Origin of the sequence: Saccharopolyspora hordei (assembly GCF_013410345.1) — a bacterium.
In the GTDB taxonomy this organism is placed as follows: Bacteria; Actinomycetota; Actinomycetes; order Mycobacteriales; family Pseudonocardiaceae; genus Saccharopolyspora; species Saccharopolyspora hordei.
Genome location: NZ_JACCFJ010000001.1, coordinates 2666138 through 2723808 on the forward strand (window position 1 = coordinate 2666138; position 57671 = coordinate 2723808).

The following is a 57671-nucleotide window of genomic DNA, read 5'->3' on the forward strand; positions in this document are numbered from 1 at the left end:
GCACCCACCACCCCTGGACCTGTGCCGCCGCGCCCGTCCACGACCCCCGCGACGGCCGGCTGCTCGGCGTGGTCGACGTCAGCGGCCCGCGCGAGACCGTGCACCCGAGCATGCTCGCGCTGGTCAGCGCCGTGGCGGCGATGGCGGAGGCGCGGTTGCGCGAGGCCCACCGCGACCAGCTGGACCGGCTGCGGGCCATCGCCGCTCCGCTGCTGGCGCGCATCCCCGGGCAGGCGCTCGTCGTGGACCGCAACGGCTGGGTCGCCGCGTCGACCGGTCTGCCGCCCATCGACCGGGTCGCGCTGCCCGCGCAGCTGGACGCGCAGCGGGTGTGGGTGCCGGCGTTCGGCGACTGCGTGCTGGAGCCCCTGCCGGAAGGGGTGCTGCTGCGCCCGGGCGGGCTGCAGCGCGCCGCGTCCGCGCGGGTGGTGCTCGACCTGCGGGGACCGCGGCCGCAGCTGACCGTCCACCGCGACTCGGGCAGCTGGTCCTACCGGCTCAGCGCGCGGCACGCCGACGTGCTCGCCCACCTCGCCGACCACCCCGAGGGGTGCAGCGCCGCGGACCTCGCCGGGCACCTGTTCGCCGACCCGGCGCGCACCGTCACGGTCCGGGCCGAGATGTCCCGGCTGCGCAAGCGCTTCGGCGACCTGCTCGACCGCCGCCCGTACCGGTTCCGCCCCGAGCTCGACGTCGCGGTGCTGCGCTGACTGCTCCGTTGGTCAGGGACCGGACTCCTGGCGTCTGGTCCCCACTGGAGGTGGACGTCCGATCCCCGTGGGAATCGCGGCAAGGGGCCGGACCCGTCACCGGGTGGGGCCGAACCAGCGGGTCAGGGCCTCGGTGAGGGAGGCGGGGTCCGGGGCGGGGGAGTCGGAGGCCCAGGCGACGTAGCCGTCCGGGCGCAGCAGCATCGCGGGCGCGTCGGTCTTCGCCGTGACGACGTCGACGCGGTCCGCCCAGCCGCGGGCCGCGTCGGCCAGCGGGTCCGGCGCGCCCAGCAGCAGCGGGCGGCCGGTCGCGGTCAGCTCGGCGAGGCGGACCGGGCCGGTCGGTGCGTCCAGCAGCAGGTCCGGTGCCCAGCGACCCACGAGCGGGTGGCCGTCGCCCAGGTCGTAGCGGACGTCCGCGCCGGACATGGTGTTCGCCAGGTGCTGGACGGTGCCGGGATCGCGCAGCAGCTCGGCGAACAGTTCGCGCAGCGCGGTGATCTCCGGCCCGGGGGACAGCAGCGCGGACTGGGCCTGGGTGTGCATCGCCACCCGCTCCGCGAGCGGCCGGCGCTCCGGCTCGTAGGTGTCCAGCAGGCCGGGCGGGGCCCAGCCGCGCAGTTCCGCGGCGAGCTTCCAGCCCAGGTTCACCGCGTCCTGCAGCCCGAGGTTCAGCCCCGGGCCGCCGAGCGCGGAGTGGACGTGCGCGGAGTCGCCGACCAGCAGCACCCGGCGGTCGCGGTAGCGCTCGGCCACCCGGGTGTTGCCGCCGACCACGCGGCGCAGGTGCCCGTCGGGCAGTGCCTGGAACGGGACGTCGACCCCGAGCACCCGGCGCACGCTCGCGCGGAGTTCCTCCAGCGTCATCGGTGCCTGGTCGTCGGCGTCCGGGTCCCACTCCATCGTGGACACCATCCACGGCCGGTCGGGCCACGGGGCGAAGGTGACCACCCCGCGCTCGGTGCGGTGGTGGAGGAACGGCGGCACGACGCCGTAGCCGGGCAGGTCGAGCCCTCCGCTCCGCTCGTCGAGCAGCTCCTGCGGCACGGTCACGTGCGCCACCCGGGAGACCACGTTCTCCCGCGTCACACCGGGGAACCCGATGCTGAGCAGCTTGCGCGTGGTGCTCCGCCCGCCGTCCGCACCGACCAGGAACCGGGTGGTCAGCCGGTACTCGCCGTCGGGACCGGCGACCTCGGCGGTGACGGAGTCGTCGTCCTGCGACAGCCCGGTGAGTTCGTGGCCGCGGCGGACCTCGGCGCCCAGTTCGACCGCGCGCTCCTCGAGCACCTGCTCGACGCGGTGCTGCGGCACCCCCAACGCGTAGAGCGGGTTGTCGTCGAGCTCGGCGAGGGGCAGCGGGAAACCGCCGAACACGAAGGCTGGCACGGGTTCCGGCGGACCGGGGGACCCGCTGAGTCGCTGGTACAGGCCGCGGCGGTCGAGCAGCCGCACCACCTGACCGATCAGGCCGTTGGCGCGGTGGCGGGGCACGAGCTCGGGCTCCCGCTCGAGCACCAGCGCGCGGATCCCGGCCAGTCCGAGTTCGGCGGCGAGCATCAGCCCGTTGGGGCCACCGCCCGCGATGACGACGTCGACCGGCATGGAGTTCCTCCTCGGGAGTTCGGCTCAGGGCACGGGCAGTCCGGCGCTGAGCTGGCGCAGGGCGTCGCGCAGCAGCGGAGCCATCGCGGTGGGTTCGGGGCCGTGCAACCAGTGCCCGATGGCAGCGGTCATCGCGGCACCGACCGCGGCGGAGACCAGCCGTGGGTACAGGTCGCGGTCGACGTCGGTGCCGGTGCGCTCGGCGACGGCCGCAGCCAGCTCGGCGTCGGCCATCGCGTTGACCCGGGCCATCTCGCCCTGCAGCGCGGGTTCCGAGACCATCAGCCGGACACCGTCGAGCCACTGCTGCTCGGGTTCGCGCTCACCGCGGCCCTCGGACAGCGCGAAGCGGGCCAGCACGGCGTTGGTGATGGCCTCCCACAGCGGCTCGTCCTCCGGTCGCGCGCGCAGCTCGACCGCGATCTGCCGGGCCCGTTCGAGGTGGCGCGCGGCGATCGCCTCGCCCTTGCTGGCGAAGTAGTTGTTGAAGGTGCGTGGTGACACGCCGACCTCGGCGGCGATGTCCTCCACCCGCACCGCGTCGAAACCCCGCTCGACCGCCAGGCGGACGGCCGCCCAGCTCAGCGCGTCGCGGGTCGCCTGCTTCTTGCGCTCGCGCAGGCCCATCGGCTCGGTGCTCATGGCGATCACCGTAGCTGAAACTTGCGTGCCACGCAAAATTTCTCAGTCAGAAAGTTCGGTCGCGCCAGGTGGTGAGGTGGGCGTGGATGCCGCGGAGGGCGTCGTGGGACTCGCGGTAGGCCGCGAACAGCGGCTCCAGGCGGTCGGCGTCGGCGGCGGGGGTGAACACCCGGTCCACGCCGACCGCTGCTGCCGCCGCGGTCGCGATGTCCGGGTAGGCGCCGACGCCCACCGCCCCCAGCAGGGCCGCGCCGAGCACCGCGCTGTCGGCCACCCGCAGCCGTTCCACCGGGCGCCGCAGCACGTCGGCGTGGACCTGCGTCCACAGGTCGCTGCGCGACCCGCCGCCGGAGAAGGCCAGGGACGGCAACGAGAACCCGCACGCGCGCTCCACCGGTCCCAGCACGTGCCGCGCGGACATCGCCACGCCCACCAGGACCGCGCGGCACAGGTCCGCCTGCGTCGTCGCCGAGCTGAGCCCGAAGAAGCTCCCGCGCACCTCGGAGTCCCACAGCGGCGCCCGCTCGCCCATGAGGTGCGGGGTGAAGACCACGCCCGGCTCACCCGCTCCCGCCGCGGCCAGCACCTCCTCGACGCTGAGCCCGGAGACCCGGCACCACCAGCGCAGGGCGTCCCCCGCGGCCTGGGTCGGCCCGGCGTGCACGTGGAGCCCGTCCTTCGGCGGGAAGGACACGACCTCCGGTGTCGGCACCGACTCGGCGGAGGCGCCCGCGACGACCAGCGAGGTCCCGCACGACACCATGCCGCGCCCCGGCTCGGTGGTGCGGGTGCCGAACACCGCGCCGTAGGCGTCCATCGTGCCCACCACGACCTCGGCGCCGGCGAGCGCGGGCTCGGTCGCCGGCCCCAGCACGGCCTCGGGAGCGGCGATCTCCGGCAGCCTCCCGGCGAGGCCGTCGACCAGCTCGACCGCCTCGTGCAGGTAGCCGTCCGGGCCGGCCACCCGGACCGCGGACAGCGGGTCGGTGGCGATCCGCCCGGTGAGCCGGGCGAGCACGAAGTCCTTGGGGCTGAGCACCCACCGGGTCCGCGCCCACAGCTCGGGTTCGGTGCGGGCGAACCACTCCGCGCGGGAGCCGACGAAGGAGGCGTCGAGCACGACCGGCCCGCCCCAGATGCGCTCCTGGTCGGCCGCGGTCAGCCGGGCGTCGAGCTCCCGCGCGACCTCGGCGCAGCGCTGGTCCTGCCAGATGATCGCCGGGGCCAGCGGGCGCAGCCGGTCGTCGACGAACACGTGGGTGTTGACCTGGCTGACCACGCCGACGGACCGCACCGCGCGCGCGTCCCGTCCGGCGAGCACGGCCCCGATGCCCTCGGTGCAGCCGCGCCACCAGTCCGCCGGGTCCTGCTCGGCCCAGCCCGGTCGTGGGCGGTGGATCGGGTACGGCGTGGTGTGCGCCGCGACGGGGTTGCCGTCCAGGTCGAAGGCGGCCACCTTCACGGCGGTGGTGCCCACGTCGATGCCCAGCATCAGGTCCGCTGCCATGCGGACAACAGTGACACGACCGCGTCGGCGGCCCGCGCGCGGTCAGACGCGTCCGGCGAGGTGCTCGGAGACCTCGTGCGTGGCGGCCTTGGTCGCCTCGGCGATCTCGGTGATCTTGTCGGCCAGCCGGTTGCTCGGGCCGGCCACCGCGATCGCCGCGACCACCTTGCCCTTGTCGAAGATCGGCGCACCCACGCCGCTGCGGTCGGGGAGGGTCTCCCCGCGGTTGATCGCCACGCCCGCCTCGGCGACCTCCGCGAGCTGGCGGCGGATCTTCTCGCGCTGCCCGGGATCGCTCAGGTGGGTGGCCAGGTAGCCCTCGCGGAACCGCTCGGAGCCGAAGGCCAGCACGCACTTGCCCGAACTGGTCGGGTGCAGCGGGCGGCGGGTGCGCAGCGGGGCGATGTAGCGGATCGGGTCGGTGGACTCGATGGTGTCCGTGTAGACCACCGAGTCCCCGACCGGGGTGGCCAGCATGACCGTCTCGTTGAACTGGCGGTGCAGCCGCTCCATCGCCGGGCGGGCGGCTTCGGCGACGGTGGGGGGAGCGGCGGCCAGCAGCGAGTTGATCGCCGGGCCGATCCGGTAGGTCCCGCCCTCCTCGCGCAGGTAGCCGGTGGCGACGAGCCCCTTGACCAGGCCGTGCACCGAGGAGCGCGGCGCGTCCAGCGCGGTGGCGAGCTCGGTCAGGCGCACGCCGGACCGGTTCGCCGCCGCCAGTTCGAGGATCGTGGTGACCCGCGACACCGTGCGGTGCGCTTTGGCTGCTCCAGCTCCAGCAGGTGGCACTGCGATCCCCATGTCGTCGACGACCACGCTCTCCTCGAGGAGGAACCTACCGCCGCCGTGGTGCGGGAACCCGATCAGGTCCGCTCGGCGACCGGCTCCGCGGCGCGCGTCCCGAGCCGCTTGGTCTGGTCGAACAGCGCACCCACGCCGATGAAGGCGGCACCCGCGACGAACATCAGCGACACCAGCCAGGTCCCGTGCCCGGGGGTGGCGGAGACCAGGGCGAGCGCGGCCAGCGGCGCCAGCCCGCCGGAGAAGGCGCCACCGACCTCGCGGCCGGTGCCCAGCCCGGAGGCGCGGGTGCGGGTCGGGAACTGCTGGGAGAGGAACGCGCCCTGGGCGCTGAGCATGGCGGGCACCACGACGCCGGTGGCCAGCACCAGCGCGGTCCAGATCAGCACGCTCTGCCCGGAGTCGAGCAGCCAGAAGAACGGGAAGGCCAGCGCGGCGGTGCCCACCGCGCCCGCCAACACCACGGTCTTCGCGCCGACGCGGTCGCAGAGCCGGCCCACGACCGGCACCGTGACGATGGCGCAGGCGCTGGCCAGCGTCATGCCGAACGAACCGACGTGGGCCGGCACGCCGCGGAACTCGGTGAGGTAGGACAGCGAGAACGTCTTGAACACGTAGCTGACGCCGTTGTAGCCGACGGTGATCGCCAGCACCACGGCCAGGCCGCGCCAGTCCGAGCGGAGCAGGGCGCGCAGCGGCTGGTGCCCGGTGCGGGCGCCGCGCGCCTCGCGCTCGAACTCCGGGGTCTCCGGCATCTGCCTGCGGACCCAGAAACCCAGGGCCACCAAGGCGAAGCTCGCGAGGAACGGGACGCGCCAGCCCCAGCTGTGCAGGAACTGCTCGTCGAAGCTGGTGAGCACGGTGACCGTCAGCGAGGAGGTGAACAGTCCGATGTTGACGCCCAGCGCGGGCAGCGAGCCGAGGCGTCCGCGCCTCCGCGGGTCGGCGTGCTCGTAGGCGACCGCGATCGCGCTGCCCAGTTCGGCCCCGGCGCCCAGCCCTTGGGACAGGCGCAGGACCACCAGCAGCACCGGTGCGAGCAGGCCCACCGACCCGTAGGTGGGCAGCAGTCCGATCGCGCCGGAGGACAGGCCCATCACCAGGAACGTCACCGACAGCACGACCTTGCGGCCGAACTTGTCGCCGAGCACCCCGAAGAGGATGCCGCCGAAGGGGCGGGCGAGGAAGCCGACGGCGAAGGTCGCCATCGACGCCAGGGTGGCGAGGACCGGGTCGCCGCCGGGGAAGAACAGGTCGCCGAAGACCAGCGCGGCCATCGACGCGTAGAGGTAGAAGTCGAACCACTCCAGGGCCGAGCCGATCACCACCGCGGGACCGACGGCCTTGCGGGGAGCTGGACCTCGGGGTGCCGGGGCAGCACTGTCAAGCGTCATCGCTGGCGTCCTCTTCGCTGGTGATCGTCGCGCGACTGCGCGGGAACCCGCTCGGCAGCGGGGAGAAGTGTTCGTATATACGAACTCGCTGTCGTCAGTGCGAATCTAGGAAGTGAACGGCGTCACTGTCAAGGCGTTGACAACGCGGTCGCGCCGGATCAGGGTGTTCCCATATCCGATCGAAGAGTTCGTATATGTGAACACGCCGGGCGGGAGGCCACGCGATGCACTTCGAGCTGACCGAGGACCAGGCGGACCTGCGGGCGGGCGCGCAGGAACTGGCCCGCAGCTTCACCGACGAGTACTGGGCCGAGTGCGACGCGGAGCACCGCTTCCCGTGGGAGTTCTACAACGCCTTCGCCGAGGGCGGCTGGCTCGGCATCGCCATCCCCGAGCAGTACGGCGGCGGTGGGCTCGGGATCCTGGAAGCGGCGCTGCTGCTGGAAGAGGTCGCGGCCTCCGGTGCCGGGATGAACGGCTGCAGCACCATGCACCTGACCATCTTCGGCCTGAACACCATCGTCAAGCACGGCAGCGAACAGCTGCGCCAGGAGGTCCTGCCCGCCGCGGCGGACGGCTCGCTGCACGTGTGCTTCGGCGTCACCGAACCCGACGCGGGCACCGACACCACGCGGATCTCCACCTTCGCCGAGCGGGTCGACGGCGGGTACCGCATCAACGGCCGGAAGGTGTGGATCACCAAGGCCGGAGACTCGCAGAAGATGGTGCTCATCGCGCGCACCACCCGGCGCGAGGAGGTCGACCGGCCCACCGACGGGATGTCGCTGTTCCTCATCGACATCGACCGCGAGCACGTGCACCTCAGCCCGATCCCCAAGCTGGGCCGCAACGCGGTCCCCTCGTACGAGGTGGTCATCGACGACCTGTTCGTGCCGGACAGCGCCCGGGTCGGCGAGGAGGGGAAGGGTTTCCGGTACCTGCTCGACGGGCTCAACCCGGAGCGGATCCTGCTGGCCCACGAGGCGCTCGGCATCGGCCGCGCCGCGCTGGACCGCGCGGTGCGCTACGCCCGGGAACGCGTCGTCTTCGACCGGCCGATCGGGCAGAACCAGGGCATCGCCTTCCCGCTGGCCGAGGCGGTGACGCGGCTGGACGCCGCGGAGCTGATGGCCCGCAACGCGGCCTGGCGCTACGACCAGGGCCTGCCGTGCGGGCGGGAGGCGAACATGGCCAAGTGGTTGTGCGCGGACGCCGGTTTCGCCGCGGCCGACCAGGCGATCCAGACGCACGGCGGGATGGGCTACGCCCGCGAGTACCACGTGGAGCGCTACTTCCGCGAGTCCCGCATCCTCCGCCTGGCCCCGGTCAGCCAGGAGATGGTGCTGAACTACGTGGCCACCCACGTCCTCGGCCTCCCCAAGTCGTACTGACCCGTCCACTGCGTCCCGACGCCCCGCACGTCCCGACGCGAACGTCGGTGGAGGTCGGGGACGTGGTTCCCCCTGGAACCGCGAGACACCGTGGTGCGGGGCTCGGAACGGCGCGGGTCGCGGTAGATCCATCGAGTGAACAGGACGGTCCATGAACGCACCTGAACCCACCGGCAGCCTGCGGGGAATCCGGGTCCTCGACCTGTCCCGGATCCTGGCCGGTCCGCTGTGCTCGCAGATGCTCGCCGACCACGGCGCCGAGGTCATCAAGGTGGAACCGCCCGCGGGCGACGACACCCGCAGCTGGGGACCGCCGTTCGTCACCGGCACCATGAGCGCCTACCACGCCGGGATCAACCGCAACAAGGCGAACACCTGCCTCGACCTGTCCACACCGGACGGACAGCGCGTGCTCGGCGACCTGCTGTCCGGGGCGGACGTCGTGGTGGAGAACTTCAAGGCGGGCACGCTGGCCGGGTGGGGCTTCTCCGACGAGGACATCGCGGAGCGCTACCCGCGGCTGGTGCACTGCCGCATCACCGGTTTCGGCACCGACGGGCCGATGGGCTCCACGCCGGGCTACGACGCGATCCTGCAGGCCTACGGCGGGCTGATGAGCGTCAACGGCGAGAACGACGGGCCCCCGCTGCGCGTCGGGGTGCCGATCGTGGACGTGGTGACCGGCATCTACGCCTTCTCCGGCATCCTGCTGGCCCTGCACGAACGGCACGCCACCGGCCGCGGCCAGCTCGTCGACTGCACGCTGCTGGACACCGCGGTGTCGCTGCTGCACCCGCACTCGGCCACCTGGCTGGCGTCCGGCCGCGTCCCGCAGCGCACCGGGTCGGCGCACCCGTCCATCGCCCCCTACGACACCTTCGAGGCCGCCGACGGGCTGGTCTTCATCAGCGGCGGCAACGACCGCCAGTTCCGCGACCTGGCCGACGTCCTCGGCCTCCCCGAGATCGCCGAGGACCCCCGGTTCGCCACCAACGCCGACCGGGTGCACCACGTCGACGCGCTGCGCGAGCTCCTCGCCGCCCCGATCCGCACCCGGACCCGCCAGGACCTCGCCCAGGCGCTGCTGGCGCGCGGCGTGCCCGCGACCCCGGTGCACGACGTGGGCGAGGCGCTCACCGACCCGCAGGTGCGGCACCGGCAGATGGTGGTGGAGCAGGACGGCTACCGGGGCACCGGCATCCCGATCAAGCTCAGCCGGACCCCCGGCACCGTCCGCACCGCCCCGCGGGAGAAGGGCGCCGACACCCGCCGCGTCCTCGCGTCCCTCGGCTACACCGACGAGCAGATCACCGCGCTCCTCGACGCCCGCGTCGCCACCTGACCCGCTGTGACACCGCCCGCTTTACCTCGCCGCAAACGAGGTTCGAGCGGTTGCAACACGGGCTCGCGAGCATGGCGGCATGACTCCCGCACCGCACCGCCACCCGCACTGGACCCGTGCGCTCGTCGAGCTGGCCGCCCTGTTCCTGGCGGCGGGCGCGGTGGAGCTCGCCGTGACCGGCGCGCACGCCCTCACCGCCGCGCCGGCCGTGCTGCTGTCGATCGGCGCCGTCCTGCTGGGCGCCGCGGCGGTCTGCTGGTCCACCCGGCGCCCGCCCCGCGCCGCAGCGCCCGTGGTGGACCCGCTGCCGGAGGAACCCGTGCGGCGCCAGGTCCTCTGGCGGCTGCGCGCCTCGATCTCCGACACCCCGGGCCGCCTGGCCCGGCTGGCCGGTGCCCTGGCCGCGCTGGGCGCGGACATCCGCACCATGCAAGTGCACCCGGTCGAGGGCGGCGCGGTGGACGACGTGCTGCTGCACGCGCCCGACCGGGTCAGCCGCTGGGAGCTGATCGAGGCGGTCGAAGCCGCCGGGGGCCGGGACGTCGTGGTGGCGCGAGCGGACGTCCGCGAGCTGGAGGACGTGCCGACCCGCACCGCGAACCTGGCCGCCGACCTGGTCAGCGGACGCACCGACGTGGTCCGTGCGCTGCGCGCGCTGCTGGGCCGGGTGGAGGTGCACTGGCAGGAGTCGTCGCAGGTCGGGACCTTCACCGGGGCGTCGGTGCACCTGGCCGCGCCGGGCGGTGGCGCGCTGGTGCTGGACCGGCCGGACGGGGCGTTCACCCCCGCCGAGTTCGCGCGCGCCAGCGCGCTGGTCGAGCTGGCCGAGGCCTGCCGGACGCGTCTGCGACCGGACTGGCGCACCGCGCGCACCGCGCACGGGGTGGAGCTGACCATCCGGCCGGCGGACCGGTCGGACGTCGAGCTGGTGGCCGAGTTCCACGAGCGCTGCTCCAGCGCCGCCCGCTACCGGCGCTACTTCAGCCCGGGGTCGGCGCCGGGGGAGCGCGGCCTGCAGCGGCTGCTCACGCCCGCGTTGGGGCACTCGCTGCTCGCGGTGTCCCCGGACGGCGACGTGGTCGGCATGGGGAACCTGATGTACGACGGCGACGAGGGGGAGCTCGCCCTGCTGGTCCGCGACGACTGGCAGCGGTGCGGGGTGGGCACGGCGCTGCTGGGCGAGCTCGTCGCGCAGGCCCGTCAGCTGGGTCTGCGCACGATCACCGCGCACACCCACGTGGACAACACGGCGATCGCGCGGACGCTGCGCGGCGCGGGGCTGAAGCTGGTCGGCGCCCCGGAGCCGGGCGAGTGGCGCTGGACCCGCCAGTTGCAGCCCTCCTGACACCCGACCTCCCGGCTGATCGCCCTTGACGCACGGCGCGCGGTCGCGGAGACTGCCCGACCAAATCGATTTGCCACAGCAGGAGAACGTGATCCATGGGCGCAGCCGCTCGCACGACCGGACGGACGAAGCGGGTCCTGTCCTCGTTGTTCGTCCAGGTGCTCGTCGCGGCGGCCCTCGGCATCGCCGTCGGCCACGTCTGGCCGGACGTCGGTGCCGCGCTGAAACCGATCGGCGACGGGTTCATCCGCCTGATCAAGATGGCGATCGCACCGCTCGTGTTCTGCGTGGTCGTGGTCGGCATCTGCAAGGCCGGGGACATGCGCTCGGTGGGCCGCATCGGGCTCAAGGCGCTGGTCTACTTCGAAGTCGTCACCACGGCCGCGCTCGTGCTCGGGCTCGTCGCGGGCAACCTGCTGCAGCCCGGCGCGGGGCTGGACGTCGACCCGGCGACGCTCGACACCACCGGGGTCGAGGAGAAGACCCACGGCGAGCAGGTGCCCGGTCCGGCCGAGTTCGTGCTGCACATGATCCCGGAGAGCGCGGTGGCTGCGTTCGCCGAGAACGAGCTGCTGCAGGTGCTGCTGTTCGCCGTGCTCTTCGCCGCCGGCCTGCTGCACGTCGGCACCACCCGCGCGCCGCAGGTCTTCGCGTTCGTCGAGCAGACCGGCGAGGTCATCTTCACGGTCGTCGGCTACGTCATGCGCCTCGCCCCGCTCGCGGTGTTCGGCTCCATGGCGTACCTCATCGGCGAGTACGGGCTGGCCTCGCTGGCCACCTACGCCAAGCTCATCGCCGCCTGCTACGGCGCCGCGCTGCTGTTCTGCGTGCTGCTCGGCGTCCTGCTCCGCGCGTTCACAGGGCTCAGCCTGCTGCGCTTCCTGCGCTACACCCGCGCGGAGTTCGCGCTGGCGGTGGGCACGGCCTCCAGCGAAGCGGTGATGCCGCGGATGATGGAGAAGCTGGAACGCGCCGGGTGCCGCAAGGAGGCGGTCGGGCTGGTCGTGCCGACCGGGTACTCGTTCAACCTCGACGGCGCCTCCCTCTACCTGTCGCTGGCCACGCTGTTCATGGCCCAGGCCGTGGGTGTGGAGCTGGACCTCGGCCAGCAGGTCACGGTGGTCCTCGTGCTGGTGCTCACCTCGAAGGGCATGGCCGGGGTGCCGGGGTCGGCGTTCATCGCGCTGTCCGCCACCGCGTCCGCGGTCGGCGTCATCCCGGTGGCCGCAGTGGCCTTGATGCTCGGCGCGGACCGGTTCATGGACACGATGCGGGTGGTCACCAACCTGCTGGGCAACTGCGTGGCGACCTTCGTGGTGTCGAAGTGGGACGGCGCCCTCGACCAGGACCGGGCCCGCGCGGTGCTGGCCGCGCCGGAGGAGGACGTGCCCGCCTCCGAGGCGGCCCCGCGCTGACGCCTCACCGGTCGGCGAGCTTCTCGGCCAGCAGCGGCACGAGCGTGTCCAGCGAGTACGGGATGCTCAGCACGGTGCCGTGCGCCAGCGCGAGCCCGGCGTCCCGCAGCGGCAGCACGACCACGTCGCCGCGCCGGGCCACCCGCAGCCGCTGGAACAGCGGGTCCTCGGCCAGCCGCCGGGAATCCCCGCCCTGGTCGATGACCACCAGCACGTCGGACTCCAGCACCGAGGTCTTCTCCGGGCTGAGGTCCAGGTAGAAGCTGCGGCCGTCGTCGAGCGCCTGCGCGGCGGGCGGCAACTGGATGCCCAGCTCGGCCAGGAACCGGCCGCGGGCGTCGTCGCGGGTGTAGGGCCAGTACCCGCCCTGCGGGTTGAGGAGCACCACGGCACCGGTGGCGCCGGCGAACTCCGGGTGCTGGGCGGCGGCCTGGTCGATGCGGGCCTGGGTGTCGGCGATGAGCTGCTCGGCCCGCTGCGGCTCACCGACCGCCTTCCCGATCATCCGGGTGGTCTCCTGCCACGGCGTGCCGAAGTCGGGGTAGCCGTGGGGACGCACGAGGGTCGGCGCCACCGCGGACAGCCGCTCGTACAGCGCGTCGTCCACCGCGGCGTTCACCGCCACGATGAGGTCCGGCTCCAGCGCGGCGACCTCCTCCACGTCGATGTCGCCCTGGGTGGGGAACAGGTGGGGCTTCGCCCCGCGCAACCGGTCCTGGGCCCACGGGCCGGGGCCCGGCATGTCGCTCCACGGCCTTATCGCCACCGGCACCACGTCGAGCGCGAGCAGCGGGTCCACGTCGGTGTAGCCGAGCGCGACGACCCGCTGCGGGCGCTCGGGGATGACGGTGGTGCCGTGGGAGTGCTCGATCGTCACCGGGAAGGCGCCGTCGCCGGGCTGCTGCTGCGGCTGGTCGGTGCTGCCGCTGCCGCAGGAGGCGACCAGCAGCAGCGACACGAGCGCGCAGAGCAGCGCGGCGGCGCGGCGCGGTGAGTGCGCGGAGTGGGGCATGGGGGCCTCGCAATCTCGGTCAGGTTAGCCAAGCCTAACCTGACCGAGATGGCTGCGAGGACCCGGACTCAGGCCACCTGGGCGGCGGGAGGCAGGTCGGCCGGGGCGCCGCCGCGCCACCGGGTCGGGTCCGGCCCCAGCTCGACCAGCTGGCGGACCTGCAGCTCGCACCACGGCGACACCTCGACCCGCCCGGACAGCACACCGGTGCTGAACTCGGCCCAGTCCACCCAGCGGGTCTCGGCGACCTCGTCGGGGTTGGGTCGCGGGGTGTCCTCGGTGAAGGCGAAGAACACCGGGCACATCTCGTTCTCGACGACCCCGTTGGGCATCACGGCGCGGTAGCGGAAGCCGGGCAGCGCCAGCTCCAGGTCGTGCACGGTCAGCCCCAGCTCCTCGCCGAGCCGCCGGACGATCGCCGCACCCATGTCCTCCTCCGGCGCCGGGTGCCCGCAGCAGGTGTTGGTCCACACGCTCGGGAAGGTGGGCTTGTGGTGGGCCCGCTGGGTCAGCAGGAACTCACCCCGGTCGTTGAAGACGTAGCACGAGAACGCCAGGTGCAGCGGGGTTTGCCGGTGGTGCACGGTCGTCTTGTCCTCGATCCCGATCGCCTGACCGGTCTCGTCGAGCAGTACCACCTTTTCCACTGGAGCGACCTCCTGGTTCCTCGTGCTCATCGCCTGCGGCCCCGGACGGGGCGCCGGTCTGTGCCCTGGCGGCAGCAGACCCGCTGTGCCGCAGTCCTCCTGATTCTCCAGCCGAGCGTGCCCGGCGGCAGCGTCGGCGAGCGGTCGTGCGCTCCCGCCCGCCGGCGCCGACCGCGCTGGTGCCCGGGCGCGCCTCACGCCCGCACCCCGCTCGGGGTCCGCTCGACGGTCTCCGCGCAGGCCAGGACGTCGTCCTGGAAGGCGAGGTAGAGGTTCGCCACCACCTGCGCGGACGAGATCCGCCCGCCGATGAGCCGTTCGACGTTGCGCAGCCGGTACCGGACCGTGTTGGGGTGGATGAACAGCAGCTCGGCGGTCCGCTTCACGTCCTGGTCGCAGGCGAGGTAGTGCACCACGGTCTCCACCAGCTCCGGCGAGGTGGTCAGCGCGCCGAAGTGCCGTTCGAAGCGGTCGGCGACCTGCGAGTCGTCGCGCCGCGTCAGCAGCCAGGTGGCGAAGTCGACCTCGTCGAGCCGCACCAGGGTCCGGCCGCTGCCCCGGCCGTGGCGGCGGCCGGCCAGGTGCCAGGCGGTGGTGGCCTCCTGGACGTAGCGGGCCGCCACCGTGAGGTCGCTGAAGGGGCCGCTGACCCCGACCAGGTGGGTGCGGGCGAGGTCGTCCAGCCAGGGGCCGGCGGCCTCGCCGTCGGCGAGCACCGCGGTCAGCTCGCCGGACTCGTGGTCCGGCTCCCGCTCCGCGGCCAGCACCAGCGGCAGGTCGGCGAGCTCGGCCTGCTCCAGCACCACCTCGGCGGTGTCCCGCACCCCGGGCTCGCCGCGCAGCGCGCTCGCCACCACCACGCGGAGGTCGTCACCGACGCGGAACCCGAACGGGCGCAACCGGTCCCACGTCTGGCGGACCTGCGAGGCGGTGACCCCGGTGCGGAGCGCCGACACCAGCCGCGCCGCCTCCGCGCGCTCCTGGCTGATCACCAGCGACCGCGAGGCGTTGGCGGCGGCCAGCACCCGCTCGGCGGTCTCCAGCAGGTCGGGGCTGAGGTCGTCCAGCAGCGCGCCGTTGCGCGAGGCCACCGCCAGCTGGAACCGCGTGCCGCGCAGCAGGAAGGGCCGGGTGGCGACCGTCCACTGCCCGACGGTGAACCGCTGCGCCCCGTGCGGGCGGGCGCTGATCTCCTCCCAGACCAGGCGGAGCGGACCGTGACCGGTGGAGGCCACGACGCGCCCCTCGCCCTCGTAGAGCACGGCCGCCCCCTTGCACAGCGCGCCCAGCCGGACCACCAGCGCGCTCACCGGGTCCGAGGCCGACAGCGCGTGCAGCAGGTCGTTCTGCAACCACACCGTGCGCTTGAGCAGGTAGGTCTCCATCGACAGCGCGCCGCTGGTGATGTGGTCGGCGATCGCGGTGAACGGGGTCTCCGCCGCGTGCACGGCCAGCACCGGCAGGCTCCGCTCGCGCGCGGCCGCGCGCAGGGGGTCCGGGACCCGCTCGAAGTGCACCCCGGTGCCGAACAGCAGGGCGGCGGCGCCCGCGGCGACGAGGTCGGTGACCAGCCGCTCCTGCGGCCCCGGGTCCTCCGGCGCGGCCGCGAACGGGGTGCCGGTGGTGAGCGCGACCGCCCCGGGGCGCAGCTGGGCGGCGGCCTCGGCGACCTCGACCGGGTGCGCCGAGCGGACCACCCGCGACAGGTCGCCGGACTCCACCACGGTGAGCTGCAGGCTCGGCTCGTCGACCAGGTGGCGCAGGGTCAACTGCGGCCACCCGCCGCGGCTGTCCAGCTCCACCGGCCCTCCCGCCCCTGTCCGATGTGACAAGACGACGGCACGTCGTCTGTGCTCTTCACAGTGACAGCACGTACAGCGTGTAGCAACCTCCTCACTGAACCGCAGCCGGCGGCGGCCCTGTCCCACCCGCACCACTCGAGGAGGCACCCGCATGGCACAGCAGCGCGTGGCCGTCGACGTCGGAGGCACGTTCACCGACGTGTGCGTGTTCGACGAGGACACCAAGAGCATCCGGGTCACCAAGGTCCCGTCGACCCCGGACGACCCGATGCGCGCGGTGCTCGACGGCATCGAGCGCGGCGGCGTCGACCTCAGCGAGGTGTCGCTGTTCTCGCACGGCACGACCGTGGCCACCAACGCCCTGATCACGAGGGACTTCCAACCGGCCGCGATGGTCACCACCACCGGGTTCCGCGACGTCATCGAGATCCGCGACGGCACCAAGGACGACCTCTGGGACGCCTACCACGACGTGGCGCGGCCCTACCTGCGCCGCCGGGACCGCTTCGAGGTCACCGAGCGCGTCGACCACGACGGCAACGTGGTGACCCCGCTGGACGAGGCGGAGGCCCGGCGCGTCGCGGCGCTGCTGCGCAGGCGCGGGGTGCGCACCGTGGCGGTCTGCTTCGTCAACTCCTACGCCAACCCGGCCCACGAGATCCGGATGCGCGAGATCCTCGAGGAGGAGCTGCCCGGGGTGACCGTCTGCGCCAGCGCGGAGATCCTCCCGGAGATCTTCGAGCACGACCGGTTCACCACCACCGTCGCCAACGCCGTGCTCGCCCCGCTGGTCAGCGGCTACGTCAACCGGCTCGCCGAGGAGCTGGCGGCCGGCGGCTACCGCGGCGACCTCCTGTTGCTGCACTCCGGCGGCGGCTCGATGACCCCGCGCACCGTGGAGCGCTACCCGGTCCGCCTGGCCGCCTCCGGCATCGCCGCGGGAGCCATCGCCGCCCGGCACGTGGCCACCCAGTGCGGCTACGCCAACGCCATCAGCCTGGACATGGGCGGCACCAGCACCGACATCGCCATGGTGCACGGCGGTGAGCTCCGGGTGACCAAGGAGTGGTCGGTCGAGTACGGCTACCCGATCATCTTCCCGTCGATCGAGGTGCTCACCATCGGCGCCGGTGGCGGGTCCGTCGCGCACATCGACGAGGCCGGGTCGCTGCGCAACGGCCCGCAGTCGGCCGGAGCGGTGCCCGGACCGGCGTGCTACGGCGCGGGCGGCACCGCCCCCACCAACTCGGACGCCAACCTGGTGCTCAACCGGCTGGGCACCAGCTTGGCCGGCGGGGCCAAGACGCTCGCGCCGGAGCTGGCCGAGGCCGCGCTGCTCGACCACGTCGCCCGGCCGCTCGGGCTCTCGCTCGAGGAGGCCGCCAGCGCGGTCCTGCAGGTCGCCAACGCCAACATGGCCGACGCGGTCCGGCTGATCTCGATCCGCCGCGGCTACGACCCGCGCGACTTCGCGCTCATCGCCTTCGGTGGCGCCGGCGCGCTGCACGGCGCGGAGGTGGCCCGCGAGCTGGGCATCCCGACCGTCGTGGTGCCGCCGAACCCCGGTGTGACCTCCGCGCTCGGGTGCCTGCTGGTGGACATCCGCCACGACCTGTCCGCGATGTTCCACGCCGTCGGGGAGGAGGCCGACGTCGAGGAGTTCGAGAACACCTTCGCGGGCCTGGAGGCCGAGGCCTCCGCCCGGCTGCGCCACGAGGGCGTCCGCGCCGAGGACGCGGTCCTGCAGCGCACCGTCTCCATGCGCTACCTCGGGCAGTGGCGGTCGCTGACCGTGAAGTGCGGCAGCGGTCCGGACGCCCTGCGCGAGGCGATCGAGCTGTTCCACGAGCAGCACGAGCGGGAGCACTCGTTCCGCCGGGACGACACCCCGGTGCAGATCTACCAGCTGGGCCTGACCGCGGTCGGCGTCACGCCCAAACCCGTCATCGCCCCGCACGAGGTGGTTCCCGGCGAGGCGCCCGCGGCGCGGCAGACCCGCAAGGTCCACTTCGACGGGCCGGGATGGGTCGACACCCCGGTGCACGACCGGTCCGACCTGCCCGCCGGAACCCGGCTGCGCGGCCCGGCCGTGATCGAGCAGCTGGACGCCACCACCGTCGTGCCCCCGGGCGCGCGGGCCGAGATCGACGAGTGGCTGAACATCCGCATCCACCTCACGGAGGCCTGAACCATGACGATCGAGCGCGACGCGGGCCCGGTGACCCCGGCGGGACTGGACCCGGTGACCTTCGAGGTGCTCAAGAACGCCTTCGCCACCGCCGTGGACCTGATGAGCGAGCAGATCATGCGCACCTGCTACTCGTTCGTCATCTACGCGCGGGACTTCTCCTCGGCGCTGTGCGACGCCTCGGGCGGCACCGTGATGCAGGGCAGCGCCGACATCGCCGTGCACGTCGGCACGCTGCACTTCCAGTGCCGGGCGGTGCTGGAGGAGTTCGGCGACGACATCGGCCCCGGTGACGTCTTCGCGGTCAACGACCCCTACCGCGGGGGCACGCACTTCAACGACGTCAGCTTCATCCGGCCCATCTTCGCCGGCTCCGAGCTCATCGGGTTCGCGCAGAACAAGGGGCACTGGGCCGACATCGGCGGCAACGTGCCCGGCTCCTTCGACGTCAACGCCAAGGAGCACTTCAGCGAGGGGCTGCGCATCACCCCGGTGCGGGTGTGGCACCGCGGCAAGCAGCTGCACGACGTGGCGCGGCTGCTGGTGTCCAACACGCGCTCGCCCTACAGCTGCATGGGCGACCTCAACGCGCAGGCCGAGGCCACCGCGGTGTGCGAGCGCGAGGTCCTGCGGCTGGTCGACCGCTACGGCAAGGACACCGTCGTGGCCGCCATGGCGGGCGTGCAGGACTACGTGGAGCGCATCGTCCGCCGCAAGCTCGCCGAGCTCCCGCACGGCGAGTGGCACGCGGTCGACCACCTCGACGCCGACCCCGGCTCGCCGGAGGGACTGGTGCCGGTCTCGGTGCGGATGCGGATCGACGACGAGGGGATCCACTACGACCTGACCGGCAGCGCCCCGGCGGTGTCGACGTTCCTCAACTCCGGCTACGGCACCACCCACTCGGCGCTGTACGCGGGGACGAAGACGTTCTTCCCGGACGTGCCGCTGAACTCGGGGCTGTACCGGGTGGTGCACGCCGACCTCGGCCCGGAGGGCACGGTGGTCAACGCCGCGTGGCCCACCGCGGTCACCGGCTTCTGCTCCGGCCCCTACGAGAAGCTGATGAACGCGCTGTTCGAGATCTGGTCGCAGGTGGTGCCCGAGCGCGCCATGGCGTGCGCGTTCAACCTGGAGTACCTGCTGGTCGGCGGCAGGGACGGTCGGACTGAGGAACGCCCCTACTTCATGTGGTACGACTGGATGGCCGGTGGCTGGGGCGGCCGGAACGGCAAGGACGGCTCCGGTGCGACCGCGCCGGTCTTCGGCCCGGGCCTGGCGGTGCAGCCGGTCGAGGGGCAGGAGCGGCTCTCCCCGGTGCTGACCAGCCGGCACAGCATCGTCACCGACTCCGGTGGCCCAGGGCGGTACCGCGGCGGGTGCGGCCTGGAGAAGGGCGGCGTGCTCACCGACTGCGAGAGCACCGTGATGTCGTACTGCTGTGACCGCGCCCGGTCGATCACCTGGGGCATCGCCGGCGGCCTGCCCTCGGTGCCGCACGGCGTGTGGCTGAACAAGGGCACCGACGAGGAGCGGTTCCTGGGAGCGACGTTCTCGAACGTCCCGATCGAGCCCGGTGACTCCTTCACCCGGCCGTCGGCGGGCGGCGGCGGGTACGGCGACCCGCTCACCCGGGACCCGGAGCTGGTCGTCGAGGACGTCATCGACGGCTACGTCTCGGTGGAGCGCGCGGCCAAGGACTACGGGGTCGTCATCCGCCCGATCGACCCGGAGCTCGACCAGTACGAAGTGGACACCGCGGCCACGGAGGAGCTGCGGGCCTCCATCGCCGCGCAGCGGCGGGACTGGTTGGCCGAGGACCCGCACGCGGTGGCCCGCCGCTACCGCGCGGGCGAGCTGGACATGCTCGACGTGATCCGCCGGTACGGGGTGGTCCTGGACTGGGGCACCGGCGAGCTGCACGAGAACACCACGCGCCAGTACCGGGAACTGCTGCAGAAGCGCTCCGCGGCGCACTGGGCGTGACGTCGCGGGTGCGCGGCGGCGTGCGGTCGCCGCGCACCCGCGCGGGCGTCAGGCCACCAGCACGCCCGCGATGGTGGCGCTGAGCAGGTTGGCCAGGGTGCCGGCGATGATCGCGCGGACCCCGTCGCGGGCGATCCAGCTCCGCTTGGACGGCACCATGCCGCCCAGCCCGCCGAGCAGGACGCCCAGCGAGCCGAGGTTGGCGAACCCGGTGAGCGCGAAGGTGATGATGGTGGCGCTCTTCTCGCTGAACTGGCCGATCTGCGGGCCGAAGTCGGCGAACGCGACGAACTCGTTGAGCACGACCTTCTCACCGACGAAGCCGCCCGCGGCCACCGCCTCGTGCCACGGCACGCCGATCACCCACATCAGCGGGGAGAACACGTAGCCCAGGACCTGCTGCAGGGACAGGTCGGGCAGCCCGAACAGCCCGCCGACGCCGCCGATGACCAGGTTGACCAGCGCGATGAGCGAGACGAACGCGAACAGCATCCCGCCGACGTTCAGGGCCAGCCGCACGCCGTCGGAGGCGCCGGAGGCCGCGGCGTCGATGACGTTGCGGGGCTTGTTGTCGGCCTCGTCGGCCTCGGGGGCCTTGGCCGCACCCGGCGCGTCCTTGGCGGTCTCCTCAGCGGCGTCCTCGGTGCTGTCCTCCTCGGTGCCCTTCTCCCCGGTCTCCGGGACGATGATCTTGGCCATGAGCAGGCCGGCCGGTGCCGCCATGAAGCTGGCCGCGATCAGGTGGTCCAGGCTGGCGCCCAGCATCGCGTAGCCGACCATCACGGTGCCCGCCACGGTGGCCAGGCCGCCGGTCATCACCGCGAAGAACTCCGAGCGGGTCATCCTCGGCAGGTACGGGCGGACCGTCAGCGGCGCCTCGGTCATGCCGAGGAAGATGTTCGCGGTGGCGTTGAGCGACTCCGGCCTGGTGGTGCCCAGCACCTTCTGCAGGCCACCACCGAGGATGCGGACCACCCACTGCAGGACGCCCCAGTGGTACAGCACCGCGGTCAGCGACGCGATGAACACGATGATCGGCAGCACCTGGAAGGCCACCACGGTGCCCTCACCGGGCAGGATCGGGCCGACCATGAACTCGATGCCCTCCTTGGAGGAATCGAGCACCTTCTGCACCGCACCGCTCACCGCGGACAGCGCCTGCTTGCCCACGTCCCAGCGCAGCACGATGACCGCGAACAGGATCTGGATCGCCAGCGCCCCGAGCACGGTCCGCGGATTGATCGCGCGCCGGTTGGTGGACATCGCGAACGCCAGCAGCAGCACCACCAGCATGCCGCCGAGACCCCACAGAACCTGCACCTGAACCTTCCTCCCGGTGAACACCGCGCGACGGCGGCGTGACGTGGAACTCGGGCGATGCTCGCACGCAGGTCAGGGGGTGTGCACGGTTACCTCCCACTTGTGATGGGGGTCTCTCCGGAGCGTCCGGCGTGCTTGGTGCGGGCAGTGACCGGCTGGTCACCGAACGCGCGCGGTGGGGCTGCCGTGCCGCCTGGTCTCGCGTTCCCGCATGCCGGAGGTGGTGCAGGCCTGCTGGTGTCCGAGCTGCGCACCCGTCATCCACAGTGGACGACGGGTGCGGTGGCGCCCTCGTCCTGCGGATCCTGTTCGGTGAGAACGGGAAAACGTGCTCCGCGGCGAATTCTCGTCAAACTCCCCGAAGGCCGCGATCCGGTCGATACGTTCCGGCTGACACGGGCCTGCCCGGGGAGAAGGGAAGTGGCATGCCGAAACGACCCGTACTGGCGACCGCTACCGCGCTGGCCGCGGTGTCGGCCCTGGCGCTCCCGGCGACCGCGGCGAGCGCACCGGCCGCGCCGCTGACCGGGGTCGCGGCGGTGCAGGAGCACCTGCAGGAGTTGCAGTCGATCGCGGAGGCCAACGGCGGCAACCGAGCCGCGGGGCAACCCGGCTACAAGGCGTCGCTGGACTACGTCAAGGCGCAGCTCGACGAGGCCGGGTACGTCACCACGGTGCAGGAGTTCAGCACCCTGGGCGGCACCACCTACAACCTGCTGGCCGAGACCCCCGGGGGCGACGCCGGCAACGTGATCATGTTCGGCGCCCACCTGGACAGCGTCAGCCGCGGGCCGGGGATCAACGACAACGGCACCGGCTCGGCGGCGATCCTGCAGGCCGCGCTGGACTACGCCGCCAGCGGCGCGACCCCCACGAACAAGCTGCGCTTCGCGTTCTGGGGCGCCGAGGAGCAGGGTCTGGTCGGCTCCACGTACTACGTCGACTCGCTGTCGGAGGAGGAGCGGGGGCAGATCGCCGCCTACTTGAACTTCGACATGGTCGGCTCGCCGAACGCCGGCTACTTCACCTACGACGGTGACGACTCCGACGGCGAGGGTGAAGGGCCGGGTCCGGAGGGGTCGGCGCAGATCGAGCAGCTGCTCAACGACGCGCTGGCCCAGGCCGGGGTGGAGACCGAGGGCACCGACTTCGACGGCCGTTCCGACTACGGCCCGTTCATCGAGGTCGGCATCCCGGCAGGCGGCACCTTCACCGGTGCCGAGGGGACCAAGACCGAGGAGCAGGCGCAGAAGTGGGGCGGCCAGGCGGGCGAGGCGTTCGACCCGTGCTACCACCAGTCCTGCGACACGGTCGACAACGTCGACACCCAGGCCCTGGACCGCAACCTCCAGGCCATCAGCACCGCGGTCACCACGTACGCGGAACAGTTCCCCCAGCCGTAACGCGCAACGGCTGGTGCAGCGGGAGCAGGCGATCCCCCAGGACCGCCTGCTCCCGTTCTCGTGCGCGGAGGGCGACAGTTTTGCCTAGAACTGGCGGCCGCGTGCCCGGTTGGTGGGCGGTCAGTTTTGCCTAAAACTGGCAGTTCGCCCAGGTCGGTGGTGGTCTCTGGGCGTCGGGGCGCTCTGCGCGGGTGGGGAGCGGGAAAACCGTTGGCCGTCGTTGTCGCAGGCGCGGTAGCTTCCGCGGCGTGAGCTCGTCGGCTGTTGGTTCGGCCGCGCTGTCGGCGCGGGACGTCGAGCTGGAGGGGTGCGGCTCACCGCGCTGGTCCTGACCTGACGACTGGGGGGGCGAGTGCCATGGGGCACGTCGAACTGCAGAAGGTGCACTACGTCCTGCCCGACGGGCGGGTCTTGCTCGACGACGTCTCGTTCCGCGTCGGCGACGGCGTGAAAGCCGCGCTGGTCGGGCCGAACGGCGCGGGCAAGACGACGCTGCTGCGCCTGGTCTCCGGTGACCTCACGCCGACCGAGGGCAACATCGTGCGCTCCGGCGGACTCGGGGTGATGCGCCAGTTCATCGGCCACGCCCGCGACGACTCGACGGTGCGGGACCTGCTGGTCTCGCTGTCCGCGCCCAGGCTCCGCGCCGCCGCGGAGCGGCTGGAGCAGACCGAGGACGCGCTCATCGAGCGGGACGACGACGCCGCCCAGCTCGCCTACGCCGAGGCGATCGCGGAGTACACCGACGCCGGCGGGTACGACGCGGAGGTGCTCTGGGACGTCTGCTGCACGGAGGCGCTCGGGCTGCCCTACGACCGGGCCCGCTTCCGCGAACTGCGGAAGCTCTCCGGCGGTCAGCAGAAGCGGCTCGCGCTGGAAGCGCTGCTGCGCGGCCCCGAGCAGGTGCTGCTGCTCGACGAGCCGGACAACTACCTCGACGTGCCGGGCAAGCAGTGGCTGGAGCAGCAGATCCGGGAGACCCCGAAGAGCGTGCTGTTCGTGACCCACGACCGGGAACTGCTGCACCGCACCGCGAACCGCATCGTCACGGTGGAACTGGGCGCCACGGGCAACCGGACCTGGGTGCACGGCGGTGGTTTCGCCACCTACGACCAGGCCCGCGCGGACCGGGTGGCCCGGTTGGACGAGCTGCGGCGCCGCTGGGACGAGGACCGCGCGAAGCTGGTCCGCCTGGTCCAGGAGCTCAAGCAGAAGGCCGCGCACAACGACTCCATGGCCGCCCGCTACCAGGCGGCGCAGACCCGGCTGCGCAAGTTCGAGGAAGCGGGCCCACCGGAGGCGGTGCCACGCGAGCAGCGCGTGCGGGTGAGGCTGGCGGGCGGCCGCACCGGCAAGCGCGCGGTGGTCTGCGAGGACCTGGCGCTGGACGGGTTGACGAAGCCGTTCAGCACCGAGTTCCGCTACGGCGAGCGGATCGCGGTGCTGGGCGCGAACGGCACCGGCAAGTCACACTTCCTGCGGCTGCTGGCTCGCGGCGGGAGCGAGGACATCCCGGTGCCGGACCGGGGAGCGCTGACCCCGGTGCCGCACACCGGCCTCGCGCGCCTGGGCGCGCGGGTGGTGCCGGGCATGTTCGCGCAGACGCACGAGCACCCGGAGTTCACCGGCCGCACGCTGCTGGACCTGCTGATGGGCGGGGGAGAGCGGCGCCCGGGCACGACCCGCGAGGAGGCGAGCCGCCTGCTCGCCCGCTACGAGATCGTGCAGGCGGCCCAGCGGCCGTTCGACACGCTCTCCGGGGGCCAGCAGGCCCGGTTCCAGATCCTCCTGCTGGAGCTGGAGGGCGCGAACCTCCTGCTGCTGGACGAGCCCACGGACAACCTCGACCTGGTGTCGGCGGACGCCCTGCAGGCAGGGCTGGAGGAGTTCGAGGGAACGGTCGTCGCGGTGACCCACGACCGCTGGTTCGCCCGTTCCTTCGACCGCTACCTGGTGTTCCACGCCGACGGCCGGGTCCGCGAGTCCCCGGAACCGGTCTGGCAGGAGGAGTCCCGGTAGCCGGGCCGGGTCGGGGGCAGAGCCCGGCTACCGGGAGGACCGGCGCGGTGTCGGGGAGGGGGCGACGCGCCGATCCGGCCAGAGGGCCTACGGGTGTTCAATCTGCGGAGGAGTGCAGTGTCCGGAGTGGACCGTCACCGGCGGGTCCGCCCGGTGCACTTCTGGTTGCGCAGGGACCCGGGTCCGCGCCAGGTGCTGCGGGACGGCCGGGGTGCCGTCGTCCGCGTGCCGACGATCCGCTCGCACACCCAGCACCGCGGCCGCGTGGTGGTCGGGTGCCCGACGGTGGCCCACATGACCACGGCCCCGCACGCCCCGGTCCCCCCGGGCCGCGCGACGTAGTGCGTCTCCCGCGACCGCAGCCCTGGCGACGGCAACCACCGCGGCCACACCTCAGCACCGGACATGCACACCTCCTGTGGAATCGAATGTCAGCACTGGTTGCGTAGACACCATGTTGGTTGGTTGCCAGGGTGCACCACTAGTGATTCAATTGGGTGATCTGTTTGCGCAGGTCAACCGATAGGATGTGGTGCATGCCCGCAACCGCAGGTACGCCGCGTGCCAGAGCGTTGTCGGCGGCTCTCCGCGAGGCTCGTCTAGCGAGCGGCATGGGCTCACGTGAACTGGCGAGACATCTGGAGCTGTCGCACACACAGATCTCGCACTGGGAGAACGGCCACCGCGTACCCAACGTCGAAACGGTCGCGATGATCCTCACCGCCCTCCGAGTTTCGCCGCGCGAGCGCGAAAGGATCCTTGATCTCGCGCGAAACGTGGCTGAGCCGAACTGGCTGACAGTCGGGATGAACGGCATTCCGCAACAGTTGGCGGGCGTGGTCGAGTGCGAGCGAGCAGCATCCTCGATCGTCGAGTGGTCGCCGATGGTGATCCCTGGCCTGCTCCAGACGTCGGACTACACCAGAGCGATCAAGGTGGCCGCGCGGTTGTCACAGACTGATGTCGAGCTGCGCGTCATGCTCAACGTGAGCCGCCGCGAGGTACTCACTCGAAAAGATCCGGTGAACTTCCATGCACTGATCGGCGAAGCAGGTCTCTACGAGCCGATCGGCGAGGACGGTGTTGTTCTCGACCAGCTTCGCCACCTGGCTGAGATGGCAGCTCGACCGAACGTGGTAGTGCAGCTGATGCCTCAGCGCATCGGTTGGCACCCAGGATGGGCAGGGCCGTTCGTCCTCTACGAGTTCCCGGACGCCTCTCCAGTGGTGCACTTCGAACACCACAGTTCAGGTGCGTTCATCCCGACCGAGCATGATGTCGCCGAGTACAAGAAGGCTGTTGCCTGGTTGCGGGACATCGCGATGGACGAAGAGGACTCGTTGGCACAGATCGAAAAGGCCATCTCGCATTGGGAGGAGAAGTGAACGGGCACACCTGGCAGAAGTCCAGTTACTCCAACGCGAACGGCAACTGCGTGGAGCTGTCCAGCCCGCTCGGCCTGATCCGGGACTCGAAGGACCCCGACGGGCCGGTGCTGGACGTCGACGTCGCCGCCTTCTTGCGCGCGATCAAGGACGGTCGCTTCGACCACTGACCTCGACACGCGAAGGGCGCCTTCCCGGCGAGCCGCCGGGAAGGCGCCCTTCACGTCGTGCGGACCGGCCTCAGCCCTCCTTGGGGCCGTTGAGGTAGGTCTCCAAGGAGTCGTCCATGGCCTCCCACCACGGCGTGTGGTGCACCGGTGCCTCGGTGCCCGTGCACGGCGAGCGGAAACCGCGGTCGCGGTAGCCGATGATGCTCTCCTGCTTGTCGTGCTCCCAGTCGCGGAACAGCTTGCGGGTGAGGTCGAGGTCGAACTTCGGGTAGTCGACGTCCGCCAGCAGTTCGGCGACGTGGTCGGCCTGGAAGTCGATCATCTCGGCGTCGGCGCTGAGCGTCGACTCGCGCTGCACCCACTTGTCGATGTCGGCGGCCATCTCCTGGCGGGACGGCAGCGACACGCGGCCGAGCACGTAGTCGCGGGCGTACCAGGCCTCGGCGTCGAACAGGGTCATCGTGTAGAACTGGTCCTGCATCCCGAGGTACATCAACTTCGGGTTGTCCAGCCAGAACACGCCCTTGTACAGGTTCGCCGGGTAGAGCACGTTCTTGGTCCGCAGCCGGAGCTCGTCGGCCAGGAACGGGAAGTGGTGCTTGTACCCGGTGCACAGCACGATCGCGTCGACCCGTCGGCTGGTGCCGTCCTTGAAGTGGGCGACCTCGCCGTCGAGCTTCACCAGCTGCGGCACCTCGTCGATGCCCTCCGGCCACGTGAAGCCCATCGGCGCCGTGCGGTAGGTGATCGTGACCGACTTGGCGCCGTACTTCTTGCTCTGCAGCGCCAGGTCCTCGGCCGAGTAGCTGCTGCCCATCACCAGCACGTCCTGGCCGGCGAACTCGCGGGCGTCACGGAAGTCGTGCGAGTGCAGGACCCGGCCGGGGAAGGTCTCGAAACCCTCGTAGTGCGGCACGTTCGGCACCGAGAAGTGGCCGGTGGCGACGATGACGTAGTCGAACACCTCGCGCCGGGTCTCACCGGCGGCCAGGTCCTCGACGGTCACCGTGAACTTCTCGGTGGACTCGTCGTAGCTCACCCAGCGCACCGCGGTGGCGAACTGGATGAACCGCCGGACGTCGTTCTTCTTCGCCCGGCCGAGGATGTAGTCGGCGAGGACCTCGCGGGGCGGGAAGGACGGGATCGGCTTGCCGAAGTGCTCCTCGAAGGTGTAGTCGGCGAACTCCAGGCACTCCTTCGGCCCGTTCGACCACAGGAAGCGGTACATGCTGCCGTGCGCGGGCTCGCCGAACTCGTCGAGCCCGGTGCGCCAGGAGTAGTTCCACAGGCCGCCCCAGTCGCTCTGCTTCTCGAAGCAGACGACCTCGGGCACCTCAGCGCCCTTCTTGCGCGCTTCCTCGAACGCGTGGAGCTGGGCCAAGCCGCTGGGGCCGGCACCGATCACGGCTACGCGGGAACCCATCGTTGAAGTCTCCAATGCGAGTTGCTGGTCGGGGGACTGGTCGCTCAGACGACCGACTTGTTGTTCTTCTTGGCGTCGCGGTGGTCCTTGAACACGGCCGCGCACAACACGATCAGCACGATCGCGGTCATCGCCGGCCACATCAGGATGTAGGCGGTCAGGATCAGGTTTTCCACGCCAGGTGCTCCGTTCTTCCTCGCGTCAGCGGTCGGCGGCGACCGTCGCCGGCTCGGGCTGCTGGTCCCTCATCTGGAACTCGGTGACGCGCTCGTTGATGACCGAGAAGTCGAAGCGGTCCTTGTTGGTCATGCTGATCGCGACGCACACGACGGCGCTGACGCCGTAGGACACCAGCGAGCCGAGCAGCGTCGGGTAGTCCCGCAGGAAGCCCAGGACCAGCGGGAACAGCACCACGCCCGCGATGACGCCGACCGTGAGGCCGACCTTCTTGCCGAACAGGCCGAACGCCATGAAGCCGAACACCACGGCTCCGCCGATCACCGCGGCGACCTCCATCACGACGGCGACGACGCCGGTGAGCGGCAGGAGCTCGAAGCGCGCCACCAGGAAGAACGCCAGCGCGACGACCACGGAGACGGTGAACGCGGTGTTGGTGATCCGGTCCCAGTAGAAGCTGGCGATCACCGGGAACACCAGCGCGCCCCACAGCGCACCGACGAACACGAGCAGGTCGAGGATGTTGAAGTTCGACACCGCGAACATCACGCCGAGCGCGGTGGCCGCGATCATGGTGATGCGTCCGATGTAGAGCATCGTCCGCGGGTTCACCCTGCCGCGCGCGATGTTCTTGCCGTAGATGTCGGTCATCACCAGCGAGGACAGCGCCGCGAGGTCGGAGTCCGCAGTGGACGACAGCGAGCCGATCACCATGATGAACAGCAGACCGACCATCACCGGCGACAGGTACTCGGACGCCATCTGCGGGATGATGTTGTTCATGTCGCCGTTGAGCGGCTGCAGGCCGACCATCACCGCGAGCAGCCCCAGCATGCCCAGGCCGATCACCGTGCCGGCGTAGCCGAGCGTCGCGGTGATGAACGTGCTCTTGATCCGGTCCTGCCGCACCGCGAACAGGCGCTGCGCGATGGTCTGGTTGCCGATGGCGTAGGCCAGCACCGCGGCCAGGTACGGACCGCCCTGCTCCAGGAAGGCCTCACCGGAGAAGAAGTTCGCCTGCTCGTCGGTCAGCCGGGCCATGCCCGCGTCGAGCCCGTCGGTGCCGCCGGTCGCGAAGAAGACCATCGGCACGATCAGCGCGGCGGCCAGCATCATGGCGACGAGCTGCGCGAAGTCGGTCATCACGGAGGCCCGGAACCCGGACCACAGGGTGTAGGCGAGCACGCCGATGGCGGCGATGAGCACACCGTGCAGGAAGCTGAACGGCGTCAGGATCTCCATGAGCGCCCCGGCGGCGGTGAAGTTCGCCGTGAGGCTGATGACGCTGCCGACGATGTTGGACACCGCCAGGATCAGCTGGCTCGAACGGCCGTGCCGTGCGTGCATCACCTCGGCCAGGGTGTGGGCCTTCGGGGCCACCTTGCGGAAGTGCCGGCCGAACGGGTAGATGCACAGGATCATCAGTGCACCCCAGAGCCCGTAGTGGATCGGCCCGGAGACGCCGTAGGTGTAGCCCGAGCTGGCCGCCGCGTAGAGCGAGGCAGCCCACACCCAGGTCGCGGTCATGCTCGCGGCGGAGATGCCGAAGCCCACCGCACCGTTGGAGACCATGAACCCGTCCACGTTCTCCTTCTTCTCCCGGATCGAGAGAGTCATGAGGAACGTGAGGCCGTAGAATGCGATCAATAACAGAGCGGTGGTCACCGCACTGAGCTGGAACACTACTCCTCCGAACTCGTCGTGCATTCGCGCGCGCGAAATTCGGCGCCCGAACAATTGCTGGCCGCAGTTCGAAAACGGCACTCGGGCGCCCCGCAGAATTGCGCGACTCGCCCACAGTGCCTATACGACTCGTCCGGTGGTTTGAACCCGAAAGTAACTTTTGCCACACCCGTGCGCTCCGCCTTTCCGCATCGTGAAACTTCCTGTAACGTTTGAACAGCGAATCCGTCACGTGACTGGACATCCGTGTGACCCAGCGGAACTGATTCGTCCACCCTGGGTGACGGGAATTGTGGTCACGACGGCACGCGCATTCACCGCCCGTCCACGCGCGCTGCTCGCACGACGCAATTCGCGGACGTGATCCACGTCGGGTCCTCCGGCACGACGCTGCCAGGTGGTCGTGAGTGCGCAGACCGGCTGGAGCCGGTTCCAGCACTCACGACCCGGCTGCGCGCACGGCCGGCGGTGTCGCGGTCGAGAAGACGCTGTCCTCGATCGATCCCGCGTCGGGGTCGGTGCGAGCGCGCCACAGCGCGTGCGTCATGGTCGATCGTCAGAGACGGTCCGCGTGTCCGAGGTGAACCCGCGCGGGTCGTGCGTGCGTGGACCGGTCGAGCGGTCGACGCGCTCGGCCCGCTGAGGTGGTCGTCGGCGGTGTGGGGGCACCCGGGTCCGGACCGATCCCGCTGAACCTCCCGGGAATTCCGGGAAGAACGGCACCCGGTCGGCGGCTGGTGCTCGGGCGCGTGTCGTGCTCCAGACGTCCGTACTGGCGGGTATTCGCCAATTCGCCTGGTTCGGCGCTGCTTCCTCTTTGAATGGTGACGTTTTTTCGATCTCCCACCGGAGGAAGCATGCGTCACTTACGGCACGTCGTCGGTGCCGCGGCGGTGGTGGCGGCAGCGAGCACCATGTTGGCCGCACCAGCGATCGCGTCACCCGCCGCGGAGAACTACGCAGCACTGGGCGACTCCTACGCTTCCGGAGTCGGCACGCGAGAGTACTTCGACGACAGCGGGGACTGCCGTCGCAGCCCCAAGGCCTACGCGCAGCTGTGGGCCGATTCGCACGGCGTCAGCAGCTTCACCTTCAACGCCTGCTCGGGCGCGGTGACCGACGACGTCGTCGCCAACCAGCTCAGCGGGCTCAGCGCCGACACCACGCTGGTCACCATCTCCATCGGCGGCAACGACGTCGGGTTCGCCGACGTCATCCAGGACTGCCTGCTCGGCACGGACAGCGGTTGCGACTCCGCGGTCAGCGAGGGCGAGGAGAAGGCCCGCAACGAGCTGCCCGCCAAGCTCGACAGCACCTACGCCGCGATCCGCGAGGCCGCCCCGAACGCCGAGGTCGTGGTGCTCGGCTACCCGCGGCTCACCGAGCTCGGCGACTGCGGCATCCCGCTGTTCTCCGACGCCAAGCGGCAGCGCATCAACGACGGTTCCGACGTGCTGGCCGGCGTGATCTCCGAGCGGGCGCAGGCGGCCGGGTTCACCTACGCCGACACCCGTGACGCCTTCGACGGACACGGCGTCTGCTCCAGCGAGGAGTGGATCAACGGCCCGAGCAACCCGCTCGTGGAGTCCTTCCACCCGAACGTCGACGGCTACGCCAAGGGCTACCTCCCGGTGCTGGAGTCCGTCACCGGCTGACCACCTGACCGGCGGGGTGGCGATGACGCGCGGGATCGCCACCCCGCCCACGCACGAACAGCCGAGCGCGACCCGGGGAGAACCCGCTGCGGCCGACGCGGCTCGCGCTCGAGCACGTCCTCGCGATCTCCTGTGGACAACGCACGGTGTTCGAGCAGTCGATGGGTGAAGGGCACCGTGCGCCAACCCGGTCGGCGCACGGTGCCCTTCACCGCGTTCCGGGGTGGGCGCGGCGGGCTGCTCGGATGATCGCGGTGATGCGGTGGGAGTGCGCGCCGCGCCAGTAGACGCGGTCGCAGTCCGGGCAGCGGGCGTAGTCGTCGTAGTGGCGGCGCGTGCCCGGCTCGATCTCCGCCACCACGTCCTCTTTGGACACCGGAGTCAGCAGTCCGTTGCAGGCGGTGCAGCGGGTCCACGGGGCGAGCGGTGGCGCGAAGCGCTCGATGACGTCCACCAGCTGCTCGGCCGGGTCGGACCCGCGCACGTAGGCACCGGCCCACAGCGCCCGGCGCCGCAGCAGCCCCCGGTCCTGGGTGAGCAGCACCCGCTGCTCGCGCTCGGCCTCGGCGATCAGCTCGTCGTCGTCGGCGTCGTTGCGGTACGCGGCGTCCACGCCGACCAGCCGCAGCCGCCGCGCCAGCTTGCCGAGGTGGACGTCCAGCAGGAACCGCGGCGGGGCGGCCTGCGGGCGTTCGACCGGCCGGATCTCGATGGTCGTCCCCGCGCGCGGCTGGTGCGGGGGAGTGCGCGGCACGTCGTCCACCAGCAGCGTCCCGACCTCGGTCAGCGGCACGCCGAGCGACTCGGCGATGTGCCCGAGGGTCGCGGTGCCGTCGTAGGCCACCTCGGCCACCCCGCCCCGGTGCCGGGGAGCCACGAACAACCGCAGCTCCGGGGCGATGCGCACGCGCAGCGTCGGTGCCATGTGCCCATGGTCGACCGGACGGGCCGGCCGTGCCACCGCGGCCGGCCCCTCCCGCTACACGCGCTCGACCTCGGCGAGCCCGGCCAGCACCTGCGGCAGCGGTCCCCGGTGCAGCACGCCGAGGCGCTGGGTGGCGCGGGTCAGCGCGACGTAGAGGTCGGCCGCGCCGCGCGGGCCGTCGGCGAGGATGCGCTCCGGCTCGACCACGAGGACCGCGTCGAACTCCAGCCCCTTGGTCTCCGGGGGAGGCACCGCACCCGGCACGTCCGCCGGACCGATCACGACGCTGGTGCCGTCACGGTCGGCCTCCTCCCGCGTGAACTCCTCGACCGCCGCGGGCAGTTCGTCCTCGGTGACGCGCCGGGACCACGGCCGTACGCCGCACGAGCGGACCGACTCCGGCACCTCGGCCCCGGGGGCGAACTCGGCGAGCAGTGCCCCGGCGACCTCCATGATCTCGGCCGGGGTCCGGTAGTTCACCGACAGCGACCGGTAGACCCAGCGCCCGGGCACGTACCGGTCCAGCACCGCGCTCCACGACCGGGCCCCGGCCGGCGAGCGGCGCTGCGCGAGATCGCCGACCACGGTGAACGACCGGTTCGGGCAGCGCCGCATCAGCACCCGCCAGTCCATCTCGGACAGTTCCTGGGCCTCGTCGACCACCACGTGCCGGTAGGTCCAGTCCCGGTCCGCGGCGGCGCGTTCGGCGAGGGTGCGGGTGTCCCGCTCGACGAACCGCTCGGCCAGGTCCGCGGCGTCGAGCAGGTCCTGGGCGAGCAGGTGGTCCTCGTCGTCCATCAGGTCGTGGCGCTCCGTGTGCAGGATCTCCATGACGCCCTGGGCGTACTCGGCCTCCCGCTGCCGTGCGCGCTCGGTGCTCTCCTGCGACGGCCCGGCACTGCCCAGCATGTCGACCAGCTCGTCGAGCAGCGGCACGTCCGACACCGTCCAGGCGTCACCCTGCGCGCGGTAGAGCGCCTCGTCGGCACCGGCCGCGCGCAGCCGCTCGCGCGAGCTGTACAGCGACGCCAGCAGTCCCTCGGGCGTCAGCACCGGCCACAGCTCGTCGAGCGCGGCGTGGAAGGCGTCGTTGGCGTGCAGCTCGTCGAGCACCTCCGCCTTCAGCTGCGCCCAGGTCTGCTCGTCCTCCCGGGTCAGCCAGCCCCGGCCGATGCGGGCGACGGCGCGCTCGGTGAGCACGTAGGTGACGATCTCGACGAAGGTCGCGCGGGCCTCGTTGTGCGGCAGGCCGGTGTCGCGCGCCTCCTGCCGGGCCCACTCCGCGGTCTCGGCGTCGATGCGGACCGTGACGTCCTCCAGCTCGATCTCCAGCGGCTCCTCCGGCAGCCGCTGCCGGTCGGCGATCGCCGCCGCGAGCACGTCCAGGATCCCCAGTGAGCCCTTGGCCTTCGCGGCCTCCGGCGTGTCCTCCGCGGTGACGTGCAGGCCGGGCACGAGGTCGCCGGTGGTCATGAACACCACGTCGGTCTCGCCCAGCGACGGCAGGACCCGGCTGATGTGGTCGAGGAACGCGGGGTTGGGGCCGACCACGAGCACACCGTGGCGTTCCATGCGTTCCCGCTTGGTGTAGAGCAGGTAGGCGACGCGGTGCAGTGCCACCACGGTCTTCCCCGTGCCCGGGCCGCCCTCGATGACCACCACGCCCGGGTGGTCGAGCCGGATGATCTCGTCCTGCTCGGCCTGGATGGTGGCCACGATGTCGCGCATGCCCTCCCCGCGCGGGGCGTTGACCGCCGCCAGCAGGGCCGCGTCGCCGTGCGCGTCCTCGCCGGGCCGGCCGAGGACCTCGTCGGTGAAGCCGGTGATCGCACGCCCGCGGGTGTGGAAGTGCCTGCGCCGACGCATGTTCTCGGGGTTGGCGCCGGTGGCGGTGTAGAACGGGCGGGCGGCGGGCGCCCGCCAGTCGACCAGCAGCGGCGCGTAGTCGTCGTCCTCGTCGAAGATCCCGATCCGGCCGATGTAGGTGCGTTCTCCGGAGGTGCTGTCCAACCGGCCGAAGCACAGCCCGTTGTCCGCCACGTCCAGTCGCGTGGTCTCCCGCGCCAGCGCGCGCACCGCGACGTCCCGCTCCACGGCGGTCCCGCCGTGGTCGCGCAACGCGGCGCGGTACTCCTTCACCACCCGCGCGCGCTCGGCGTCGAGCCGCGCGTAGAGCCCCGCGATGTGTTCCCGCTCGGACCGCAGCTCCTCTGCGTACTCCTGAATTGACACTTGCCCCTCACAGCGGCTATCATGGCACCAGGTTCGGCGGAGTCCCTTGTGGAATGTGGTGGACACGCCGACTTTTCATCTTCTCAGGCGTGTCAATCCGCCGCAGCGCGAGATCTTCCGGAAGCCGCTGTCGCAGTGGTGTTCTCGCCGGGTGACCCGTGGCGGAGCCACCCGGCGAGCGTCCGTCAGGAGCGGGCGGGCTCGACCTCGCCGGCGGCCAGGGCGCTGTGCTTGACGCTGTAGGTGAAGTACAGGGCGAGCGCCAGGCCGATCCAGACCGCGAACATCAGGAACGTGCTCCAGGGCAGCTGCGAGATCAGGTAGAGGCACGCGGCGACGCTCAGGGCCGGGACCACCGGGTAGCCCGGGACGCGGAAGCCGCGCTCGAGCTCCGGTCGGGTGCGGCGCAGGACCACCACGCCCGCGGAGACGACGGTGAACGCCACCAGCGTGCCCATGCTCGTCAGGTTGGCCAGCGTGTTCAGTGGCACCGCCGCCGCCAGCAGCCCGACGAACAGCGAGACGACCAGGGTGTTGCGCACCGGGGTGCGGCGGCGCGGGTGCACCGTGTGGAAGAACCGCGGCACCATCCCGTCGCGGCCCATCGAGAACAGGATCCGGGTCTGGCCGTAGATCGTGGTCAGGGTGACGCCGAAGATCGACACCACGCCACCGGCGGCGAGCACGATCGCCGGCCAGCCCGAGCCGGTGATGTCGCTCAGGATCGCCGCCAGGCCCGCGTCCTGGCCCTCGAAGGCCTGCCACGGCTGAGCGCCGATCCCGGCGACGGCCACCAGGAGGTAGATGGTGGTGACGATCGCGATGCACCAGAAGATCGCCAGCGGCAACGTCCGGCGCGGGTCCCGGACCTCCTCGCCCGCGGTGGAGACGGTGTCCATGCCGATGTAGGAGAAGAACACCATCGAGGCGGCGGCGCCGACGCCCGCCGCGCCGAACGGGGCGAACGGCTGGGCGTTCTCGGCCTTGAAGGCGGTGAAGGCGACCGCGACGAACAGCAGCAGCACGGCGAGCTTGATGCACACCGTGATCGCGTTGATCGTCGCGGACTCCTTGGCGCCGCGCACCAGCAGCAGGCAGCAGGCGGTGACCAGCACCGCGGCCGGGAGGTTGAGGATGCCGCCCTCACCGGGCGGAGCGCTGAACGCGGCCGGGATCTGCCAGCCGACCACGTCGCCGAGCAGCGCGTTGAGGTACTCGCCCCAGCCGACCGCCACCGCCGAGGCCGCTACCCCGTACTCCAGCAGCAGGCACGCCCCGACGAGGAAGGCGATCAGCTCGCCCAGCGTGGCGTAGGCGTAGGTGTAGGACGCGCCGGCGACCGGGATCGTGGAGGCGAGCTCGGCGTAGCAGAGCGCGGTGAGCGCCGCGGTGATCGCGGCCAGCACGAACGAGATGACCACCGCCGGCCCGGCCTTGGGCACGGCCTCGTTGAGCACGATGAAGATGCCGGTGCCGACCGTCGACCCGACGCCGATCATGGTCAGCCGGGCGACGCCCAGCGACCGCCGCAGCTCGCCGCCGCCGGTGTCGGCACCGCTCTCGGCGACGAGCGTGCTGATCGGTTTGCGCCGCATCACCCGGACCCAGCCGGTGGTGGACTGGCCGGTGGGCGCGGAACCGGACATGCGTGCTCCCCTGAGGAATCGTCGTTCGCAGCGGGAAAATGGTGGAGCACCGGGTCCGGCGCCCGCGAACCGGGGCCGCCGAATCGCCGTTCGCATCCGGCGCCGGACTCTAGGGGCGACAAAATTCGTCGTCAACGTCCTCGAGCGCGGCAAATCCTTCGTCTGGCGAGAAGTGCCGCCCGTTCATTTCCGGTACGCCCGGTTGTGGCGCACGGCACGCCCCTCCGGCGGGACGATCGTGGCTGCCGTGACCATCGCCGCGCGCGGGACCTGCTAGGGTGGGCGACGGCACGGTGGGCGTCGAGCCCGCCGACGGACAGACTTCGCGGTGCCGGGCGAGCCGGCCGGAGCCCCTCCCGCTCCGGTCCGCGGACCCGGCGGCGCACCGCTGGAGCTAGCCGAGCCGGTTCGAGGCGCCACTTGACAACCGCGCCCGGCTGTTCCGGGTGGTCAAAAGGGAGGGACGGCCCCGCCGTCTCGGCCACCCGCGTGGAAGAGCCCGCTGACCCGAAGGTCAGCGGGTTTTTCGCGTTCCGGGGTGTGCCGTCCGGGCGGAGGCGGGGGCTCGCGCCGACGGGTGCACCGACTGCGCCATCACGGTGATCGAGGCGGTCGGGTGGGGCGCGGTGGCCCGGTCCGTCGACGACACTCAGGTCGGGAAGGAGATCACCCGGAGGCCGGGGACGGCCGACCGCGGTTGATCTTGGTCTCGGCGCGGGTCCTATCATGACCGCGCACCAGTGGGAGGCAGGAGGGCCGTGCGCGGGGTCGACTACTACGAACTGCTCGGCGTGCGTCGGGATGCGACCGCTTCGGAGATCAAATCCGCGTACCGGACGTTGGCCCGCACCATGCACCCCGACGTCGGTGGCACCGCGGGCACCTTCCGCCTGCTGCAGGAGGCCTACGAGACCCTCAACGACCCGGTGCGCCGGGCCAGCTACGACGGCGCCTGCCAGGAGGAGGAGTCCGAGCCGGAACACCGGCCGCGCCCCACCGCCACCCGCCGTCGCCGCCGGACCTTCGGCGACGACCCCGACTACGTGCCGCGGCTGCCCCGGCTGCGGCTGGACGACATCGCGTGGTGGGACGGCGTCGACCCGGACGCGCGGATCCGCTACCTGCCGATCACCGGCCCCGAGCGCGCCCCCACCCTCGCGCTGGTCGGCGGCTGGACGCTGCTGCTGCTCGCCGGCCTGGCCGTCGACCTGACCGCCGCGCTGCTGGCGTGCTGGCTCGGGCTGCTGGTGGCCTCGGGCGCGGTGGTCGTGGTGATGCTGCGGCGGCACATCCGCGCGCACCGCGCCGACCGGCTGTTCGTCGCGGAGCACGGCGGTCGCCGGATCTTCGGGCAGCGCGCCACCACGGACCCGCAGAACCGCGCCCAGCAGCTCACCGCCGAGCTGTGCGCCAAGTACCTGACCCGGCTGCCCGGCGCGCGGGTGTTCCACGGCCTGGCCTGGCCCGGTTCGGTCTTCGAGGACGTCGACCACGCGGTGCTGTGCGGTCGGCGGCTGGTGCTGGTGGAGTCCAAGACCTGGCTGCCCGGTCACTACACCACCGACGAGGACGGCACCCTGTGGCGCAACGGCCACCCGTTCCGCGGCGGTACGACCAGGCTGGTGGAGGGCGTCGAGGTCTTCGAGGAGCTGCTGCCCGGGGTGGAGGTGCGTGGCGCCGTGCTGATCTACCCGAGCCGCTCCGGTGAGGTCACCACCGTCGAGCAGGACGGGCAGGTCGCGCCGATGACCCCGGCGCAGTTCGTCCGCGAGATCGGCAGCTGGCTGGCCGAGGACCCGTACAGCGTCGACCGCGAGGCCTTCACCACCGTGCTCGACCAGGTCGTCCACGACTGACCCGGCGGTCAACGCCCCGCCCGCAACGCCGCAGCGGGCGGCCGGAGGCCGAAGGCACCCGCCGACCGTCCACGGAGGACCACGCCCCCGCGCGCCATGCCCGCCCCTGACCTGCGGCGACAGTCACGGGCGAGCGCGACACCGGTCCGGCCAGGGCCGTGAGGTGCCAGTTTTGCCTGGAACTGGCAGGGCGTCGCCGAGGGAGGTGGGGTGTCGGTTCCGCCTGGCTGGCAGGGTGGGCCCGGTCTGGTTGCGGGGGTGGGTGCCGGGTTGAGTGTGGTGGGGACGGGGGTTGGCAGGTGGGGTGTGCCTCGATACGGTGATGATCTTCGTCGGGGTGGGTCGCTGCGCGGGTGCCCCGGCAGGAGCACGTGCGATCAGCCTGACCCGGCGCGACCATGTGCCGGTCGGCTCACAGGTCCGGTCAGAGGAGTGCCAAGGTGACGAATCCGCACCAGAACGTCAGCTTCCCCAGCAACGGGCGCACCGCGCACGGGTACCTGGCGACGCCCTCCGGCAGCGGCCCCGGCGTGGTCGTGATCCAGGAGTGGTGGGGGCTGACCGATCACGTCGCGGACGTGACCGACCGGCTGGCGGCCGAGGGGTTCGTGGCCCTCGCCCCCGACCTCTACGGCGGGCACACCACGCACGACGCGAAGGAAGCCGCCCGGATGATGAAGGAGCTGCCGGTCGACCAGGCGGCCCGCGACCTCGCCGGCGCGGTCGACTTCCTGCTCAAGCACGAGCAGGTGACCAGCACGTCGGTCGGCGTGGTCGGGTTCTGCATGGGCGGCAAGTTCGCCATCGTGCTGGCCGCGCAGCAGGGCGACCGGGTGGGGGCGGCGGTGCCGTTCTACGGCCTGCCCTCGGTGGACGAGACCGACTTCTCCGGGCTCACCGCGCCGATGCTGTGCCACTTCGGCGAGTACGACCGCACGATCAGCGTGGAGGCGGTCAGCGAGCTGCGCGACAAGATCCAGCGGCAGTCCCCGGTCCGGCCGCAGATCTACTTCTACCCGGCGGGTCACGCGTTCTTCAACGACCAGAACCCGGCGGCCTACCACGAGGACTCGGCCCGCACGGCGTGGCCGCGGACCCTCGACTTCCTCCGCCGCCACCTCAGCTGACCGAGCGGGTGCGGTGCCGCGGGGGATCGACCCGGTCGATCCCCCGCGACGTCGCGTGACGCGGGCTACTGCTGGCCGGCGAAGCGGGCCGGGCGCAGCGGCGGCAGGTCGGAACGCCCGACCAGGCGCTGGGGCCGGAACCCGGCGAGGACGTCCTGCTGCTCACCGGCGACGACCTCCCGGGCCGCCAGGCGGCCCAGCAGCGGGCCGAGGGTGATGCCGCTGTGCGTGGCGAGCACGTAGACCGTGCCGCGCTCGCCGAGGAACCCGGCGACCGTGAGGCCGTCGGCCGGCATCGAGCGCTGCCCGACGCGCAACGACTCCAGGCGCGCGCCCTCAGTCCCCGCGAGCAGGTCGGTCAGGCGGGCGCACAGCGTCGCGGCCAGCTCACCGTCCGGGGACGGCGGGGCGGCGGGGTCGGCCTGGGCGTCGAGGTCCAGCCCCTGCACGATGAGCCGCCCACCGCCGTCCGGGCGGACGTTGAGGCGCGGCGTGGTCAGCACCCGGTCCAGCCGGGTCGGCAGCGGCCGGGTGAAGCCGAGCAGCCCGACCGTGGCCGAGCCCGCGGCGTCCGGGTCGGCCATCGGGACCCGGTGGCCGGCCGACGCGGTCAGGGCCTCGCTCCAGCGACCGGTCGCGAGCACCACCGCGTCGAAGTCCTCCGTCCCGGCGGTGGACTCGACGCGCGCGCCACCCTCCACTTCGGACACCGCGCGCACTTCGACCGGGCAGCGGAGCTCGGCACCGCGCTCCCGCGCCTCGCCCCACAGGCGCGCGACGAGCAGCGCCGGGAAGACGTGGCCCTCGGTGGGGTAGAAGGCGATGTCGCGGACCCCCTCCGGCACCCGCAGGTCCGGCACCAACTCGCGGGCCCGCTGCGGGGTGATCCACTCCACCGGGTAGTCGCGCTCGGTCAGCTGCGCGACCGAGGCGGCCAGCCGCTCGGCCCCCGCCGCGTCCTCGGCCCACTCCAGGTTCCCGGTGCGCGCCAACCAGTCCCCACCGGGACCGGCCAGCTCGGCGTGCTCGGCCATGCCCGCGACGTTGAGGTCGTGGTAGGCGCGCGGGTCCTTGCTGTGCGAGTTGGTCCAGGCGAACGACGTGCCCGAGGTCCCGGCCAGCGGGGCGGACCGTTCGAAGACGGTCACCTCGGCGCCGGCCAGCGCCAACGCGCGGGCGGTGCTGGCGCCCAGCACCCCGAGACCGATCACGGCGATCTTCATGCTCGTTCCCTCACTTGTTCGCTGCGGACGGGTGCACCGGGCTTGCCCGGTGTGGCGAGTGCCGTCACCAGCAGCACCGCGGCCGAGGCGGCGATGCCGTAGACGGCGTACGGGACCGTGGTGTCGAGCAGCTGCGCCGCCGCGCACCCGACGATGCCGGCCAGCATGCTGGCGATCGCGGCGACCGGCGTGAGCCGGCGGCGCCGGTGCAGGACGTAGCCGAGGAAGATGGGCGCGGCCAGCGCGGCGGCCGAGTAGGCGTAGGTGGCCACCAGCCAGGTCAGGGCCTTGGGGAACAGGATGGCCAGGACCGCGGCCAGCACCGACACCCCGACGGTGATCATCCGCGACAGCGCCACCGTCTGCCGCTCGCCCTGCTGCTTGCCCGCGATGTTCTGGTACACGTCGCGGATCAGGTTGGCCACCACGGACTGCAGCGCCGCGCCGGTGGTGGAGACGATCGTCGACACCAGGAACGCGCCGAAGACGATGACCAGCCAGCTCGGCAGCTGGGTGAGCAGCCACCCGGCGGCGTCCTCCTCGTTGGCCAGGCCCGGGTTCATCGAGCGCACCGACAGCCCGATGCACCCGGCGTAGACACCGCCGACGAGCATGGTCAGCCCGGACAGCCCGAGCCCGCGGCGGGCGTCGGAGACCTTCCTGGTGGCGAAGACGCGCTGGTAGTAGAGCTGGTTGGTGAGCGTGCCGGGCAGGATCGCCGCGACCCACAGCCAGATCTGCTCCCAGCCTGCGGCGGTCAGGCCCTCCCAGCCCCACAGCCGCTGCGGCAGCGTCGCCGTGATGTGGCCCCAGCCCCCGGCCAGGTGCACCGCGTAGGCGGCCACGCCGAGCGACATCGCGATCATGAACAGGCCGAAGACGAAGTCGGTCCAGGCCACCGAGGTCAACCCGCCCGGGAGCACGAACAGCAGCGAGGCCACCATGATGAGCAGGATGAGCGCGGTGGGGGAGACGCCGGTGAGCTGGCCGAAGAGCTGGGCGAAGGCGACGAACTGGGTGGCCAGCCAGCCGAACGGCACCACCAGGGCGGCCAGCGCGGCGATCGCGGTGACCAGCTTGTGCCGGCCGAACAGCTTGGTGATGATGTCCGGCACGGTGGTGAAGCGCTGTTGGCGCAACCACGTCGCGATGAGCATCAGCACGAGGAAGCCGACCAGCACGCAGCCCTCGTAGATGAACACCGACCAGCCGGACTCGTAGCCGATGCCGACGTGCGCGATGAGCACCCCGCCACCGGTGGCGGTGGCGAACTGGGTGACGATCACGACGACGAGCGGCAGTGATTCGCCCGCGGTGAGCCAGTCCTTCGAGCTCTTCGCCTTCCGTCCGAAGTAGACGGACATGCCGATGCCGGAACCGATCACCAGCAGGCTGGCGATGACGACTCCGACGATCTGCCCGGTGGATCCTGCGGTCATGGTCGTCCTCCGGTGGTCACGCGAAGCGGTGGGGGTCCAGGTGTCTGGTGTCGTGCGCGGTGCTCCCGCGCAGCACGAGGTCGGCGCCGATCTCGCCGAAGACCGGCGCGAGCTTGAAGCCGTGGCCGGAGAAGCCGGTCATGACCGTGGCACCGGGGTGGCCGGGCAGCGGGCCCAGCAGGGCGTGCTCGTCGGGGGTGAACCCCTCGGCGTAGGTGCCGATGCGCACCGGGTGCGGAGTCACTCCGGGCAGCAGCCGCTGCGCGGCGTCGGAGGCCGCGCGGGCGAACGCGGGCGCGGCGCTGCGCGGCAGCTCGTCCGGGCTCTGCAGGGTCGGCCAGCCCAGGTGGTGGGGCACCACCTTGACGGACGCCCCGTCCAGCACCGGGAAGCAGGAGAACCCGGCGTCGCGGTGCCGGCGGATCGCGATCGGCATCTCCTCCGGCCGGTGCGCGCCCGGGTCCCGCGCGGCGAACCAGCAGGCGGTGATCATCCGGACCTCGATCGGCAGTGACCGCAGCGGTTCCAGCGCGGGCGCCCACGGGCCGGGGGCGAACACGACGTGGTCGACGTCGAACGTGCTGCTGTCGCTGCTGATCCGCCAGCCCCGCGCGGTCTCGGCGACGTCGGTGACGCGGTGGTGGGGCAGGACCTCGGCGCCCTCGTCGGCGGCGACGCGCAGCGCGGCCTGCACGGCGGGTTCCGGGCGCAGCACGCCGGCGGCCGGGTCGAGCACCGCGACCTCGTCGTCGTCGAACCGGTGCTGCGGGAACCGCTTGCGGGCTTGTGCGGCGTCGAGCACCTCGTGGTCGAGGTCGTGCGCCTCGGCGCAGCGCCGGACCGCCTGGACGTCGGGGTGGTCGGCGGGGCCGATGGTCAAGCCGCCGCACAGGGTGAGCAGCTCGGTGCCCGCGGCGCGTTCCAGGTCGCGCCACAGCCGCTCGGCGCGCTGCAGCAGCGGGACGTAGTGCGAGCCCTCCTTGTAGGCGGTGCGGAAGATGCGCGACTCGCCGGCGGAGGCGCCGCGGTCGTGGCCGGGGGAGTGGGTGTCGAGGGCGAGGACGTCGGCTCCTCGCCGGGCGAGCTGCCAGCTGGTCATGGCACCGATCACGCCGGTGCCGATCACTGCGACGCGAGGTCGGCTCATGGTCGCTCCAGGGGTGTGGAGGAGTGGGTGGGGACCGCCGCTGGAGACGCGGGTGTCCCGCGGTCGGCCGCACCGGCCGACCGCTCTCTCGGAGTGGAAAGGTCAGTCCGAAGTGGACAGGACCGTGTGCTCGATGAAGAACTCGACGAGGTCCGGGCGGATGATGTGCCACATGGCCTCGGCGAGCTTGCCGTTGGTCAGCCAGGTCAACCGGCGGAGCCGGATCACCGCCCCGCCCACGGGCAGGTGCAACCGGGCTGCGGTGTCCTCGTCGAGGAGGACCGGGTCGATGTAGACACGGGACTTGGCGGCCGGCACGCCGGTGCGGGCGAAGTGGGCGTGCACGGTCAGGTGCTCGAGGTCCTCGTCCAGCAGTCGAGGTGCCAGCGAGAACGGGACGCAGGACAGTTCCACGGCGATCGGGTTGTCGTCCACGTCGAACTTCAGCCGCCGCAGCTGGTTCACCGGCGCGTCCTCGGGCACGCCGGGCAGTTCGACGTCGGCCTCGCGCGCCGGGATCACCGACGCCGAGTCCACCGCGTGCCGCCCCGGGATCTCCGGGCCCGGCAGCGTCGGGTTCACCATGCGCAGCAGGTTCTCCTGCCGCGCGCCTTCGGCGACGAAGGTGCCGCGCCGCCGGTGGCGTTCCACCAGTCCGGCCTGCGCCAGCTCGGTGAGCACCCGCTGCGCGGTCGCGCGGCTGACCGAGTGCTGCCGCTGGAGCTCGGCCTCGGTGGGCAACCGGGCACCGGGCGGCAGCGCACCGGAGCGGATCTTCTGCTCCAGCTCGGTGCGGATGCGCAGGTACGCGGGTGTCGCCACGGGGAGGAACCTAGCGCGCTGTCAATTGACCGGTCAATACTCGATTCGAACGGTCGAGTGGGCGTGGATATGTACGGCCATAGTCGTCGCAGGAGCGGTATGACGGCATTGACACGTCGGCAGGGAGCGGGCAATGCTGACCTGCGATTGGCCGTACAAATCCTCGGCGGGAAGGAGAACGGGTCGATGCTTCCGCTGGAAGGCGTGACCGTGGTGTCCCTGGAGCAGGCGGTCGCCGCCCCGTTCGCCACCCGGCAGCTGGCCGACCTCGGCGCCCGGGTGATCAAGGTCGAGCGCCCGACCGGGGACTTCGCCCGCGGCTACGACACCACGGTCAAGGGGCTCTCCAGCCACTTCGTCTGGCTCAACCGCAACAAGGAGAGCATCGTCCTGGACCTCAAGTCCGCCGCCGACCGCGAGACGATGGACAAGCTGCTGGCCCGCGCGGACGTGTTCGTGCAGAACCTCGCGCCGGGCGCCGCGGCCCGGCTCGGCCTCGGCGCCGAGGAACTGCGGGCGAAGGACCCGCGGCTGATCGTCTGCGACCTCTCCGGCTACGGCAGCACCGGGCCGTACCGCGACAAGAAGGCCTACGACCTGCTGATCCAGTGCGAGACCGGTCTGGTCTCCATCACCGGCAGCCCGGAGGAGCCCGCCAAGACGGGCATCTCGACCGCGGACATCGCCGGCGGCATGTACGCGTTCACCGGTGTGCTCACCGCGCTCTACGAGCGCGAGCGCACCGGGCGGGGCACGGCGTTCGAGGTGTCGCTGTTCGACGCGCTGGGCGAGTGGATGGGCTTCCCGTACTACTACTCCTACGGCGGTGCCGAGCCGCCGCGCGCCGGGGCCCGGCACGCGGCCATCGCGCCCTACGGGCCGTTCGCCGCGGGGGACGGCGGGCGGGTGTTCCTCGGGGTGCAGAACGAGCGGGAATGGGTGAAGTTCTGCGAGGAGGTGCTCGAGCGGCCCGAGCTGGCGACCGATCCGCGCTTCGACGCCAACCCGAAGCGGGTGGCCAACCTCGGCGAGCTGCAGGTCGCCATCGAGGAGGTGTTCGCCTCGATGAGCAGCGGCGAGATCGAGCAGCGGCTGGAGCGGGTCGGCATCGCCAACGCCCGGATGCGCACCGTCGCCGAGTTCGCCGAGCACCCGCAGCTGGCGGCCCGCGACCGCTGGCGCGAGGTCGACACCCCGGCCGGGCCGGTCCGCGCCCTGCTGCCGCCGGTGACGGTGCCGGGACGCGAACCGCGCATGGACCCGATCCCGGAGGTCGGCCAGCACACCGAGGCCATCCTCGCCGAGCTCGACGGAGACTGAGCACGGTTGCTGGGGCGCCGTTGTCGCGGCGCCCCAGCCGGTCGGTCAGATGTGGCGGCCGCCGGTGATCTCCAGGACGCAGCCCGTCATGTAGGACGACATCTCCGACGCCAGGAACAGGACCACGGAGGCGACCTCGGAGGGCTCGCCCGCGCGCTGCATCGGGATCTCCGCCAGCTTGGCCTGCCAGACGTCCTCGCGCAGCGCCGTGGTCATGTCGGTGCGGATCAGGCCCGGCTGCACCGCGTTGACCCGCACGCCCTTGTGCGCGACCTCCTTGGCCGCGGCCTTGGTCAGGCCGACGATGCCGGCCTTGGCCGCGCTGTAGTTGGTCTGGCCGACCATGCCGACCTTGCCGGAGATCGACGAGACGTTGACGATGGAGCCGCTGCCCTGCTCGCGCATCACCGCCGCCGCGGCCCGGGTGCCCAGCCAGGCGCCCTTGACGTGCACGTCCAGCACCGCCTCGAAGTCGTCCAGGGTCATCTTGCGCATCGTGGCGTCACGGGTGATGCCGGCGTTGTTCACCATCACGTCCAGCGAGCCGAACTCGCCGGTGGCGGTCTCGATCGCGGCCTGCACCGCGTCGGGGTCGGTCACGTCGCAGGCCACGCCGATCGCCGTGCCCGCACCGCCGAGCTGTTCCGCCGACCGCTTCGCCAGGTCACCGTCGATGTCGGCGAGCACCACCTTCGCGCCCTCCGCGACGAACCGCTCCGCGATCGCGAACCCGATCCCCTTGCCGCCGCCGGTGATCACCGCGACCTCGTCCTGCAGCATCCACGAACCTCCTCAGCAGACAGTCGTCGTCACAACGTGCGGGCGGTGCCGAACACCGCGGTCACCTGGCTGGACAGCACCCCGCCGTTGCCGTGCGCGAGCGCCACGTCCGCGCCCTCCACCTGCCGAGCGCCGCACTCGCCGCGGAGCTGGCGCACCGCCTCGATGACGGTGAAGATGCCGTACATGCCCGGGTGGCAGTAGGACAGCCCACCGCCGTTGGTGTTCACCGGCAGCTCGCCGCCCGGCGCGATGCGGCCCTCGGCGACGAACGAGCCGCCCTCGCCCTTCGCGCAGAACCCGAGGTCCTCCAGGAACAGCACCGGGTTGATCGTGAAGGCGTCGTAGAGCTCGACCACGTCGACGTCCTGCGGTCCGAGGCCGGCCATCGCGAACGCCCGGGCGCCGGACTCGGTCGCCGCGGTCACCGTCAGGTCCGGCATCTCCGAGATGCTGCGGTGCGAGGTGGCCTCGCCGACGCCGAGCAGGTACACCGGGTCGCCGCGGAGGTCGCGTGCGCGGTCGGCGCTGGTGAGCACCACGGCGCCGCCGCCGTCGGTGACCAGGCAGCAGTCCAGCTTCGTCAACGGGTCGCTGATCATGCGCGCGGACAGCACGTCCTCGCGGGTCAGCGGACCGCGCGCGAACGCGACCGGGTTGAGCTGCGCCCACTGCCGCGCTGCCACGGCCACGTCGGCCAGCTGCTCGCGCGTGGTGCCGTACTGGTGCATGTGCCGGGCGGCGGCCAGCGCGTACATGCTGATCGGGTGGCGGGCCCGGTAGGGAGCCTCGTACGGGTTGGGCTTGGACGGCGAGACCAGGCGACCGCCGTCGGAGCGCTGCGTGCTGCCGTAGACGACGAGCGCGGTGGTGATCACGCCCGCGTCGATCGCCGCGGCGGCGTGCAGCAGGTGCGAGACGAACGAGCTGCCGCCGATGGTCGACCCGTCCACGTACGCGGGCCGGATGCCGAGGTACTCGGCGGTGTCCATGCCGGACATCGGGTAGTAGGACGAGGCGGTGAACAGACCGTCCACATCGGACTTCGACAGTCCGGCGTCGGCGAGGGCGCGCACCGTCGCCTGCCCGACCAGGTCCAGCGGGGTCAGTCCCGGCGCGACCTGCCCGAGGTCCGACTCGGCCACGCCCACCACCGCCGCGGTGCCGCGCAACGTCATGACAGCTCCTCCCGGAACACGGCGACGGGTTGCCCGTCCTGCTCGACCACGTCCAGCGCGACCCTGGTCCCGATGAGGACCCGGTCGGGAGCCACGCCCTCGACCCGCGACATCATGCGGAAGCCCTCGTCGAGGTCGACCAGCGACACGTTGTGCACCCCGTCCCGGCCGCGCACCGCGGTCGTGGAGTAGACGCGGCCGCGGCCGCTGCTGCGGTGCCAGGCCAGGTCGTCGCTGCCGCACGCCGGGCACAGCACGCGCGGCTGGAACACCGCCGCCGAGCACGCCCGGCAGCGCTGGAACCGCAGCTCACCGGCTGCCAGCCCGTCCCGGAACACGGTCTCGGGCGCCGCCCCGGCAGGGGGCGTCACTTCGCTCATGTCCTCCTCCTCGTGGGGAAACCTCGTCAGCGCGCCGGTGCCAGCACGGCCAGGCAGTCCACCGCCACGACGCCCTTGCCCGCCTCGTCGAGCAGCAGCGGGTTGACGTCGAGCTCGGCGACGTCGTCGGCCAGGTCGTGGGCCAGCCACGACAGGCGCGCCACCGCGTCGGCCGCCGCGGCCAGGTCCCGCGGCGGCTTGCCGCGCACCTCGCCGAACAGGCGGCTCCCGCGCAGCGACAGCAGCAGGCGTTCGGCCGCGGCGGTGTCCAGCGGCGCGACACCGACCTGGCTGTCGGCGAGCACGTCCACCAGCACCCCGCCGAACCCGACCACGACGACCGGGCCGAACGCGGGGTCGTGCTCGAGCCCCACGATGAGCTCGGTGCCGCCCGCGGCCATCCGCTGCACCAGCAGCCGCGCCCCCGGATCACCGGCCTCGCGGGCGATGCCGAGCAGGTCGCTCGCCGCCGCGCGGACGTCCGCCTCGTCGGTCAGGCCCAGCCGGACGCCGCCGATGTCGGACTTGTGCGCGATGCGGTCGGACAGCAGCTTGACCGCCACCGGGCCGCCGAGGTCGCGCGCGGCGGCGACCGCCGCGTCCGGGGTGGCGGCCGGGAACGCGCCCGCGCACGGGATGCCGTAGGCGGCGATGAGGCGGCTCGACTCGTGCTCGTCGAGCTGGGTGCGGCCCTGGTCCCGGGCGTCCTGCACGATCGCGCGGACCACCTGGTCGTCGATGTCGTCCGGCCGCTGCGGCGCGGGCAGCGGGCCGCGCAGGCTGAAGTCGGCGAGCTCGCCCAGCGCTGCGGCCGCGCGGCCGGGGTCGGTGAAGCACGGGATGCCCAGCTCCTGCAACCGCTTCCGGGGACGCCCGCTGCCGCCGGTCCACACCACCACCAGCGGGCGGTCGGTGGCGCGGTGCGCCTGCTCGATGGCGTCGATCAACTGCGCGGAGGCGTTGTCGGCGTTGCCCAGCAGCACCGCGATCATGTCCGTGCCGGGGTGCTGCACCGCCACCTCGAGGCTGCGCCGCAGCAGGTCCGGCTCGCTGATCAGCGTCGCGGTCAGGTCGATCGGGTTGCGCGGCGAGCCGTAGGGCGGGATCACCGCGGCCATCCGCTGCTGCCACGCCTCGTCCCACGGCTGCACCTGCAGGCCGTGCTCGCTGGCGACGTCGGCCATCAGCACCCCGGCGCCCCCGGACAGCGAGAGCGTGCTCAGCCGGCGGCCGCGGGCCCGCCGCCCGGTGGCGAACACCTGGGCGGTGTCGAGCAGCTGGTCCTGGCCGTCGAGCCGGACGATGCCGTGCTGGCGGGCCGCGCCGTCGAAGACCGCGTCCTCCCCGGCCAGCGAGGCGGTGTGCGACTGGGCGGCGCGGGCGCCCGCCTCGGACCGGCCGACCTTGACCACCAGGATCGGCTTGTCGAGCTCGTGCGCCCGGCGCGCCACCTCCAGCAGTTCCCGCCCCCGGTGCACGCCTTCGAGGTAGGCCATGAGCACCTCGACGCCGTCGGTCTCCACCAGTCCGCCGAGCACTTCGGCCACCGACAGGTCGGCCTCGTTGCCGGTGTTGAGGAAGTGCGAGATGCCCAGCCCGGCGTTCTGGGCCGCGCTGAAGATGAACGTGCCGAACGCGCCGCTCTGGCTGACGAAGGCCACCGGTCCGTCGACCAGCTCGGTGCAGTCGTCCATCGCGGAGGTGAAGGTGGGCATCGCGCGGTCGCGCAGGCTGAACATGCCCAGGCAGTTCGGGCCCAGCACGCGGATGCCGGTCTCGGCGACCACCGCCTCCAGCTGCCGTTGCAGGTGCTCGCCGCGCTGGCCGGTCTCGGCGAAGCCGGCCGCGCCGACGATCGCCGCGGGGATGCCGCGCGCGGCGCAGGCGCGCAGCCCGTCGACGACCTTGTCGGCGGGCAGCATCACCATGGCCAGGTCGATCTCGCCGTCGACCTCGTCCAGGTCGCGGTAGGCGCGCAGCCCCTGCACCTCGGTGCGCTTTGGGTTGATCGGCAGCAGCCGGCCGGTGTAGCCGAACCGCTTCATCAGCTCGATCGGGCGCCCGGAGAGCTTGACCGGGTTGTCCGAGGCGCCCAGCACGGCGATCGACCGGGGGTGCAGCAAGCGCTGGATCGCGGAGTGGTCGGCAGCGTCCACGGGCATCCTCCTCGCGGTGGGAACGGACAGAGCGCTCGACGCCGGGGACCGCGAGTCCCCTGGGAACCGGGGACGCGGTTCGCACGGGAACCGCAGCTCCGACTCCCAGTGGAGTTGCGTGTCCACGTCGGAGTCGTGGGTCAGGTGAACTGGCGCAGGAGCTGCTTGGCGATGATGAGCTTCTGGATCTCGCTGGTGCCCTCGTAGATGCGGAACACCCGGGAATCGCGGTAGAAGCGCTCCACCGGGACCCCGCGCATGTAGCCCGACCCGCCGTGCACCTGCACCGCCCGGTCGGCCACCCGGGAGACCATCTCGCTGCAGAACAGCTTCGCGCACGACGGCGCCAGCCGGGTGTCGGCACCGGAGTCGTACTCGCGCGCCGCTTCCAGCACCATCGCCCGCCCCGCGTAGTACTCCGCCTGCGACTCGGCCAGCAGCGCCTGCACCAGCTGGAACCGGCTGATCGGCCCGCCGCCCTGCTGGGCTTCGGCGGCGAACCGCACCGACTCCTCGACGATCCGCCCGGCCAGGCCCACGCAGATGGCCGCGATGTGCAGCCGGCCGCGGGTCAGCGAGGACATCGCGGCGGCGAACCCGGTGCCCTCCTGCCCGCCGACCAGCGCCTCGGCGGGCACCCGCGCGTCGTCGAAGAACACCTCCGCGGTGTGCGCCCCGGCCTGCCCCATCTTGGCGTTCGGCGGGCCGATGCGGACGCCGTCCAGCCCGGTCTCGACCAGGAACACCGAGATGCCGCCGCGCACGTCCTCCCCGGTGCGCGCGAAGACCACCAGCACGTCGGCGTGCGGCGCGTTGGTGATGAACCGCTTCGCCCCGGACAGCACGTACTCCGCGCCGTCGCGGACCGCGGTGGTGCGCACCGAACTCGGGTCCGAGCCCGCGCCGTCCTCGGTGAGCGCGAAGGAGGCGATCGCCTCGCCGGCGGCCAACCGCGGCAACCACCGCTGCTTCTGCTCCTCGGTGCCGTACTTGACGATGACCTGCCCGGCGATGCCGTTGTTGGTGCCGAACATGCTCCGGAACGCCGGGACCGCGTGGCCCAGTTCGATCGCCAGCCGCACGTCCTCGCTCATCGACAGGCCGAGCCCGCCGTACTCCTCCGGCAGGGCGAAGCCGAACAAGCCCATGTCCGCGGCGGCGCGGCGCAGCCGCTCCGGGATCGCGTCGGTCCGCTCGATCTCGTCCTCGGCGGGCACCACCTCCTCGCGGACGAAGTCGCGCACCGTGCGCAGCACGTCCTCGAACACGTTCGGATCCATCGCTCCACCCATCACTCGTCACCGGCCGTCACACCGGAGGTTGCGGTTCGCGGAGAACCCGCGGCCGCGGCGCGCGCGGCGCGGGACAGCAGCGCTCGAACGCCGAGCAGCGACATCAGCACGGTGGTCACCGCCCAGCCGATCACCGGCAGGATCGAGCCCGACGCGGTCAGCAGGAGCTGGCCGATCATCGGCGTGGTGCCACCGATCAGCGTCCCGGCCAGGCCGTAGGACAGCGAGATCGCGGTGTAGCGCACGCGGGCCGGGAACGCGTCGGCCAGCACGCCGGCGAGGACCGAGTAGAACATCACGTGCGGCAGGGTCGCGGTCACCATGCCCGCCACCGACCACGCGAAGCTGCCGGTGCTGATGAGCAGGAACATCAACGGCATCAACGGCAGCTCGGCGACCAGCAGCGCGGTGACGACCTTGCGCACGCCGAACCTGCTGGCCAGCACCGCGCCGAAGGGCTGCAGGAAGAACTGGGTGATGCTGGCGATGAGCACCACGGTCATGAACGCCTCGCGCTCGAAGCCGAGCTCGTTGGTCGCCCACGACACCGCGAAGGTGTTCTTGAAGTACGCCGCGGAGAACACGATCGCGCTGGCGAACACGCCGAGCACCACCAAGCCGGTGTGGTGGCGGAAGGTCTCCAGCAGCGGGAACTTCGAGACCTGCCCGGTCTGCTTGAGTTCGGTCAGCTGCGGCGACTCCGCGATGCTGAGCCGGATCACCAGGCCCAGCACCACCAGCACCGCCGAGGCCAGGAACGGCAGGCGCCAGCCCCAGCTGTAGAAGTCGTCGTCGGGCAGCTGCGAGACGAGGGCGAAGGCCAGCGCGGAGAGGATCTGGCCGGACGGCGAGCCCTGCTGCGCCCAGGAACCGGACAGCACGCTGCGGCCGCGGGGCGCGTGCTCGGTGGCGATGAGCACCGCACCACCCCACTCGCCGCCGACCGCCAGGCCCTGCACCACGCGCAGCAGGACCAGCAGGACGGGCGCGGTGATGCCGATGGCGGCGTAGGTGGGCAGCAGGCCGATGCCGACCGTGGTGAAGCCCATGAGCAGCAGCGTGATGATGAGGGCCCTCTTGCGGCCCACCCGGTCGCCGAGGTGCCCGAAGACGATGCCGCCCAGCGGGCGGGCCAGGAAGCCGACCCAGAACGTCGCGAACGACACCAGCACGCCCATCGCGGGTGTGACCAGGGGGAAGAACAGCTTGCCGAACACCAGTGCGGAGGCGGTGCCGTAGATGTAGAAGTCGTACCACTCGATGCTGGTGCCGACGAACGAGGCGATCCCCGCTCTGCGGCTCATCCTCTGCTGCTCGGAACGACGTCTCATCGCGCTGGCTCCGTCTCCTCCGAGGGCGGGCGCCTGCCCGTGCGGCACGGCGAAACCCCTTGGCACACCGAGGGATTCGCCAACGCGACGGATGTCTCCGCGACGCCGCACCGCGATCCCGGTGCCTCGAAGCTAGGTCGGCGGATGTGTTACGTCCAACACCAAATTCGGCTAGGTTTGATTCGCCCGCGCGACACAATGCGCGTTCACCTGGGCGAAGCGGCTCGCGGTCGGGGAGGTCGGTGTGGAACTGCGCCACTTGCGGGCGTTCGTCGCCGTCGCCGAAGAGCTCAACTTCCGGCGCGCCGCGGTCCGGTTGCACATGTCCCAGCCCCCGCTGTCCCAGCAGATCAAGCGGTTGGAGCACGAGGTCGGGGTGCCGCTGCTGCGGCGCACCACCCGCCGCGTCTCGCTCACCGCGGCGGGGGAGGCGTTCCTGCGGGAGGCGCGCAAGACGCTGGAGGCGGCCGACGCCGCGCCGCGGCTGGCCCGGCAGGCCGCGGCCGGGGAGATCGGGGTGGTGCGGCTGGGGTTCAGCGGGCAGACCTCGTACCAGGTGATGCTGCTGATCGTGCGCACGTTCCGACAGCGCTACCCCGACGTGCGCCTGGAGATCGTCAGCCCGCTCTTCGGCGGCGAGCTGGTGGAGCGCATCCACCAGCAGGAGGTCGACGCGGGCCTGCTGCGGCTGCCGGTGCCGACCGAGGGCCTGTGCGTGCGGGAGCTGGAGCAGCACCCGCTGGCGGTGGCCCTGCCGGAGCGGCACCGCCTGGCCGGCCGGCGCAGCGTCGGGGTGGGCGAGCTGCGCAGCGAGCCGATGGTCAGCTACCCGACCAACCGGGGTTCGGTGGTCAACCAGCTGGTGCAGGCGGCGTGCCTGCGGCACGGCTTCAGCCCGCACTTCGTGCAGGAGGCGCCGGACACCCACACCATCCTGTCCCTGGTGGGCGCGGGCACCGGGATCGGCTTGGTGCCGACGACCGCGGGGCACCTCAAGGTGCCGGGCGTGGTGCTGGTCCCGCTGCACGACGCGCCACCGGTGCCGCTGGCGCTGGCGTGGCGCGACGACGACCCGAACCCGGCGCTGGCCGGGTTGGTCGGGCTGCTGGACGAGGTCGTCGCCCAGCTCCGCCCGTCGGCCGCCGACCGGTCGTGAACGTCGCCATCCGCAGTCCACTGTGGAGGTTGAAGTGGATTTTCCCGGAGGGACGGGGGGAAATCTCGATGTGTGGCGCACCTTACTCGCTCCCGGCGTAACCCTGCGGCGGCGCACCACGACAAGCCCGGTGGACAGCCGGTCGACGCTGACCGGTCCGCACATCTGAACAGGGAGGTTCTTGGTGCCTGCCGACCGACCGGAGCGTCGGGCATGGTGGATCTGGGGCGCGGCGGTGGTCGCCTACCTCGCCGCGGTGTTTCACAGAGGCAGCTTGGGGGTCGCCGGGACGCAGGCGCTGGACCGCTTCGACGTCGGTCCGGCCGCGCTCAGCGCGTTCACGGTCTTGCAGGTCGGCATCTACGCCGGGATGCAGGTTCCCACCGGATTGCTGGTGGACCGCTTCGGTCCCCGCCGGGTGATCACCGTCGCGGTGGTGCTCCTGGGGGCCGGGCAAGTGCTCTTCGCCGTCGCCGGCTCGTACCCGGCGGGCCTGGTGGCCCGCGCGGTGCTGGGCCTGGGTGACGCGCTGATGTGGGTGAGCATCCTGCGGCTGGTGGCGTCGCACTTCTCCGCCCGCCACTACGCGCTGGTGGCGACGGTGTCCAGCGCGCTGGGGGCGCTGGGTGGTGTCGCGGCCACCTTCCCGCTCGCGATGGCCCTGCAGAACCTGGGGTGGACCGCGACGTTCCTGCTGGTGGGCGCGCTGACGCTGGGGTACGCGGCGGTGACCGGCACGGTCGTGCGCGACGCGGCCCCGGGCGGGGCGCAGCCGCGGCGCAGTGGCGCGGTGCTGGAGCAGGTGCGCACGGCGTGGGCGGTGCCGGGCACCCGGCTGGCGTTCTGGACGCACTTCTGCACGATGTTCGCCTCCGGTGCGCTGACGCTGCTGTGGGGCTTCCCGTACCTGGTGCACGGGCTCGGCGTGCCCGCGCCGACGGCGAGCGTGCTGCTCAGCCTGCTCATCATCGGCCAGGTCGTCGGCGGTCCCGTGGTGGGCGCGCTGATCGGCCGGCGCCCGGAGTGGCGGATGTGGCTCGTGGTGGGCTACCTGGGGGTCAACGCGGTGTCCTGGGGGGTCCTGCTGGCGTGGCCGCAGGGGCGGCCGCCGGTGGCGGTGGTCGCGGCGGCGTTCCTGGTCTTCGCCCTGGGCGGCCCGGTGTCGTCGGTGGCCTTCGCCCTGGTCCGGGACTACAACCCGGTCCAGCACGTCGGCACCGCGACCGGGGTCGCCAACGCCGGCGGCCACTCCGCGACGGCGCTGGGGGTGCTGTGCGTGGGGCTGGTGCTCGACCTCGCGGAGGGCATGCCGGGCGGCTCGGAGTACCGGGTCGCGATGCTGGCCCTGGTGGCCCTGCTGCTGTTCGGCGCGTCCCGCACGGTGGTGTGGTGGCGTCGCGCCCGTGCCGAGGTCTTCGCGGCGCAGGCCCGCGGCGAAGGCGTTCCGGTGCTCCTCACCCGCCACCGGTGGGACCTCGGGGCCCGGCGCCAGTCCGTGGCGGCCTGACCCGACCGCCGGGGGCACCTGCTGCTCCGACGTCCACGCAGCAGGTGCCCCGGCGGATCCGGGGTCAGAGCACTGTGGACAGGTGCCAGGGGACGAACTCCTCCTCGCCGTAGCCGAGCTCCTCGCTCTTGGTCTGCTCGCCCGAGGCCACGCGCAGGATGTGCTCGAAGATCTGCTGGCCCATCTCGGCCACCGTCATCTCGCCGTCGGCGATGACCCCGCAGTTGATGTCCATGTCGTCGGGCATCCGCTCGTAGAGCGGGGTGTTGGTGGCCAGCTTGACGCTCGGCGCGGGCTTGCAGCCGAACGCCGACCCCCGACCGGTGGTGAAGCACAGCAGCTGCGCGCCACCGGCGATCAACCCGGTCGCGTTGACCGGGTCGTAGCCGGGCGTGTCCATGAACATCAGGCCGCGCTTGGTGATCGGCTCGGCGTACTGCAGGACGTCGACCAGGTTGGTGGTGCCGCCCTTGGCCGCCGCGCCCAGCGACTTCTCCAGGATCGTGGTCAGCCCGCCCGCCTTGTTGCCGGGGGAGGGGTTGTTGTTGATCGAGCTGCCGTCGGCCTGGACGTGCTTCTCCCACCAGGCGATCCGGTCCACCAGCTTCTCGCCGACCTCGCGGCTGACCGCGCGCCGGGTGAGCAGGTGCTCGGCGCCGTAGATCTCGGTGGTCTCGCCGAACACCGCCGTGCCGCCGTGCCGGATCAGCAGGTCCGCCGCCGCGCCCAGCGCCGGGTTCGCGGTGATGCCGGAGTAGGCGTCCGACCCGCCGCACTCCATGGCCAGCACGAGCTTGTCCGCGGAGACCGTCTCGCGCTGGTGCGCGTTGGCGATCGGCAGCATCTCCTCGATGCGTCGCACGCCCTCGGCCACCGTCTTCTTGGTGCCGCCGAGCTCCTGGATGGTCATCGCGTGCACGGGCATGCCCGGCGGCAGCTGCAGGTCCTCGGTGAGGCTCTTGACCTGGTTGACCTCGCAGCCCAGGCCGATCACCAGCAGCCCGGCGATGTTCGGGTGCCCGGCGTAGCCGCGCAGCGCGCGGCGCAGCACCTCGAAGCCCTCGTTGCCGCGCCCGCTGTGGCCGCAGCCCAGGGTGTGCGTCAGCGGGCAGATGCCGTCGACGTTCGGGTAGTCGTCCAGGACGCCGGAGGCCTCGACGCGGCGGGCGATCATCTTCGCCGCGGTCGCCGAGCAGTTCACCGACGTCAGCACCGCGAGGTAGTTGCGGGTGCCGACCCGGCCGTCGGAGCGCACGAAGCCCTGGAAGGTGGCGCGCTCCTCCTCCGGCACGTACTCGGTGGGCACCACGTCGGCGCCGAAGGCGTGCTCCCGGTGGAACTCCTGGTACGTCACGTTGTGCGTGTGCACGTGCTCGCCCGCGGCGATGGGGCGCGAGGCGAAACCGATGATCTGCCCGTACTTGCGGATCGGTGCGCCCTGCTCGATGTCCACAGTGGCCAGTTTGTGGCCGCGCGGGACCTCGTCGGGCACGCGCACCCCGGAGTAGGTGCCCGGCGCCACGTCGGTCCGGGCGATGAGGACCGAGTCATCGGCGTGCAGGCGGAATCCCAACTCATCCAGCGACGGCAACCGGACCACCCTCACTTCACGGTGATGAAAACGTTTCTCATTGGTGAACCTCGATGCTAGACAGCCGAACGGCGGATGTCACGACGAACCGCACCCCGGATCGGGGTCGGCGCTCCCGCGTGGAGGCGGCGGGGCACCCGCCCGTCGGGGGAGCCGACCGCTCGCGCCGCCGCGCCGGAGGTCACCCCCGCGCCGGCAGGTGCTCGGCGCGCTCCGGGCGCACGCGACTGCTGGTGGTGCAGGTGGCGCGCACGGAGCAGCGCGCCGGTCAGCCTGGGGGCAGCGGCGCTCAGAACAGGAACGCCATGAGCTGGATCGGGACCATGGCGATGACCGAGGCCGTCGAGACCGTGAGCGTCACCGACTTCAACGCGCCCCGGATCGTCTGCGGCAGCAGGGTCTGCAGCAGCCAGAACGTGTTGCTGGTGGCGTGGATGACGAACAGCGAGCCCGCGCCCGCCGCCAGCGCGACGAACACCGGGTCGATGCCCAGCATCGGCATCACCGGGCCGAGGACGCCGGCCGCGGTGATCGAGGCGAGCACCACCGAGCCGACCGCGATGTGCAGCACCGCGGCCACCGCCCACACCAGCAGCAGCGGGAGCAGCGTGCTGGTGGTGAAGTAGTCCTTGAGCAGCCCGCCGAGCCCGACGTCCTTGACCGTCTGCGCCAGCGACCCGCCGACACCGGTGAGGATGAGGATCTGGCCGCTCTCGTGGAACCCGCGCTTGAACGCCGCCTCGGTGTCCTCCTTCGGCAGCTTCCAGCGGGCGATGACCAGCGCGCCGACCAGGCCGATGAGCAGCGCGATCACCGGGTCGCCGAGGAAGTCCACCACCGGCGAGCTCAGGCCCAGCATCTCGGCGATCGCCCCGGACGCGATGAGCAGCAGTGCCAGCAGCAGCGGGGACAGCGACAGCCACAGCGACGGGTACCGGCGCTCCTCACCCGCCTCGACCTCGGCGACGGGCAGCTCCTCGGTCTCGTCCAGCTCCGGGTTCCACAGGCCCCGCTTGGCCAGCGCGGTGAACAGCGCCAGCGTGGTGACGATGGTGAACACCGCGGTGATGGCGCCGAAGACGAACATCTTCCCGAACGGCAGGTCCAGCACCCCGGCCAGCGCGACCGCGCCCACGCCGGGCACCACGAACACCAGGCCCACCTCGATGCCCAGCGCCATGGCCGCGCACATCCGCGCCGCGCCGTGCGGGCCGATCTGCCGGGACAACCGGCTGGCCAGCGGCGCGGTGATCACCAGCAGCACGTCGGCGAAGATCGACTGCAGCACGGTGCCGATCGTGGAGCCGAAGGCGTAGGGCAGCGTCTTGGGGCCGAAGAGCCGCACCAGGCGGTCCACCAGCTTCTCGATCGCGCCCAGCGAGGCCATGAGCGAGCCCAGCAGCACGCCGAAGGCGATGAGCAGGCCGACTTCGGTCATCAGGTCGCCGAAACCGGTGGTGATGGACTTGATGGTCTGCTCCGGGCCCAGGCCCGACACCAGTCCCAGGTAGAGCGCGCCGAGCACGAGCGCGATCGCCGGG

General features: G+C 72.1%; 45 protein-coding genes (2 of these 45 running past the window's edge). 18 read left to right on the forward strand and 27 right to left on the reverse strand.

Going from position 1 to position 57671, the window contains the following annotated elements; translation table 11 throughout:
- Positions 1 to 710, forward strand: partial view of a helix-turn-helix domain-containing protein gene (locus tag HNR68_RS12500; protein ID WP_179720633.1) — the 3' portion only. It extends 499 nt beyond the left edge of the window; the window shows 710 of its 1209 coding nt (coding positions 500-1209); its start codon lies beyond the left edge, outside the window; it ends in the stop codon at positions 708 to 710.
- A gap of 96 nt (positions 711 to 806) precedes the next feature.
- On the opposite strand, the gene HNR68_RS12505 is transcribed toward HNR68_RS12500, so the two are convergent.
- The 5 genes from HNR68_RS12505 to HNR68_RS12525 are packed head-to-tail and all read right to left on the reverse strand — an operon-like array spanning position 807 to position 6659.
- Positions 807 to 2315: an FAD-dependent monooxygenase gene (locus HNR68_RS12505; RefSeq protein WP_179720635.1), complete on the reverse strand. Its 1509-nt coding sequence runs from the start codon at positions 2313 to 2315 to the stop codon at positions 807 to 809.
- A gap of 24 nt (positions 2316 to 2339) precedes the next feature.
- On the reverse strand, positions 2340 to 2957 hold the full coding sequence (locus HNR68_RS12510; RefSeq protein WP_179720637.1) for an acyl-CoA-like ligand-binding transcription factor: 618 nt from the start codon (positions 2955 to 2957) through the stop codon (positions 2340 to 2342).
- Positions 2958 to 3003: 46 nt separating this feature from the next.
- Positions 3004 to 4464, reverse strand: a complete 1461-nt coding sequence (locus tag HNR68_RS12515) for a xylulokinase (RefSeq protein ID WP_179720639.1) — start codon at positions 4462 to 4464, stop codon at positions 3004 to 3006.
- A gap of 42 nt (positions 4465 to 4506) precedes the next feature.
- Entirely contained in the window at positions 4507 to 5280 is a 774-nt protein-coding gene (locus HNR68_RS12520) for an IclR family transcriptional regulator (RefSeq protein ID WP_343050100.1), read from the reverse strand.
- Positions 5281 to 5327: 47 nt separating this feature from the next.
- The gene (locus HNR68_RS12525; RefSeq protein WP_179720641.1) at positions 5328 to 6659 is read right to left on the reverse strand and encodes an MFS transporter; all 1332 of its coding nucleotides are present in this window, start codon (positions 6657 to 6659) and stop codon (positions 5328 to 5330) included.
- A 224-nt stretch (positions 6660 to 6883) separates the two neighbouring features.
- Here HNR68_RS12525 and HNR68_RS12530 point away from each other — a divergent pair, with 224 nt between their 5' ends.
- The 4 genes from HNR68_RS12530 to dctA all read left to right on the forward strand — a co-directional run bounded on the left by HNR68_RS12530 (position 6884) and on the right by dctA (position 12152).
- Positions 6884 to 8050, forward strand: coding sequence for an acyl-CoA dehydrogenase family protein (locus HNR68_RS12530; protein ID WP_179720643.1), 1167 nt, complete (start codon positions 6884 to 6886; stop codon positions 8048 to 8050).
- Between the two features lie 151 nt (positions 8051 to 8201).
- Positions 8202 to 9392 (forward strand): CaiB/BaiF CoA transferase family protein, encoded by a 1191-nt coding sequence (locus HNR68_RS12535; RefSeq protein WP_179720645.1) that lies wholly within the window; start codon positions 8202 to 8204, stop codon positions 9390 to 9392.
- A 79-nt stretch (positions 9393 to 9471) separates the two neighbouring features.
- The gene (locus tag HNR68_RS12540; protein ID WP_179720647.1) at positions 9472 to 10737 is read left to right on the forward strand and encodes a GNAT family N-acetyltransferase; all 1266 of its coding nucleotides are present in this window, start codon (positions 9472 to 9474) and stop codon (positions 10735 to 10737) included.
- Between the two features lie 95 nt (positions 10738 to 10832).
- On the forward strand, positions 10833 to 12152 hold the full coding sequence (gene dctA, locus HNR68_RS12545; protein ID WP_179720649.1) for a C4-dicarboxylate transporter DctA: 1320 nt from the start codon (positions 10833 to 10835) through the stop codon (positions 12150 to 12152).
- Positions 12153 to 12156: 4 nt separating this feature from the next.
- Here dctA and HNR68_RS12550 read toward each other — a convergent pair whose 3' ends face one another.
- The 3 genes from HNR68_RS12550 to HNR68_RS12560 all read right to left on the reverse strand — a co-directional run bounded on the left by HNR68_RS12550 (position 12157) and on the right by HNR68_RS12560 (position 15613).
- Positions 12157 to 13164, reverse strand: coding sequence for an iron-siderophore ABC transporter substrate-binding protein (locus HNR68_RS12550; RefSeq protein ID WP_179720651.1), 1008 nt, complete (start codon positions 13162 to 13164; stop codon positions 12157 to 12159).
- Positions 13165 to 13232: 68 nt separating this feature from the next.
- Entirely contained in the window at positions 13233 to 13811 is a 579-nt protein-coding gene (idi, locus tag HNR68_RS12555; protein ID WP_179720653.1) for an isopentenyl-diphosphate Delta-isomerase, read from the reverse strand.
- 194 nt (positions 13812 to 14005) lie between these two features.
- The gene (locus tag HNR68_RS12560; RefSeq protein ID WP_179720655.1) at positions 14006 to 15613 is read right to left on the reverse strand and encodes a helix-turn-helix domain-containing protein; all 1608 of its coding nucleotides are present in this window, start codon (positions 15611 to 15613) and stop codon (positions 14006 to 14008) included.
- A 151-nt stretch (positions 15614 to 15764) separates the two neighbouring features.
- Between HNR68_RS12560 and HNR68_RS12565 the strand changes: the two genes are divergently transcribed.
- Both HNR68_RS12565 and HNR68_RS12570 read left to right on the forward strand, forming a co-directional pair.
- The gene (locus tag HNR68_RS12565) at positions 15765 to 17801 is read left to right on the forward strand and encodes a hydantoinase/oxoprolinase family protein (RefSeq protein ID WP_179720656.1); all 2037 of its coding nucleotides are present in this window, start codon (positions 15765 to 15767) and stop codon (positions 17799 to 17801) included.
- A 3-nt stretch (positions 17802 to 17804) separates the two neighbouring features.
- On the forward strand, positions 17805 to 19787 hold the full coding sequence (locus HNR68_RS12570; protein ID WP_179720658.1) for a hydantoinase B/oxoprolinase family protein: 1983 nt from the start codon (positions 17805 to 17807) through the stop codon (positions 19785 to 19787).
- 48 nt (positions 19788 to 19835) lie between these two features.
- Here HNR68_RS12570 and HNR68_RS12575 read toward each other — a convergent pair whose 3' ends face one another.
- Complete coding sequence (locus HNR68_RS12575) at positions 19836 to 21107, reverse strand: NupC/NupG family nucleoside CNT transporter (protein ID WP_343050101.1); 1272 nt, start codon at positions 21105 to 21107, stop codon at positions 19836 to 19838.
- Between the two features lie 425 nt (positions 21108 to 21532).
- Between HNR68_RS12575 and HNR68_RS12580 the strand changes: the two genes are divergently transcribed.
- From HNR68_RS12580 to HNR68_RS12600, 5 genes are all read left to right on the forward strand, one after another.
- Entirely contained in the window at positions 21533 to 22510 is a 978-nt protein-coding gene (locus tag HNR68_RS12580) for a M28 family metallopeptidase (RefSeq protein ID WP_179720660.1), read from the forward strand.
- Between the two features lie 357 nt (positions 22511 to 22867).
- Entirely contained in the window at positions 22868 to 24529 is a 1662-nt protein-coding gene (locus HNR68_RS12585; RefSeq protein WP_179720662.1) for an ABC-F family ATP-binding cassette domain-containing protein, read from the forward strand.
- 117 nt (positions 24530 to 24646) lie between these two features.
- Positions 24647 to 24871, forward strand: coding sequence for a hypothetical protein (locus tag HNR68_RS12590; RefSeq protein ID WP_179720664.1), 225 nt, complete (start codon positions 24647 to 24649; stop codon positions 24869 to 24871).
- A gap of 194 nt (positions 24872 to 25065) precedes the next feature.
- The gene (locus HNR68_RS12595) at positions 25066 to 25914 is read left to right on the forward strand and encodes a helix-turn-helix domain-containing protein (RefSeq protein WP_179720666.1); all 849 of its coding nucleotides are present in this window, start codon (positions 25066 to 25068) and stop codon (positions 25912 to 25914) included.
- A complete protein-coding gene (locus HNR68_RS12600; protein ID WP_179720668.1) occupies positions 25911 to 26084 on the forward strand; it encodes a DUF397 domain-containing protein in 174 nt (57 codons plus the stop codon). Before HNR68_RS12595 ends, HNR68_RS12600 begins: the two co-directional genes overlap by 4 nt.
- 70 nt (positions 26085 to 26154) lie before the next feature.
- Here HNR68_RS12600 and HNR68_RS12605 read toward each other — a convergent pair whose 3' ends face one another.
- The 3 genes from HNR68_RS12605 to HNR68_RS12610 are packed head-to-tail and all read right to left on the reverse strand — an operon-like array spanning position 26155 to position 29301.
- Positions 26155 to 27507: a flavin-containing monooxygenase gene (locus tag HNR68_RS12605; RefSeq protein ID WP_179720670.1), complete on the reverse strand. Its 1353-nt coding sequence runs from the start codon at positions 27505 to 27507 to the stop codon at positions 26155 to 26157.
- A gap of 44 nt (positions 27508 to 27551) precedes the next feature.
- On the reverse strand, positions 27552 to 27683 hold the full coding sequence (locus HNR68_RS26485; RefSeq protein ID WP_218888282.1) for a putative transporter small subunit: 132 nt from the start codon (positions 27681 to 27683) through the stop codon (positions 27552 to 27554).
- Positions 27684 to 27708: 25 nt separating this feature from the next.
- Positions 27709 to 29301: a sodium:solute symporter family transporter gene (locus HNR68_RS12610; RefSeq protein ID WP_246330440.1), complete on the reverse strand. Its 1593-nt coding sequence runs from the start codon at positions 29299 to 29301 to the stop codon at positions 27709 to 27711.
- Positions 29302 to 30224: 923 nt separating this feature from the next.
- On the opposite strand from HNR68_RS12610, the gene HNR68_RS12615 reads away from it, so the two are divergent.
- Entirely contained in the window at positions 30225 to 31022 is a 798-nt protein-coding gene (locus tag HNR68_RS12615) for an SGNH/GDSL hydrolase family protein (RefSeq protein ID WP_179720674.1), read from the forward strand.
- Positions 31023 to 31230: 208 nt separating this feature from the next.
- On the opposite strand, the gene HNR68_RS12620 is transcribed toward HNR68_RS12615, so the two are convergent.
- The 3 genes from HNR68_RS12620 to HNR68_RS12630 all read right to left on the reverse strand — a co-directional run bounded on the left by HNR68_RS12620 (position 31231) and on the right by HNR68_RS12630 (position 35825).
- On the reverse strand, positions 31231 to 31947 hold the full coding sequence (locus tag HNR68_RS12620) for a Mut7-C RNAse domain-containing protein (protein ID WP_179720676.1): 717 nt from the start codon (positions 31945 to 31947) through the stop codon (positions 31231 to 31233).
- A 54-nt stretch (positions 31948 to 32001) separates the two neighbouring features.
- Positions 32002 to 34179 carry an RNA polymerase recycling motor ATPase HelR gene (gene helR, locus HNR68_RS12625; RefSeq protein WP_179720678.1) on the reverse strand — a complete coding sequence of 726 codons (2178 nt, stop codon included), beginning with the start codon at positions 34177 to 34179 and terminating at the stop codon, positions 32002 to 32004.
- A gap of 185 nt (positions 34180 to 34364) precedes the next feature.
- Positions 34365 to 35825 (reverse strand): amino acid permease, encoded by a 1461-nt coding sequence (locus tag HNR68_RS12630; RefSeq protein ID WP_218888283.1) that lies wholly within the window; start codon positions 35823 to 35825, stop codon positions 34365 to 34367.
- 758 nt (positions 35826 to 36583) lie between these two features.
- On the opposite strand from HNR68_RS12630, the gene HNR68_RS12635 reads away from it, so the two are divergent.
- Positions 36584 to 37681 (forward strand): DnaJ domain-containing protein, encoded by a 1098-nt coding sequence (locus HNR68_RS12635; protein WP_179720680.1) that lies wholly within the window; start codon positions 36584 to 36586, stop codon positions 37679 to 37681.
- Between the two features lie 440 nt (positions 37682 to 38121).
- Positions 38122 to 38808, forward strand: a complete 687-nt coding sequence (locus HNR68_RS12640; protein WP_343050102.1) for a dienelactone hydrolase family protein — start codon at positions 38122 to 38124, stop codon at positions 38806 to 38808.
- A gap of 65 nt (positions 38809 to 38873) precedes the next feature.
- Here the strand turns inward: HNR68_RS12640 and HNR68_RS12645 are convergent, their stop codons facing one another.
- From HNR68_RS12645 to HNR68_RS12660, 4 genes are all read right to left on the reverse strand, one after another.
- A complete protein-coding gene (locus HNR68_RS12645; protein ID WP_179720684.1) occupies positions 38874 to 40031 on the reverse strand; it encodes an NAD(P)/FAD-dependent oxidoreductase in 1158 nt (385 codons plus the stop codon).
- Positions 40028 to 41470, reverse strand: a complete 1443-nt coding sequence (locus tag HNR68_RS12650) for a sodium:solute symporter family protein (RefSeq protein WP_179720686.1) — start codon at positions 41468 to 41470, stop codon at positions 40028 to 40030. The genes HNR68_RS12645 and HNR68_RS12650 overlap by 4 nt, the downstream gene beginning before the upstream one ends.
- A 16-nt stretch (positions 41471 to 41486) precedes the next feature.
- A complete protein-coding gene (solA, locus tag HNR68_RS12655) occupies positions 41487 to 42617 on the reverse strand; it encodes an N-methyl-L-tryptophan oxidase (RefSeq protein ID WP_179720688.1) in 1131 nt (376 codons plus the stop codon).
- Between the two features lie 102 nt (positions 42618 to 42719).
- Entirely contained in the window at positions 42720 to 43439 is a 720-nt protein-coding gene (locus tag HNR68_RS12660) for a UTRA domain-containing protein (protein WP_179720690.1), read from the reverse strand.
- A gap of 186 nt (positions 43440 to 43625) precedes the next feature.
- On the opposite strand from HNR68_RS12660, the gene HNR68_RS12665 reads away from it, so the two are divergent.
- Positions 43626 to 44759, forward strand: coding sequence for a CaiB/BaiF CoA transferase family protein (locus HNR68_RS12665; protein WP_179720692.1), 1134 nt, complete (start codon positions 43626 to 43628; stop codon positions 44757 to 44759).
- Between the two features lie 45 nt (positions 44760 to 44804).
- Here the strand turns inward: HNR68_RS12665 and fabG are convergent, their stop codons facing one another.
- The 6 genes from fabG to HNR68_RS12695 all read right to left on the reverse strand — a co-directional run bounded on the left by fabG (position 44805) and on the right by HNR68_RS12695 (position 51849).
- Entirely contained in the window at positions 44805 to 45539 is a 735-nt protein-coding gene (gene fabG / locus HNR68_RS12670) for a 3-oxoacyl-ACP reductase FabG (RefSeq protein WP_179720694.1), read from the reverse strand.
- Positions 45540 to 45568: 29 nt separating this feature from the next.
- Positions 45569 to 46717 (reverse strand): thiolase, encoded by a 1149-nt coding sequence (locus tag HNR68_RS12675; protein ID WP_179720696.1) that lies wholly within the window; start codon positions 46715 to 46717, stop codon positions 45569 to 45571.
- Positions 46714 to 47097: a Zn-ribbon domain-containing OB-fold protein gene (locus tag HNR68_RS12680; protein WP_179720697.1), complete on the reverse strand. Its 384-nt coding sequence runs from the start codon at positions 47095 to 47097 to the stop codon at positions 46714 to 46716. The genes HNR68_RS12675 and HNR68_RS12680 overlap by 4 nt, the downstream gene beginning before the upstream one ends.
- A gap of 26 nt (positions 47098 to 47123) precedes the next feature.
- Positions 47124 to 49253, reverse strand: a complete 2130-nt coding sequence (locus HNR68_RS12685) for an acetate--CoA ligase family protein (RefSeq protein WP_179720698.1) — start codon at positions 49251 to 49253, stop codon at positions 47124 to 47126.
- A 140-nt stretch (positions 49254 to 49393) separates the two neighbouring features.
- Positions 49394 to 50533 carry an acyl-CoA dehydrogenase family protein gene (locus tag HNR68_RS12690; RefSeq protein WP_179720700.1) on the reverse strand — a complete coding sequence of 380 codons (1140 nt, stop codon included), beginning with the start codon at positions 50531 to 50533 and terminating at the stop codon, positions 49394 to 49396.
- 11 nt (positions 50534 to 50544) lie between these two features.
- Entirely contained in the window at positions 50545 to 51849 is a 1305-nt protein-coding gene (locus HNR68_RS12695; RefSeq protein WP_179720702.1) for an MFS transporter, read from the reverse strand.
- Positions 51850 to 52120: 271 nt separating this feature from the next.
- On the opposite strand from HNR68_RS12695, the gene HNR68_RS12700 reads away from it, so the two are divergent.
- Positions 52121 to 53032 (forward strand): LysR substrate-binding domain-containing protein, encoded by a 912-nt coding sequence (locus tag HNR68_RS12700; RefSeq protein WP_179720704.1) that lies wholly within the window; start codon positions 52121 to 52123, stop codon positions 53030 to 53032.
- Positions 53033 to 53216: 184 nt separating this feature from the next.
- Positions 53217 to 54539, forward strand: coding sequence for an MFS transporter (locus tag HNR68_RS12705; protein WP_179720706.1), 1323 nt, complete (start codon positions 53217 to 53219; stop codon positions 54537 to 54539).
- Positions 54540 to 54603: 64 nt separating this feature from the next.
- Here HNR68_RS12705 and HNR68_RS12710 read toward each other — a convergent pair whose 3' ends face one another.
- The gene (locus HNR68_RS12710) at positions 54604 to 56130 is read right to left on the reverse strand and encodes a UxaA family hydrolase (protein ID WP_218888285.1); all 1527 of its coding nucleotides are present in this window, start codon (positions 56128 to 56130) and stop codon (positions 54604 to 54606) included.
- Between the two features lie 289 nt (positions 56131 to 56419).
- Positions 56420 to 57671 carry the 3' portion of a GntP family permease gene (locus HNR68_RS12715; protein ID WP_179720709.1) on the reverse strand. 80 nt of this gene lie beyond the right edge of the window, so the window shows 1252 of its 1332 coding nt (coding positions 81-1332); the start codon falls outside the window, past its right edge; the stop codon is at positions 56420 to 56422.

What these genes read in the sequence shown, in the direction of transcription:
- HNR68_RS12505 (WP_179720635.1), bottom strand. Translation starts at nt 2,315, where the DNA reads ATGCCGGTCGACGTCGTCATCGCGGGCGGTGGCCCCAACGGGCTGATG.
- HNR68_RS12510 (WP_179720637.1), bottom strand. Translation starts at nt 2,957, where the DNA reads ATGAGCACCGAGCCGATGGGCCTGCGCGAGCGCAAGAAGCAGGCGACC.
- HNR68_RS12515 (WP_179720639.1), bottom strand. Translation starts at nt 4,464, where the DNA reads ATGGCAGCGGACCTGATGCTGGGCATCGACGTGGGCACCACCGCCGTG.
- HNR68_RS12525 (WP_179720641.1), bottom strand. Translation starts at nt 6,659, where the DNA reads ATGACGCTTGACAGTGCTGCCCCGGCACCCCGAGGTCCAGCTCCCCGC.
- HNR68_RS12530 (WP_179720643.1), top strand. Translation starts at nt 6,884, where the DNA reads ATGCACTTCGAGCTGACCGAGGACCAGGCGGACCTGCGGGCGGGCGCG.
- HNR68_RS12535 (WP_179720645.1), top strand. Translation starts at nt 8,202, where the DNA reads ATGAACGCACCTGAACCCACCGGCAGCCTGCGGGGAATCCGGGTCCTC.
- HNR68_RS12540 (WP_179720647.1), top strand. Translation starts at nt 9,472, where the DNA reads ATGACTCCCGCACCGCACCGCCACCCGCACTGGACCCGTGCGCTCGTC.
- dctA (WP_179720649.1), top strand. Translation starts at nt 10,833, where the DNA reads ATGGGCGCAGCCGCTCGCACGACCGGACGGACGAAGCGGGTCCTGTCC.
- HNR68_RS12550 (WP_179720651.1), bottom strand. Translation starts at nt 13,164, where the DNA reads ATGCCCCACTCCGCGCACTCACCGCGCCGCGCCGCCGCGCTGCTCTGC.
- HNR68_RS12565 (WP_179720656.1), top strand. Translation starts at nt 15,765, where the DNA reads ATGGCACAGCAGCGCGTGGCCGTCGACGTCGGAGGCACGTTCACCGAC.
- HNR68_RS12570 (WP_179720658.1), top strand. Translation starts at nt 17,805, where the DNA reads ATGACGATCGAGCGCGACGCGGGCCCGGTGACCCCGGCGGGACTGGAC.
- HNR68_RS12580 (WP_179720660.1), top strand. Translation starts at nt 21,533, where the DNA reads ATGCCGAAACGACCCGTACTGGCGACCGCTACCGCGCTGGCCGCGGTG.
- HNR68_RS12585 (WP_179720662.1), top strand. Translation starts at nt 22,868, where the DNA reads ATGGGGCACGTCGAACTGCAGAAGGTGCACTACGTCCTGCCCGACGGG.
- HNR68_RS12595 (WP_179720666.1), top strand. Translation starts at nt 25,066, where the DNA reads ATGCCCGCAACCGCAGGTACGCCGCGTGCCAGAGCGTTGTCGGCGGCT.
- HNR68_RS12605 (WP_179720670.1), bottom strand. Translation starts at nt 27,507, where the DNA reads ATGGGTTCCCGCGTAGCCGTGATCGGTGCCGGCCCCAGCGGCTTGGCC.
- HNR68_RS12610 (WP_246330440.1), bottom strand. Translation starts at nt 29,301, where the DNA reads ATGACTCTCTCGATCCGGGAGAAGAAGGAGAACGTGGACGGGTTCATG.
- HNR68_RS12615 (WP_179720674.1), top strand. Translation starts at nt 30,225, where the DNA reads ATGCGTCACTTACGGCACGTCGTCGGTGCCGCGGCGGTGGTGGCGGCA.
- HNR68_RS12620 (WP_179720676.1), bottom strand. Translation starts at nt 31,947, where the DNA reads ATGGCACCGACGCTGCGCGTGCGCATCGCCCCGGAGCTGCGGTTGTTC.
- HNR68_RS12630 (WP_218888283.1), bottom strand. Translation starts at nt 35,825, where the DNA reads ATGTCCGGTTCCGCGCCCACCGGCCAGTCCACCACCGGCTGGGTCCGG.
- HNR68_RS12645 (WP_179720684.1), bottom strand. Translation starts at nt 40,031, where the DNA reads ATGAAGATCGCCGTGATCGGTCTCGGGGTGCTGGGCGCCAGCACCGCC.
- HNR68_RS12650 (WP_179720686.1), bottom strand. Translation starts at nt 41,470, where the DNA reads ATGACCGCAGGATCCACCGGGCAGATCGTCGGAGTCGTCATCGCCAGC.
- solA (WP_179720688.1), bottom strand. Translation starts at nt 42,617, where the DNA reads ATGAGCCGACCTCGCGTCGCAGTGATCGGCACCGGCGTGATCGGTGCC.
- HNR68_RS12665 (WP_179720692.1), top strand. Translation starts at nt 43,626, where the DNA reads ATGCTTCCGCTGGAAGGCGTGACCGTGGTGTCCCTGGAGCAGGCGGTC.
- fabG (WP_179720694.1), bottom strand. Translation starts at nt 45,539, where the DNA reads ATGCTGCAGGACGAGGTCGCGGTGATCACCGGCGGCGGCAAGGGGATC.
- HNR68_RS12675 (WP_179720696.1), bottom strand. Translation starts at nt 46,717, where the DNA reads ATGACGTTGCGCGGCACCGCGGCGGTGGTGGGCGTGGCCGAGTCGGAC.
- HNR68_RS12680 (WP_179720697.1), bottom strand. Translation starts at nt 47,097, where the DNA reads ATGAGCGAAGTGACGCCCCCTGCCGGGGCGGCGCCCGAGACCGTGTTC.
- HNR68_RS12690 (WP_179720700.1), bottom strand. Translation starts at nt 50,533, where the DNA reads ATGGATCCGAACGTGTTCGAGGACGTGCTGCGCACGGTGCGCGACTTC.
- HNR68_RS12695 (WP_179720702.1), bottom strand. Translation starts at nt 51,849, where the DNA reads ATGAGCCGCAGAGCGGGGATCGCCTCGTTCGTCGGCACCAGCATCGAG.